Source organism: Anaerococcus hydrogenalis (assembly GCF_002871895.1).
Classification (GTDB): Bacteria; Bacillota; Clostridia; order Tissierellales; family Peptoniphilaceae; genus Anaerococcus; species Anaerococcus hydrogenalis.
The window spans coordinates 58823-116493 of sequence record NZ_PNHP01000005.1; the positions used below are offsets into that span (position 1 = coordinate 58823).

Genomic DNA, 57671 nt, shown 5'->3' on the forward strand with positions numbered 1-57671 from the left:
GTAAAGCACCAAGCCTAGAAGATTACAAGGCAAAATTCTCAAATATACCAAAAGATGGATCAGTAGAAGTAAGCTTTAAAAAACAACCAGATTACGAAAAAGTAAGCGAAAGACCACAAAGAGTCTACCTACAATTCAAAGCGAAAAATACAAAAGAAGTAGGAGAAGCATACGTTATGGTAGTGGTGAAAAAAGCCGCTAAAAATGAAAAACCACAAACAAAAGAAGAAATAGAAGTAGACCAAAAAGTAATCGATACAAGCCTTATGGAATCAAACGGACAAAAATGGGTAGAGGGTCAGTCAATAAGACCAGCCACAGTAACAAGTCTTTTAGATGGTGCAAATATACTTCCAGAAATAGAAGGTTTGCCAAAAGGTTTGAAATTCGACGGAAAAACCATAACAGGAACTCCAGAAAGAAGTGATGAGGGATGGCCAGCAGATGGAAGTGGTTTTAAAACAATCAAACTAAAATTCAAGGCAGAAAAAGGAGATAAGATTTTAGTAAGAACAGTTGAATATTGGTTGTACAGAGATAAAGACAGAGATGGCATATCTGATGATGAAGATATAGATCAAGGTGAAAAATTCACACCGATAAGCTCAAATAGACAGCCAATAATAGTAGAAGGCAAAGCCCCAAGCCTAGAAGATTACAAAGCAAAATTCTCAAATATACCAAAAGATGGCTCAGTAGAAGTAAGCTTTAAAAAAGAGCCAGACTATAGCAAGGTAAGCGACAGGCCACAAAGAGTCTACCTACAATTTAAATCAAAATATTCAAAAGAAGTAGGAGAAGCCTATGTGATGGTTATAGTAAAAAAGGCTGTTAAAAAAGAAAACAAAGAAGTTAGATCTTTGAATCAAAAAACTAAAAAGAAAAAGGAAGAAATTAAGGAAAATTCTATTAAAAAAACAAAAGAAAAAAATTCTAATAGTCAACCTGTAGATAATAAAAAAGACACTAAGGAGAATGAATCAAACGATAAGTCTAATAATAAAGAGTTAGAAGAATCTGAAAAGGAATCTAATCTTGGAAATACTCAAAATCCAGAAAATTCTCACTTGCCTCCTTTGGAAATTAAAAAAGAGTCTCCTGTAATGGAAGATGAAAATGACTCTGATAAAAAAGTTCAATAGTTTTAATATATAGAAAGGAGAAAGGTATGAATTTAATTACTGGAATACTATTTACTATAATTTTTTACGGATTAACTGCCAAATTTATCAAAAAACGACCTGTAATATTTTATGTAGGTGTGTATGTTTGGACATGTTTTGTAGTTTATTATTATAATATGGGTTTTGATAGAAATTTCCCAGCTTGGTTTAATGAATATTTCATGAAGATATTTTCAAGGGGGATATTTGCTACAGCGACTTTTATGATAGTAATGTTTTTAGGAACTGTTACAAAGCACAATGATTTTTCAAAAAAATTGATGGCCATTCGTGGGGAAATATCTATAATAGCAAGTATATTGGTTTTCAGCCACAATATAATATTTGGCTTACACTATTTCCCAATCCTATTTACAAATCCTAGTTCTATGCCTACAAGACAATTAATTGCATCAATAATAACAATATTTTTATTGTTGATGCTAATTCCTCTTTTTGTAACTTCTTTTAAGACAGTACGTCGTAAAATGAAGGCTAAAAGTTGGAAAAATTTACAAAAAATGGCCTACCCATTTTTTATAGGCATATATATTCACGTTATGGTACTATATTCTGCTAATGTGAAGGATAATATATTAGGGATAGTTTTATATACTATCATATATGCATCTTATATATTATTAAGATTGAGAAAAAGAAATATGAAAATTCAAAGGGCATCAGCCAAATAAAATAAAAAATTCCTCTTAATGAATTATTTTCATTTTGAGGAATTTTTTTATTTGAAATTAAATTTTACTTGGCGCTTAATGAAAATTCTGTAATTTTTTCAAAGTTTCCATCACTTTCTTTGCCGGAATTTTCATTTATTTTTGAACGGCTTAGGGTAAAATTAATTTTTCTTCCGTCTTTTATTTCATCTAGGCTTAGGTCTGAGTAATCTTTGTTGTAGATAAAAGTTGTTGAATTTTCATCTGCAACTCTTTCATCTAAAGAAATTTTATTTCCTTTTTCGTCAACTCCTTTTAGTTCATAAACATAGGCTTTATCGAGATTTTTTATTGTTGCTGTAAGGGTCATTGGATTTATTTTCATTAATGAAATCGTAGCGTTTGTTCCTTTTATTTTTAAATTTTCAGCGAAAATTTTGTTGTCTTTATTTATTGTATTCATTGGAGATTCTATTGAAATTATTTGGCTTTTATTTTTGTCTGCGAAATATAAATCTACCTTCGCCTTATCTTTTTTTGGAAAAGATTTATCAAAATTTATCATAAGATTTTCTGAGGATGTTTTTTTATCTTCTAATAAGCCTTCGCCTCCTGATGAGCCCATAGCTTTATAAGTTTTTCCATCAACTACCACCTTATACAAATATGAATTGTTTTTTGAAGTTTCCTCTAAATTTTCTCCATTTCTTAAGGTATTTATAAAAATTTTATTATCTTCAAAGGCTATATTTCCGATTACAAATGAATCTTCTCCAACTGTTACTGGTTTATTAATTTCTGCCATATATTTGTAGGAATCAGGACTTGCACCAAAGGCCTCCATCATAGTTACTTTTATGTCTGTTGTAAATTTTGAAACTTCGGCTTTTACAACTGGAATATTAAGTCCAGCTACTAGGATTAATGCAGCTGCTATTGGCAAAAATTTTTTTGATTTTTTATTTTTTTTGTAGGATTTTGCAGTTTTTATTAATTTTTCTTTTTCAAAATCGTTTAAATCGATTTTTTCAATTTCAAAATCCATATCATTTATTTTGTCATAGATATTTTTCATAATTTGCTCCTTAAAGTTTTTTTGGCACGGCTAACTTTGTTGTAGAGTCTGTCTTTTGGGATTTTTGTAATTTTTTCTAAATCATCGTAGGAATATCCTTCTATAAATAATTTTTTGAAAATCTCCCTGTCTTTTTTTGACAACATTTTAAGAATTTTTTCACTTTCATCATAATTTTCCAAATTTTTATCATAAATAAAACCTGAAATATCATCAAGGTCAAGACAGTCGTGTTTTGCTTCTTTTCTAATTGCGTCAATTGCCTTGTATTTGGCAACTCCTGCACACCAATTTTTAAAAGATGACCTAGTAGGATCATAAGAATTTATATTATCCCAAATTCCAAGGAGAGCATCATTTAAAATTTCATCTAAAATATTTCTCCTATTTCCTATGGTTTTTACAATAACTCCCTTTAATATAGGTCCATAAAGGTTAATGAATTCAATTAAATATTTTTCATCTTTGTTTTTAATTCCGTTTATTAAAATTTTATCATCCATTATTTCCTCCTTTGCCTATATATTCGTATAAGCTTGAGCAAATCTATCCTTACTTTAAATTATATCTTTAAATTATTACAAAAAACCACCTCGATTTTATCGAGATGGTTTGTATGTCTTAAAATTTTATTCAAACAAAAGATTAATATCAAAATCTTTTTCTATCATTTTATTATCTAACATAAATTTCTTAGTTCTTTCGAATCCCTCTTTATCTTTGTCTGTGATTTTTGTTGAAAAATCATACATTGGGAACATATAATCATAGGCCTTATCGTCAAGGTCTAGTTCTTTTTTTACTATTTCTTTTGTTTGGTCTTTGTCATCTTCCATAAATTTAGAAATTTCAGCTTGGGCATCATTTAGGGCCTTTATAACATCTGGGTGGTCTTTGGCAAATTTTTCTGAGCTTGCTACACAAATTATGGCATCGATTAAGTTTTCGCCGTTTGTAACTTCATGTAGTCCACTTTCTTTTGCCTTATAAGCTGCAGGTCCTCCCAAAAGTGCCACGTCCAAATTTCCTGAATCTATGGCAGCTGCGGCATCTGGAATTGACATGTTTGAAAATTCTACGTCCTTTTCGCTCATTTTATCTTTTTCTAAGTATGCCAAAAGTTCTTGGTGGAGGTTGGTTCCTGCAGGGCCTCCAATTTTTTTGCCCTTTAAATCTTTAGGACTTTTTATAGAATCATCTTTAGAAAAAAGTGAAAAGGCCTTTGGAGCTCTTGAATACATATTTAAAACTTTTATATCTTGGCCGTTTGCCTTGGCAAGAATTGCAGAAGATCCTCCCAAAGCATATAAAACATCAACATCCCCACTTGCAAGGGCTGCTGTTTGGTCAGCTCCACTTGTGATTTCCTTGTAATTGATTTTTACGCCTGGTAGGTGTTTTTTGAAAATTTCCTTATTTTTTTCAATTATTGATGGAACATTTAAGGGTGCTGTTACGTATGTTATGTTTAATTCGTCGATTGATAATTTTTCATTACTTTGTGATGTTTGATTTGAAATATTTTCATTTGAATTATTTTCTTTATTATCCTTGTTTGAGCAAGCAGTAATTGCAAAAACTAGGGCAAAAAGTGATAAAATTTTTAATAATTTATTTTTCATTTTCTTCTCCTATTATTTTTTTAAATTTATTTCTCAAAATTTCCTTGGAGAATTTCTTATCTTCAAGGTCAAAATCAGAAACAATTTTTCCTTTTTTCATAATTATAAGTCTTTGGCCCACATTGAGGGCTTCTTCTAGGTCATGACTTACAAATAAAAAACCGGATTTTTTGATTTTCATATAATTAATTAACTCTACTTCTAATTTTTCCTTTGTAATTTCATCCAAAGATGCAAAGGGTTCGTCTAAAAGCATAAAATCATTTGGAAAAATTAGGGCTCGGGCAAGGGAAACTCTTGCCTTCATTCCTCCAGAAAGTTGGGAAGGATAGGCTTTTTCAAATCCCTCAAGGCCCATTATTTTTATCCATTTTTGGCAAAGTTTTGGGTCATCGTTTGAAAATTTTATATTTTCTTCTATATTTTTCCAAGCTAAAAGTCTTGGATTTTGGAAAACAAAGGAAGTTTTAACCTTATTTTTTAAAATTTCCCCTTGGTCAATTTCCAAAAGCCCCCCAATTATCCTAAGTAGTGTAGACTTTCCACAGCCTGAAGGGCCAATCAAGACATTTCTTTTCTTAATATCAAGATTTAGGCTTAAATTATCCAGGGCCTTGATTTTTTTATCGTCAATTTCATAGATTTTTGAAAGATTAGATAGATTTATACCAGTCATTTTTCAAATCTCCTTTCAAAAATAAGCTTGCAAATTTAACAAAAATCTTATCAGATACCATGCCTATAAAGCCAATTACCAAAATTCCCACTATAACCTTGTCAGTCCTTGACATAAGCCTTGAAAAATTAATCAAATATCCTAAGCCCTTGGATGCAGCAAGCATTTCTGCAGCAATAATGGACCTGTAGGCATAGCCAAGACCAATCCTTGCTCCCACAAAAATATCCTTTAAGCTTGAAGGAAGTACGATTTTTGTAAAAATTTCCCTATCATTATAAGAAAAGGCCCTGCCCATTTCTACCATATCCTTATCAGCCTCCATAAAACCTTTTTGAATATTCAAAAAAATCGGGAAAAAAGATGCCATAAAAACTATGGAAATCTTGCTAAATTCACCAATCCCAACCCACAAAATCAAAAGAGGAACCAGACCTAGGGGAGGAATATTTTTTAAAAAATCTAAAATATTTGAAAAATATGGGAAAATATCAGCTTTTAAATAAAATATCAAAGCTAAAATAAAAGAAAGGATAAAAGCCAAAAAATATCCCACCAAAACCCTATAAAGTGAAGCTAAGATATTTTCAAAAATCGACCCATCATAAACCATAGCAAGGAAAGTTTGAAAAACTTTGTAAGGCCCAGGCAGGTAAATTGGTGAAAAAATCCCCATTTTATAAATGATTTGCCAAATAATAAGAATTGCGAAAAAAACTAGAAAATTTTTCCACAATTTGTAAGTAAAGCTAAATTTTTTCATAAAAACCCCCTAACATTCTATCAGAAAATGAGAAGGTTTATCAATTATTTGCAAAATAAAATTCTTATTTCCAAATTCTTTAAGCTAGAGTTTATATCAAGGAAGAAATTTCTTATAATAGCAAAGTAAATAAAGAGATCTCTCGACTGAGCTCGAGATGGGTTAATGATAAATTTTTTTAATGGCTAAAGGAAAAAATAATTTTTAAATATAAAAACATAAACTTTAGTAATTAAAGTTAATTTAGCAATCACCCATCTCGACCTTGTGGAGAGATCTCTTTTATTAAATTTATATAGGATTAAGGTCATTTCTAGAAGTATTTTTGCCTCAAATATCAGCATTAAATCTTCATTTGTAAACACTAAAAAAGACAGGGATTAACCTGTCTTTTGCTTCGATTATTCAAACTTTAAAGAATTTATAATATTATCATTTAAAAGTCTGGTCTTATTTGTATTTTTTAAAGGCCCTGTAAGGATTATATTTACATAATAATTTTCAGTTTCAAAGGCTATCTTCTCGCCTTCTTTTGTAAATTGCTCTGTATAAATTCTAACTTTTGATTTCATAAACAACTTATCATGGACCATCTCTTCTTTGACCTCTCCCATTGGACTTATAAAGGCTGGTGGGATTTTACTTCCTTGGCTTAGAGCAAAGGACTTAGCTAAATCAAGGTCCTTGTCTTTTTTTATTTTTGAAATTAAAACTTGGTTTACGGTTTTTCCAGAAACTTGGCTTTCATAAAGTGTAAGGGATTCGCTATCTTGTACATTTTTCATATTAGCAGGTAGGTTAAGAGAAAATTCTCCCATATCAACTTTTTCTGTGGCATAAAGGTCTATATTTTTCTCAAAATTTTTAAAAGATTTTGCCACCATATCCACATCCTCACTTTCAGGATAGGTTGTTGATAATAAATCTGTCATTATGTAAGGAGATGATGATGATTTTTCCTTATCTTCAACAATTTGAAATTCTAAAATATTTGTAGGTGTTGCCATAAAAATATTTGTGTAGGAAAATTTACTATCCTCAATTATAGAATAGGAGATTTTCTTATAGTCACTTTCAAGAAGAATAGGTTTTTGAACCACATTTGCATTTTTAATTGAAGAATTGTAAGTTTCTTTGTCAGCTATAGTATAAAGCTCATCCTTAATTTCAGCTTCAGATTTTTCCCCATCTTCAAATAATTTTTTAACATTGATTTCAATATCATATTGGTCATTTTTTGGAAAATCTATTACATATCCCTCGTCTTTTGAAAAAACCATACATCTCTTTGGTATCCTTATATTAAAGGCAGAAAGAGAAATATTTTTATCATAATCAAGATTTTCTAATTCATCTTTTGTATAAGGATCTTTGGGATCACTTGAAACATCATTAGGATAATCACCAAGCATCCTATCAATAACAATAGAATCATCCCTTACAAAACCTTCCATATTATCGTGCTTGTAAACTAATCTTTTTTCCTTTTTATTTTCATTAGAAGAACTTGAAATTTTATTATCTTTTATACTGGTATTATTGCTATTTATTTTTCCTTCATTCTTAGTACAAGATGAAAAAATTAAAATAAATAAAAAAATCAAAAACTTTTTCATATTAACTCCAAAAATTATTTTACCTATTGATTATATCATAAATCTTTAAAAATTAAATAAAAAAAGTCTTTAAAAAAAATCAACTTCTTGGTATTATAAATCATAGGAAATGGTTTTACTATTTTATTAAAAGGAGAAAAAATGAATAGAGATTTAGGTATCAACTTATGTAGGGTAACGGAAGCTGCAGCCCTTGCAAGTGGGAAATATTTGGGAAAAGGAAAGAAAAACGATTCTGACAATATTGCAGTAGACCAAATGAGGGCCATGTTCAATTATTTGGGCATAAATGGAAGGGTTGTAATTGGAGAAGGTGAAATTGACGAGGCTCCTATGTTATACATTGGAGAAGAAATTGGTCGTATGGACCAAGATGACTTGGTAGATATAGCTGTTGATCCCATAGATGGAACAGCATCCCTTGCAAATGGAACAATAAATTCGATTTCAGTAATTGCCGTTGCACCAGAAGGATGTTTATTAAATGCACCAGATGTTTATATGAACAAAATTGCCACAGGTAGCAGGGCAAAAGGCGTAATAGATATAAATAAATCAACCAAAGAAAATATAGAAAATGTAGCCAAGGCCCTAAATAAAAAAGTATCAGATATAACAGTTTCAGTTTTGAACAGGCCAAGACATGAAAAATTAATAGAAGAAATAAGAGATGCTGGGGCAAGAATTTCTATGGTTGAAGATGGAGATGTCTTAACAGCCATAGCCACAGAATTATCCGATGGAAAAATTGATTTAATAATGGGAATAGGTGGGGCCCCAGAAGGAGTAATAGCTGCCGCAGCCTTAAAATGTTTAGGAGGAGACTTCCAAGGGGTATTTGCCCCATCAGATTCAAAGCAAGTAAAAAGATGCCTAAAAATGGGAGTGGATTTTGACAAAGTTTACACCATAGATGATTTGGTAAAAGGAGATGACGTATTATTTGCAGCAACAGGAATCACAGACAGTAGCTTTTTAAAAGGAGTATCCTATATGAAAAATAATATGGCCAAAACCCAATCCCTTTTATTAAGACTTCCTTCAGGAACAATAAGATTTATAGATTCTGTCCACAAACTTGACCAAAAATTAGACCAAAAATAAGGACAAAAAAGCTATAAAAATAAAAATAATAAGGATAGCTTTTAAAATAAATTGAGATTTTTTTGGGATTAACTTAGCCTTACTTAAAAAAAATAAGCTAATAATCCCTAAAAAAATACATGAAATATTTGATAAGAAAAAATTTCTAATCAAAAGATGGATAAGGCTTACCATTAAATATGTAAGTAAAAATAGGTAAAAAAATTTTTTACTATTTTTTAAATTATTTGAATTGTTGAAAGCTTGCATAAAAATTCCTTTCTGATAATGATAATAATTATCACTCATATTATACAAAATTAGAGAATTTTTTGTCAATGCTTACATAAAAATAATAAGATTTCAAAATATAATAAAAGAGAAAATTTAAATATTTTTATTAAAAATGATTGTGATAAAGATAAGTAAGTTTTTTAAATTTTCTATAAATATTGAAGAAATTGGGTAGAATATATTTATATGGTCAATATGTTATAATTATACTGTATATAGTAGGAGGTGAAGGATGGCAAGTGATGTAATTAACCAAGTTAAGGATGCAGAAATTGCTGCTGACAAACTTGTAGACGATGCCAAAAAAAGTGCCAAAGAAATGATTGAATCAGCTAAAGCTGAAGCTTCAAAGGCCTACAAAGAAAAAATAGAAAAGGCAAAAAAAGATGGTCAAAATTTAATTGACAAGGCAAAAAAAGAAGCAGAAGATGAAAAAATGCCCCTTATCCAAAAGGCAAAAGATGAAAGCCAAGATATTTTAAAGCAAGATGAGGGAAAAATTGATTCACTTTTAACTTCTTTAACAGAAAGGATTGTAAATAATGGCGATAGTTAAAATGGATAAGTTTAATCTTTTCTCTTTTGAAAATAATAGAACAAGCCTTCTAGATATTTTACAAAAGTTTAACTATGTTCATTTTAACGATTTAAAGGTCGATGATGGGGAAGATTACCTAAGAAAGGTAAAAAACCAAGACAGGCTTACAAGAATTGATGAAAAAAGATCAAAACTAGAATATGCCATTAATTCTATAGAAAAATTTCTAGATGATGATGAGAAAAATTCTATAGAAAAAAAGGATATGAGCCTTGATCTTTTATACCAAGAAGGTAATAATTTTAGGTTTGACGAAATATATCCTCTCCTAAAAGAACAATTGGATTTGAGAGAAAAAAGTCAGGAAAGAATCAAATCTTTAAAGGCTTCAAATGAAGAGTTGGAAGTGTTTAAAGACCTTGATGTGGATATTAAATCTATAGAAGACTCTCACAGATTTTTCGTAGAAGTAGGATCAATAGCCGACCAATTTTATAAGGATTTTGATACAGATTTTGTAAAAAAAGACTTCAAAACAGCTATGGTTATAGATCTTAATAAAAAGGAAAGCCTAAATTATGTAATTGCCATATCAAGTCTTGAAGAAAAGGATGAATTTAGAGAATTTCTAAGAGACCATGGTTTTTCAAAAGCCAATATCAAGACCCATAAGAAAGTTAGTGAAAAAATAGCTTTAAATTTAGAAGAGATTGAAAAACAAGAAAAAAATCTAAAAGAAAGCGAGGCAAAAATCAAAGAGAACAAAAAATTCTTACCAGATTTTTACCTTTACCAAGCTTATTTAGATAATTTAAGAAGAAAAGAAGCAAGTAGCGAATATTTCCTAAAAACAAAAAGATTAGACCTTGTTGAAGGCTACATTCCTCACAAATTAAAGGATAAATTTAATAGTGATTTGAAGGAAGTTTTGGGAGATGATTTTGTACTTGATTTAAAAGAAGCAGACAAAGATGACCCAGATGTTCCAATAATCCTTGATAATAACAAGCTTATTGAACCTTATGAATCAGTAGTAGAAACTTATTCTCTACCAAAATATAACGAAGTTGACCCAACCTTATTGGTTTCAATTTTTTATACAATATTTACAGGTTTTATGCTTGGAGATTTGGGTTATGGATTAATACTTTTTATTGGAACAATTTTACTTAGAAAATATAAAGATTTACCAGAGTCAACTGACAAAATGGCAAGACTTTTTACAAGGGTAGGACTTTCAGGCTGTGTATTTGGATTAATATTTGGTTCATTTTTTGGAGGAATTATTCCTCTTCCAGGACTAATTGATACACAAAAAGATTTCAACACCCTAATGGTAATTTCATTAATTATTGGTGGAATTTCACTTTTTACAGCCCTTGGCGTAAAAGGATACATGGAAATTCGAGATGGAAATCCACTAGGAGCCTTGTTTGATGTTATGCTATGGTATATGGCAGTAGGAGGAGCAATAGCCCTTTACTTACTTGATGGTTCAGGTAAAAATATTGCCAAGATAATAATGATAATAGGTATGGTAGGCATAGTCCTTACTGGAGGACGTGAAAATAAATCAATTGGAGGAAAGGCTGCTGGAGGATTATATTCTCTATATGGTATGAGTTCTTGGATTGGAGATTTCGTATCATTTTTAAGACTTATGGCCCTTGTTCTTTCAGGAGGATTTGTAGCTTATTCAGTAAACTTGATTGTAGGAATGCTATGGCCTGCAGGGATTTTAGGAAAGATAGGAGCTGTTATAGTTTTTGTAATTTTCCAATTATTTAACCTATTCCTATCAACCCTATCAGCATATGTTCACTCTTTAAGACTTGTTTATGTAGAAATGTTTAACAAGTTTTATGAAGGTGGCGGCAAGAAATTTAGACAGATGATAGAAAACAGTAAATTTATAAATATAATCACAGGAGGATACAATGGTTGATTTTTTAGTTCAAAACGGTGGAAACATAATGGGAGCAGTAGCTGTTGCTATAGCAGTATTCTTATCAGGTATGGGATCTGCAAAAGGAACAGGAATGACAGGAGAAGCAGCTGCAGGTTTAACTGTAGAAGAACCTCAAAAATTTGGTAAAGCACTTGTACTACAACTTTTACCAGGTACACAAGGACTTTACGGATTTGTAATTGGATTTATGATTTTAGGAAAATTGGGTGGAGACCTTAACTTCCAACAAGGACTTTATTATATATTTGCAGCACTTCCAATTGGAGTAGTAGGATATTTCTCAGCAGTAGCCCAAGCAAAAGTTGCAGTATCAGGTATGAATATTCTAGCTAAAAACGAAGATAATTTCGTACAAGGTATAGTTTACGCAGTAATGGTTGAGTTATATGCAATCCTAGGATTTGTAATTTCCCTACTTCTAGTAAACAATATATAAGGCTTTATTATGAACAATCTTGATTTATTATTAGATGGAATAAAAGATGATGGCCAAAAAGAAGCCGATCACATCCTATCTAATGGTCAAAAAAGAAAAGAAGAAATAATAAAAGAATCAGAAGAAAAAGCCCAAAAAGAAGTTTCAAAAATTATAGAAAATGCCCAAAAAGAAGCAAAGAGAATAAAAGAAAACTCAAAAGTAACTGCAGACAGACAGGCAAGAGATATAAAAATTGGAGCAAAAAACCAAGTTGTAGAAGATGTTTTGGAAAAATTAGTAAAAAAATTAGAAAAATTAGGTCCAAACTCATACAAAGCCTTTGTTTTGAATAGACTAAAAGATTCAAAAATTGAAAAAGGAGAAATTCTTCTACAAAAAGATATGAAATACCACTTCAAAGGAGAAGACTTTAAGGGCCTTAAAATATCAGATGAATTTGTAGAAGGTGGCTTTGTAGTAAGGGATGGAAAAATTTCTTATGATAACACCTACAAGTCCTTGGTAAATTTCGAAAAAGATTCTTTAGAAAAAATTATAGTAGATGAAATATTTAAGTGAGGTGATTTAGGTGGATAGAGAAAAATTTATTCGAGCATCCATTACAACAAGAGTATATGAAAAAAATCTCCTTACTTCAGAAAATTTAAAAAGGATAATAGATACAGACAATCTAGAAGAGGCCTTATCATCATTAAATGATACAAAGTATGGTGAGCTTATACAAAAGCTAGAAAGAGCAGAAGATTATGAAAAAATCCTATCCCAAATGCTTTTAGATTCATACAAGGCTATGATAAAAGTAAGCCCTGATGAAAATTTGGTTCATTATTTGGAAGAAAAATATAATTTTCATAATTTAAAAACTCTAGTAAAAGAGCTAATTCAAGATGATGACTATAGCTCAATATATATAGATATAGGAAAAATTGACCTTGTAAAAATCAAAAGAAATCTAAAAGAAGATTTAACTGATAATGACAAGTACCTATCCTATGCCAAAAAAGCTCTAGACCTATATAAAGAAAATAAGGATCCTCAGGATATAGACTTATCCTTAGACAAAGATTTTTATGAAAAACTTCTAGAAGATAGTGAAAATCTAGACTATGAAAGTTTGATAAATTTCACCAAAGAAAGAATTGACCTAACAAACTTAAAAACACTTTTGAGAATAAAAGGTCAAGGTCAAAGTGTGGACTTATTAGAAAAAGCCCTAATAGATGGAGGAAATATCGACAAAAATCTCTTTAGAGATTCACTTAATGCCGACAAAAACTCCTATTCAAACCTATTTTTCAAAGAAAAAATTTACCCACAGGTAAAAAAATCTATGGAAGAAAATGATTTGAATAAAGCTATGCAAAAACTTGAAAAAGTAATAGACAATCACTTGATGGACTTTGCCAAAGAAAGTAAAAAAGTAAGCTATGGTCCAGAAGTTATTATGGGATATCTTATAAGTCGTGAAATGGAAATTAAAAATCTTAGAATTATCCTAACAGCCAAACTAAATTCACTTTCTCGTGAATTTATGGAAGAAAGGTTGCGTGATCTATATGTATAGGGTAGCCGTAATAGGAGATAAAGATTCAGTCCTAATGTTTAAAGCCTTGGGAGTTGATGTATATACAGCAGTTAATGGAGATATGGCTAAAAAACTTGTAAATAAACTTGCCAAAGAAGATGTTGGCATAATATTTATTACAGAAGATTTTGCAGCTAAAATCCAAGATACTATAGACAAATACAGAGAAGAAATGACTCCAGCAATTATACTTATACCATCCAACAAGGAAGATCTTGGACTTGGAATGGCAGATATAAACAAGAGTGTAGAAAAAGCTGTTGGAGCTAACATTTTGAACTAAAAGGAGACCAAATTTGAATAAAGGTAAAATCACAAAAGTATCAGGTCCACTTGTAGAAGCAAAGGGATTATCTGATGCTAATATCTATGATGTGGTCGAAGTTTCAAAAGATAAGCTCATCGGAGAAATTATCGAGATGAGAGGGGATGTTGCAAATATTCAAGTTTACGAAGAAACAACTGGAATAGGACCTGGGGATGAAGTAGTTTCCACAGGAAGCCCACTTTCAGTTGAACTTGGACCAGGACTACTTGAAAGAATGTATGATGGGATCCAAAGACCACTAGAAAAACTTGAATTATTGGCAGGAGAATTCCTAAAAAGAGGAGTTACAGCCCCACCACTAAATAGAGAAAAAAAATGGAAATTTAAAGCAGAAAAAGAAGTAGGAGACCAAGTAATTCCTGGAGATATCCTAGGAAGTGTTGATGAAACTTCAGTAATTAACCATAAAATCATGGTTCCAAATGGAGTAAAGGGAAAAGTTAAAGAAATAAAGGATGGAGAATTTACAGTTGATCAAACAGTTGCTGTAATTGAAACAGAAAATGGCGATAAAGAAGTAAATATGATTCAAAAATGGCCAGTAAGAACTCCAAGACCATTTAATAGAAAACTTGACCCAGACACACCACTTATAACAGGACAAAGGGTAATTGATACTTTCTTCCCAGTTGCAAAAGGAGGAGCTGCATCAATACCAGGACCATTTGGTTCAGGAAAAACAGTTATCCAACACCAAATTGCAAAATATGCTGATGCTGATGTTGTAATTTATGTAGGTTGTGGAGAACGTGGAAACGAAATGACAGATGTACTTGATGAATTTCCAGAGCTAATAGATCCAAAAACTGGCGAATCTATCATGAAAAGAACTGTACTTATAGCGAACACATCAAACATGCCAGTAGCAGCCAGAGAAGCCAGTGTTTATACAGGAATCACCTTGGCAGAATATTACAGAGATATGGGATATTCAGTTGCCCTAATGGCAGATTCTACATCAAGATGGGCAGAAGCTCTTCGTGAGATGAGTGGACGTTTGGAAGAGATGCCAGGAGACGAAGGATTCCCAGCATATCTTGCAAGTCGTATAGCAGATTTTTACGAAAGAAGTGGAAAAGTTATAGTAAATGGACAAGTGGAAAAAGAAGGATCACTTTCAGTTATAGGAGCAGTTTCTCCTCCAGGTGGAGACTTATCAGAACCTGTTACCCAATCAACCCTACGTATAGTAAAAGTATTCTGGGGACTTGATTATGACCTATCTTACCAAAGACACTTCCCAGCTATAAACTGGTTAAATTCTTACTCACTTTACCAAGATAAGATGGATTCATATATAGATAAGACCGTTGATGAAAAATTCTCAAAAAATAGGATGAGAGCAATGAGTCTTCTTCAACAAGAATCATCCCTACAAGAAATTGTAAGACTAATCGGTCGTGATGGCTTAAGTGATGATGATAAGTTAAAACTTGATGTAACAAAGTCACTAAGAGAAGATTTCTTGCAACAAAATGCCTTCCATGAAACAGATGCCTTCTGTCCAATGGAAAAACAAGATTTAATGCTTGATACAATTCTTTATTTCTACGATAAAAGTCTAGAAGCCTTATCTGATGGGGCAAATCTTGATGAACTTGAAGAACTTGAAGTAAAAGAAAAAATTACAAGATTAAAATTAATAAAAGATGAAAACTTGGAAGAATTTGACCAAGTTAAAAAACAAATCGACAAAGAATGCAAAGAAGCTGTAGCAAAGGGGGAGGATGAATAATGCTAAAAGAATATAAAAGCGTATCAGAAGTAGTTGGACCCCTAATGCTTGTAGAAGATGTTAGTGGAGTTAACTTTGAAGAGCTTGTAGATATAGAACTTCAAACAGGAGAAAGAAGAAGGGGAAGAGTTATAGAAGTTGATGAAAACAACGCTGTAGTTCAACTTTTCGAAGGATCTTCTGGAATTAACTTAAAATCAACATCTGTAAGATTTTTAGGAAGACCACTTGAGCTTGGTGTAAGCGAAGATATGATAGGAAGAACTTTTGACGGACTTGGAAGACCAATCGATGATGGCCCATCAATAATTCCTGATGAAAAAAGAGATGTAAACGGAATTGCAATAAATCCTGTAAGCCGTGATTACCCGTCAGAATTTATCCAAACAGGTGTATCAACAATTGATGGCTTAAATACCCTTGTTCGTGGACAAAAACTTCCAATATTTTCAGGATCAGGACTTCCACACAACAAATTTGCAGCCCAAATTGCAAGACAAGCAAAAGTTTTAAATGATAGCGAAGACTTTGCTGTAGTTTTTGCCGCTATAGGAATTACTTTTGAAGAAGCTCAATTTTTCAGACAAGACTTTGAAAAAACAGGAGCTTTGGATAGGTCAGTAATGTTTATAAACCTTGCAGATGACCCTGCAATTGAACGTTTATCAACACCCAAAATGGCCCTTACAGCAGCAGAATATTTGGCATTTGAAAAAGGCATGCAAGTTTTGGTAATAATGACAGATATGACAAACTACGCAGAGGCCCTTCGTGAGGTTTCAGCAGCTAGAAAAGAAGTTCCAGGTCGTCGTGGATATCCAGGATATCTTTATACAGACCTTGCTACTTTATATGAAAGGGCTGGAAAATTAAAAGGAAAACCAGGTACTATTACCCAAATTCCTATTTTAACCATGCCAGAAAATGATATAACCCACCCAATCCCAGACTTGACAGGATATATTACAGAAGGACAAATTATTCTTTCAAATGAATTGTATAACCAAGGTGTCCAACCACCAGTTTCAATTCTTCCATCCCTATCAAGACTTAAAGATAAGGGAATTGGTGAGGGAAAAACTAGAGAAGACCATGCTGATACCATGAACCAAATTTATGCAGCATACGCATCAGGAGTTGATGCAAGAGAGCTTCAAAAAATCCTTGGAGATTCTGCCCTATCAAAAGCAGACCTTGCCTTTGCAGAATTTGCAAAAAGATTTGAAGAAGAATATATAAATCAAGGTTTCTACACAAATAGAACTATAGAAGATACCCTAAATCTTGGTTGGGAATTATTAAAAATTATACCAAAATCTGAACTTAAGAGAATCGATGACGAATTAATCGATAAATATTTGGATAAAGACGAAAACATAAAGGAGTCTTAGGCTATGGCAAGGCTTAATGTAACTCCAACCAGGATGAATTTAAATACCCTAAAGAAAAGACTTGCTACATCAAAAAGAGGATATAAACTTTTAAAAGATAAGCAAGATGAGCTAATGAGACAATTTCTTGAAAAAATCAGAGAGAATAAAAGACTTCGTGAAGAAGTTGAGGCTGATTTAAAAGAATCATCAAAAGGATTTTTGATGGCGTCATCTTTTATGAGCCCAGAATTTTTACAAGAAGCAGTTAGTTTTCCAACACAAAAAATTGGGGTAGATATAAAGGTAAAAAATGTCATGAGTGTAAGAATTCCTCAAATGGAATTTAAAATTGACAAGGGTGGAAATGAAAATGCCTCTATGTATCCTTATGGTCTTGCCCAAACATCAGCTGATTTGGACCTTGCTATAAAAGGATTAAACAAGGTTATGGATAAACTTCTATCCTTGGCAGAGCTTGAAAAATCAACCCAACTTATGGCAGATGAAATTGAAGGAACAAGAAGAAGGGTAAACGCCCTAGAATATAGGACAATTCCAGATTTGGAAGAGACAATAAAATATATTAGAGCTAAGCTAGAAGAAAACGAAAGGGCAACTATCTCAAGACTAATGAAGGTAAAAGATATTATATCTGAAGCCTAGGTCTTGAAAAGAAAAAAATTCATAGTTTAGTAATAAGGATAAAAAGGACGTTTTTAAAGCGTCCTTTTAATACATAAATTAAAAAGGAGAAATGAATGGATACTGAAGGACCCTACTGGAAATTAAGAATTTTTTTGATAGTTTTGGCACTTATTTTTTTAAATGCCCTTATAAATATGATTTTTTCATCTTTAACTTCCATAAATCACCAAAAATTAAGGGATATGGTTGAAAATGGAGATGAGAAGGCCAAGGATGTTTTAAAAATATCCCAAGACCAACAAAGACTTATGCAAAGTCAAAATTTTCAAGATGCAGTCTTGTCTATAATTACCATTACCTATCTTTTGTTAAATATAAAGGATTCTTTGGCAATATTTTTGAATAGGGAATCTGATTTTATGCAACTTGTGATTATGGTTTTTATGGTGGTATTATTTGTAGTTTTTAAAAGAATTTTTGCAAATATGATCCCCCAAAGAATAGGCATTAGAAATCCTTATACAATTTCTAAAAAAACTGCTGGATTTGCAAAATTTATCTTGTTTTTGACCAAGCCTTTTGTAAATATTATTAATAAGGTAACCAACCTAATTATGAATATTTTTGGCATAGAGTCTAAGGCTATTGAAAAAGAAGTTACAGCAGAGCAAATTAAATCAATTGTCCAAGTTGGAGAAGACCAGGGGGTTTTAAGGCCTTTGGAGTCAAAAATGATAAATTCGATTATGGAATTTGATGATGTATGGGCTGAGGAGATAATGACAGCAAGGCCTGAAGTATTTATGATTGACATAAAGGATAGGGATAGGAAATATTTGGATGAATTTATAAAATTAAAACATTCAAGAATCCCGGTCTATGATGAAGAAGTTGATAATATTTTAGGAATAATTTATACCAAAGACTATCTTCTAGAGGCAATAGATGTTGGAATTGCTAGTGTTGATATTAGAAAATTAATAAAACCTGCATTTTTCGTGCCAGAGAAGATTGAAACTGACAAATTATTTTCCCAAATGCAAAAAGACCACACCCATATGGCAATTTTGATTGATGAATACGGTGGATTTTCTGGACTTGTAACCATGGAAGACTTGGTTGAAGAAATTGTTGGTGATATGGATGATACTTTTGACAAGGACCTTCCAGATATTAGGACTTCAACAAAGGGATCTTATATAGTAAAGGGTTCAACTTCCATTAAGGACTTAAATGATATTTTAGGTCTTGATATAGATGAAGAAAACGACCAATACGATACAGTTGGTGGTTTTATAATCGATAAATTAGGCTTTATCCCAGATGATGATTGCGACCAAACTGTAATCTATAAGGATTACGAATTTAAAATCCTCTATATAGAAGAAACTAGGATAAAAATTGTAAGAATAAAAAAGGTTAATCAGTCCGATCAAAATTTGGATGAAAATAGTAAAAATAAAGAAAAAAACACTACTAATTAATACATAGTGTGTCAGACTGTTGACAAACTAAAAATTTGACCATTTCGACCGAATGTAGTGAGTGGAGAAATCTCATGAGATCTCTCCATGCGTTCGTTTCACTCGCTTAGTCGAGATGGTACGTATCTTGATTTTTATTTTAAAATAAAATATTATCTACATTCGTACTTTGTCCATGCTCTGACACTACTAATTAATACATAGTAGTGTTTTTTCTTTATTCTAAAATATTAACTCCCATAGTTTTTTGGTATTTTTCTAGATAATTCATTGAGCCTTCTAGGTAGTAAATATTTTCTAAGCCTTCTTTTTGTAAATTATTTACTACAGTTTTTGCCCTCCTGCCGCTTTGGCAATAGATTAGGTATTTGTTTTTGTTTTTGAAATAATCAGGATTAATTTTTGCCACTGGTATATTTATGGCATTTTCTATGTGAGATTTTTCAAATTCTTCTTTTTCTCTTACATCAACTATGATAAATTCATCTTTTTTCTCTTGAAGTTTTGGAATTTCAATATTTTTGATTTTTCCTTCAAAAATATCTATAGCCTGGCTTGCAAGGGTGTTTAGGGCATCTTCTGGGGTTGAATAAATTGGTTGGTAGGATATTTCTGTATCATACAGGTCATAAATATCTGCTCCCATGCCAATTAATCCTGCCACTATATCAACTCTTTTTACTATATCACCCTCTCCTACTGCTTGAAAACCGTAAATTTTTCCTGTGTAGGGATCAAAGGAAATTTTCATATTCATAGGTTTTGAATATGGGAGAATATTTACTGAATCATTGTGGGTGATTAGGGTTGATTTGTAGGGGATTTTTGCCATATCTAATTGCTTTTTGCTAAGACCTGTTGAAGCCACGTTCATATCAAATGATCTTAGGGCAAAAGAACCTATAAATGATGGGGATTTTTGTCCCAGTCCCTTTATGTGTTTTGCCACAAATTTCGCCTGCCTGTGAGCTGGCCAGGCTAGGTTTAATTTTGCCTTGGTTTTTGTAAGTGGGTTATATACTTCAATTACATCTCCAATGGCATAAATATCTGGGTCATTTGTTTTTAAGTTTCTGTCGGTTTCTATTGCGCCAGATTTTGTAAGTTTAAGGCCTGATTCTTTTGCAATTTTTGAATTTGGCCTTACCCCAATTGCATTTATCAAGACATCGTATGATTTTTCTTTTCCACTTTTAAATATTAATTTTTGGTCGTCTACTTTTACTATTTCATCATTTTTTATTAAATTTATATGTTTTGAAATATTTTCTTCAACAAATCCTGCAAGTTCTTCGTCAATATTTCCCAAAACTCTTGTTCTTACTACAAGAGAGATATCAAGGTCAAGTTCCTTCAAATTTTCTGCACTTTCAATTCCAATAAAACCTGCCCCATTAACTATAATTTTTTTTGCATTATGATCTTTGATATATTTTCTGATATTTTCAACATCAACTACATTTTCAACCTTAAAGACATTTTCCCTTTCCTTATCCAAACCCTTAATAGAATCAGGTATAAAAGGAGATGCCCCTGTGGCTATAATCAATTTGTCGTAGGATTCTTTGTAGGTTTTATTTTCCCTTAAATCCTTAACTTCTACAAATTTTTCTTCCCTGTTTATTTTTACAACTTCTGAAAAATTTCTAGCGTCTATATTATTTTTTTTCTTAAATTCATCAGGCTTTCTTGCTATTAAATCTTCCCTATCTTCTACCATATAGGAAAGGTAGTAGGGAATTTCGCAATTTTTAAAAGATGTGTCCCTGCCTTTTTCTAATAAAATTATTTGATCTTCATCTGAAATTTTTCTTATATTAGTTGCGCAAGTTGCTCCTGCAGCAACTCCTCCGATTATTATTATTTTCATATTTCACCTCCCTATACTAATACCCATTCTTGATTAGTATTTGTAATTTATATATAATGAAAGTAGTAGACTTAAGATAAAGACTTATAATTTAGGAGAAAATATGAAAAATATAATGATAACAGGTGGGGCAGGATATATTGGCTCCCATATTGCTGTTGAACTTTTAGAAAAAGATTTTGATGTTATAATTTATGATAATTTATCAAATTCATCCCTTGAATCAATGAAAAGGGTTGAAAAAATTACAAATAAAAAATTGAAATTTTATAAGGCAGATGTGCTAGATGGGGATAAGTTAAGGGAAGTTTTAAAAGATGAAAAAATTGACCTAGTAATCCACTGTGCAGCCTTAAAAGCTGTTGGAGAAAGTGTAAAAAAACCTTTGGAATACTACCATAACAACCTTACAGGAACTTTGAGCCTTCTTTCAGCAATGAATGATACAGGGGTAAAAAATATTGTATTTTCATCATCTGCAACCGTTTATGGAGACCCAAAATCTTGTCCAATAACTGAAGATTTTCCAAAAGGAGCTTGCACAAACCCATATGGTTGGAGTAAGTCCATGATGGAGCAAATCATGACAGACTTATATATTTCAGATCATGAATGGAAAATAATACTTCTTAGGTATTTTAATCCAATAGGTGCCCACAAATCTGGCCTTATTGGGGAAGATCCAAAAGGTATTCCAAACAATTTGATCCCTTATATAACAGGGGTTGCTGTTGGAAAATATGATTATGTTCACGTATTTGGAGATGATTACGACACAGAAGATGGAACAGGAGTTAGGGATTATATTCACGTAGTAGACCTTGCCAAGGGCCATGTAAAGGCTATTGAGGCAATAGACAAACTTGATGGGGTTGAAATTTTTAATCTAGCAACAGGATCTGGATATTCTGTTCTTGAAATGATTAAGGCCTTTGAAAAGGCAAGTGGCAAAAAAATTGCCTACCAAATAGAAGAAAGGCGTGAAGGAGATATAGCAAAATGTTTTGCCTCTGCAAAAAAGGCAGAAGAAGTTCTTGGCTGGGTTTGTGAGAATGGACTTGATGAAATGTGCGAGGATTCTTGGAGATGGCAAAAAAATAATCCAAATGGATACGAGGGGGAATAATGACAACAAGTTTAGTAATTCTTGCAGCAGGAATCGGCTCAAGATATGGGGCAGGTGTTAAACAACTTGCCAAAATGGATGAGTATGGTCACACGATTATGGATTATTCAATCTATGATGCAAAAAAAGCTGGCTTTGACAAGGTGGTTTTTATAATAAGAGAAGAAATTGAAAAAGATTTTAAGGAAATTCTTGGAAAAAGAATTGAAAATATAATAGATGTGGAATATGCCTTCCAAAAAAATGAACTTCCTAAGGGATACCAAGTCCCAAAAGAAAGAAAAAAACCATGGGGGACAGTTCCAGCCATCCTTTCAGCCAAAGAATTTATAAATGAACCATTTTTGATAATAAATGCTGATGACTATTATGGACGAGAAGTCTTTGAATTAATGTATAAATATTTAAATGATCCCCACAACCTAGACCAAGATAAAATTCAAATTGCCATGGCAGGCTACAAATTAAAAAATACCCTATCAGATAACGGATCTGTAAACAGGGGAGTTTGCCTTGAAAATGAAAATCATGAGCTAATTAGCATAAAAGAAACCCATGCTATCGAAAATAAGGGTGGAAAAATTAAATCAGAAGAAAATCGTCCAGCAGATTTTTTAAACCTAGAATCTCTAGTTTCAATGAATGTATGGGCATCTTTCCCAAATTTTATTCAAATAAGTGAAAGATATTTTGAAAAATATTTGGAAAAAAATAAGGATAATTTGATGAAGGCCGAATATATATTAGCTGATATGGTAGAAGAATTATTGGAAGATAAAAAAGCAAGAGTTAAGGTAATTCCAACTGATGATCAGTGGATTGGAATCACCTACAAAGAAGATTTGAAACCAGCCCAAGAAGAATTTAAAAAAATGTTTGAAAAGGAAATATATTCACCAAATTTATGGGAAGAAAAATAAATTTAAAAATTTAGTCCTATAAAGAGAAATATTAGTAAAAAAAATTGACTAGATAATAAAAACTTGTTATAATTCATGTATAAATATACGACAGAAAAGCCCGGAAATTTTTCTGGGCTTTTATTTATAAGGGAGGTTTTATGTTAAATTTTGCACACAGGGGATTTAAGTCCAAATACCCCGAAAACACCATGCTTGCCTTTAAAAAAGCTTACGAGGCAAAAGCTGACGGAATAGAGCTAGATGCTCACTTGTCAAAAGATGGAGAGCTTGTAATTATCCACGATGAAAATTTATTAAGAACTTGTGGAGTGGACGGACTTGTGAAAGATTTTTCCCTAAAAGATCTTAAAAAGCTAAATGCAGCTGTGGGATATGAGGGTTTAAATGAGGAAATTCCAACTTTAAGGGAGTATTTTGATTTTGTAAAAGATACAAATTTAATTACAAATATTGAAATTAAAAATGGAGTAATTCAATACGAGGGAATTGAGGAGAAATTATACCAAATGATAAAAGAATATGATTTATTTGATAAGGTAATTATTTCTTCATTTAACCACGAATCTGTTCTTAGGATGAAGGAAATCGATAAGAATTTGAAATATGCCTTTTTGGAGGAGTCTGTTTTAGTAAATCCTATCAAATATTTAAAGGAAAATGCAATTTCTTGTTTCCACCCTCTAATAAATACTATTGATGAAAATTTGTTAGAAGAATTTTCCAAAGAAGGAATAGAGGTAAATGCTTGGCTTTCATCAAAACTTTCTTATAATTTGAAAGATTGTCTAGGTATGGATTTAGATGGAATCATAAGCGATTTTCCTGATGAAGTTGGTGAATTATTAAAAAATAAATAGGAGATATTATGGAAAATTTGGAATTATTTTTAGATAAGGTTAATAAAATATTGTGGGGAAATTGGCTGGTATTTGTGCTTTTAACTTTGGGAATTATATATTCAATTGCTACAAATTTTGTACAAGTTAGGCATTTTAAATATATAATGCACAATACCTTGGTAAAAAGTTTTAAGGAAAGAAATGTTGAAAAAAGAGAAGGATCCTTATCAACCTTCCAAGCCATGATGGTTACTCTGGCTGGAAATATTGGTGGAGGAAATGTAGTAGGAGTTGCTACAGCAATAGTTGCCGGTGGATATGGGGCGATTTTTTGGATGTGGCTTGCTGCCTTTTTTGGTATGGCCTTAAAATATGGGGAAATTATCCTATCACAATTGTACAGGGGTGAAGATGAAGATGGAAATATTTTATCAGGACCTATGTATTACATAAGAGATGGGCTAAAGGCACCAGCTCTAGGTGTAGTTATAGCAGTATTGATGACTATAAAAATGATGGGGGCAAACCTTGTTCAATCAAATACTATAGCGACAATTCTTTCAGATAATTTTAACTTTAATAGCCTTTTGACAGGAATTATTTTAACAATTTTACTATTTATGATAGCAGTAGGTGGCTTAAAAAGATTGGCAAGAGTTGCTACAAGCCTAGTACCTATTATGTCTATACTTTATCTTGTATTATGTCTTTTAGTAATTATTGTAAATATAAAAAATGTTCCCCTAGTATTTAAGGCAATTTTTGAAGGAGCATTTTCATTTAAGGCAGCAGCTGGTGGAGCTGGTGGCTTAGTTATAGCAAGGTCTATGCAATATGGTATAGCAAGAGGAATGTATTCAAATGAAGCCGGTGAAGGAACAGCACCTTTTGCTCACGGAACTGCAATTGTAGATCATCCAGTAGAAGAAGGAATCACAGGAGTTACAGAAGTATTTTTAGATACAATAATAATTTGTTCACTAACAGCTATAACAATTGGAGTTTCACAAATACCCCTTGATGGAGAAAGTATTCAAGCATCAAGCATGGCAATTCACGCTATAGGAACAGTTTATAAACCACTTTCATACCTTGCTATGTTTGCCCTTTTAATATTTTGCTTTACAACCTTGATGGGACAATGGTTTAATGCTGCCAAATCTTTTACTTATGCTTATGGAGAAAAATTTACAGAAAAAGTTAAATATGTTTATCCTTTCCTTTGCATAGTAGGATGTCTTGGGAAAATAAGCTTAGTTTGGACAATACAAGATATAGCAATGGGACTTGTAATAATTCCAAATATACTAGCCCTTTTAGTCTTGGTTAAAAAAGTTAGAGAACAAACAAAAGATTTTTTTGAAAATAAGTAGGAATATATGGAAAACTTAAGATTTATAGAAATACTTGTTGCAAGATTATTTTTATCTTGTTTTATTGGTGTTATGATAGGTCTTGAGAGAGAATTTAAAGGGAAATTTGCAGGAATAAGGACCCATACCATAGTGGCACTGGGTTCTGCTCTTGCAATGATAGTTTCTAAATATGGTTTTTTCGATTCAAGTCGTTACGATGCCCAAAGAATAGCAGCCCAAGTTGTATCTGGTATAGGATTTTTGGGCGGTGGATTAATATTTATAAAAAAAGATTACATATCAGGCCTTACAACAGCAGCAGGAATATGGACAACTGCCATAATAGGCATGAGCATAGGAGCTGGTATGTATGCAGTAGGAATAACATCAAGTCTAGTTATACTTTTACTCCAACTATTTTTTAATGAAGATAATGGCTTATTTAAATTTATGAAAAAACCCTATACCCTAGATATAGTTCTTGATGGACCTGAAAGTATAGAAAAAATAAATAAATATTTAAAATCTCAAAATATAAAATTTGTAGAAAAATCTATTAATTATAAAGAAGACAAATTAACCCTTGAACTTCAGTATCACAACAAAAATGAAGAAGAGCTGATAGGAATAATTGATTTTTTAAGGGAAAATAAGAGGGTTTTTAAATTTAGCCTAGACTAAAAAGCTCTAGAAAATTTTAATGCTAAGTAGAAAAAATAAAATCGACCTTAGCTTAAAAAACTTCTTAAAATTATTATAAAAATTAAAGAAAAGCGTAGAATTAATACAATAATCACCCATATCGAGCCGATAAATATGCCTTGATTTGGCATATTTATCCCTAAAACTAGTGCAGATTTATAACCGTTGATTTCGGTTATAAATCCTGAAAACTAGTGCGTGAGCACGGAAGAATTTACCTAGTAAATGAGTTTTCATGAGCACGGAAAAATTTGCGAAGCAAATGGGTTTTTTTGTTTTGGTTTTTTAAAATTTTTTTAATTTTAAATTTTTTTCAAAATCCCTTATAATGTTAATAATAATATGAAAAGAAAGAAATGGGTATGTTATGGTTATTAATAGGTATATAATTTTTTATTTTTTATTTGCCCTTTTGGGTTGGGTTTGGGAGAGCATTTATTGCACATCTCAAAGTCAAAAATGGCAAAATAGGGGATTTTTGTATGGGCCCTTATGCCCGATTTATGGTTTTGGTTCAATCTTTGCCCTTTTTGCTTATGATTTAGTAAATAAAGGGAGTTTGGAAAAGCTTTCAATTCCACAAATTTTTATTGTGGGCTTTATTGTATCAATGGTTTTGGAATATCCAACTTCATATATTTTGGAGAAATTATTTCACGCTAGGTGGTGGGATTATTCGGATGTTCCTTTGAACTTAAATGGAAGAACTTCAGTTCCAACATCTATTGGTTTTGGACTTGCTGCTATTTTGGTAATGGATTATTTGATACCAAAGGCTGAAAGTTTTTATTATCTTTTGCCAGAGATTTTAATAATTATTTTGCCCTTTATTCTTATAGGAATCCATTCATCAGATATAACCCTCACAGTTGTCAACTTGACTAATTTCCAAAAGAAATTAGATGAAATTGAGGAAAATTTCCAAGAAAAAATGACCCAAAGAGTGGATAATTTTTATAAAAGAAAGAAATCTTTCAATCCAAAGGCGATAAGAAGGGTAGTTTCCTTTAGGATGAGCAAAAAGAGAAATCAAATTGCTGAAAAAATTATAAGGGGAATTGAAAGAATTGAAGATCAAAGAAAATAATATTAAAAAAAATCCTGCTAAGGCAGGATTCAGACTGTTGACAAACTAAAAATTTTCCCATTTCGACCGAGTGCAACAAGCGGAGAAATCTCAAGAGATCTCTCCATGCGTTCGTTTCACTCACTTAGTCGAGATGGGTTTTAGCATAATTTTATGTTTAAATCATCGATTAATTATTAAACTGACTTTGTCTACGCTCTGAATCCTTATTAGTCAGGATTTTTAAAATTTTAAGAATTTTCAAAAAAAATTAAAGTTTGTAAATTTCACAAATTAACCTAGCCTAGATCTTTACTTATCTATATTATTTTCTGAAGCTTCTTTATCTTCTTTTTCTTCTTGATTTGGCTTTGTTTGATCTTTTTTATTTTCTGTATTATTTGTATCTTCTACTTTAGTATTTTCTACTTTATTTGTTTGCTTATTTTCCATTTTGTTTGTTTCCTTATTTTCTGTCTTTTTAGTATTTTCTATTTTTTTATCTTCTGATTCTTCTTTTATTTCATCTTCTTTGATATTTTCTTCATTTTCTTCATTTTCTTCTTTTTTATCTTCTACTACTGGCAATTGTTTCTTGTAGGATAGTTTTCCATCTTTCATTTCAAAATCCCTTAGGTAGAAATTTAGGGTTTCATCTTTTATAAATACTTGGACGAGTGAGTCACCAATGTTTAGTATATCGTAAGATTCTACTTGGTAGTGGTTTTTCAAGAATTCTTTTACATCTTCAATTTTTACCTCAGGTTTGTATTCAAGTTGTGTTTTTGGATTTTCTATCTTGTATTTTATTGTTTTCACTACATCTTTGGCTGTGTATTTTCCAAATTTATTATCTTTTTCCATTTGAATTATTTGTTTTATTGTCTTGGCATGGTAGTGGTTTTGATGGAACCAATAGAATATATTTTCCCTTACTCCATTTGACCCATAAACTGCATCTTCTTTAGAAAGATTTCCATAATTTGTAAATTTGGAAAGGTCCCCTTCAAGATAAGGGATTACTCCTTTTATTAGCTCAGCTCTTACATCTTGGTAGTTGAAAATTTCGTCGTCAGCTACGGCTATATTATCGCTTTCTGATTTTTCCACTATATACTCAGCATTAGGATAGATGTCTTTTGGATTTTCTTTCACCACGCCTACTTCCTCATCACCCCTGTAAAGGTGCCAGTGGTCTTTGTGGTCTATTATTTTTGTAATTCCACTTGGCCATTTTTCATCATCTTTTTTATCTTGGTCAGGTTTTACATCTGCTATATGATTTTTATCAGGTTTAATTTCAGGCTTAACTTGAGGTTTTTTATTATTATCAGGTTTAATTTCAGGCTTAACTTGAGGTTTTTTATTATTATCAGGTTTAATTTCAGGTTTAACTTGAGCTTTTTTATTATTATCAGGTTTAATTTCAGGTTTAGCATGAGGCTTTTTATTTTCATCAGGTTTAACATGAGAACTATTATTTTCAGCTACTTCTTTATGACTCTTATTTCCATATTCACCAAAATATGCATTAGGGAATAAATTTTTTGGATTTGTATAAGTTATAGCTTCCCTATTGTTTGAATCGTAAATATGATAGTGGTCTTGGTGGACGAGAATTTTTACTATATCAAACCTATTTATCTTTCCTTGTCCCAAAATTGGTATTAATTTTAAGTTTTTAATAGCATTTATTCTTTGGTTTTCGGAATTTTCTTTTTTATAAAGTGGTTTTGTTGTTTGACTACTTCCTATTTTTTTATTGTATTCAAAAACTTGATGATTTTTCTTATTTGTTTTTACAATATTATAAGAATTCTTATTGTTGGCTATATTTTGTGAATTTGAACCATGGCTTCCTCTATATGTTCCAATCCTTATATTTGGATAGGCAGAGCTTGGATTTGTGTATGAAATAAATTCATTTCCATTAGCCGTATAGATGTGCCAGTGATCTCCATGTCTTAGAATTTTTACAACCCTATCTCCTGAAAGTTTTTGGGAAGAATTTTTATTTAGAGCTGATGAGGAATTTATAGTATTTGAACCATGACTTCCTGTGTATATTCCAACTTTTATATTAGGAAAAAGCCCTGATGGATTATCATAAGTTAAATATTCACCCCCATCTTTTGTATAAACATGCCAGTGGTCCCCGTGTTTTTTGATAGCAACTACATTTTTATCTTTTAATTTGTTCTTATCAACTACATCAACAAGGTCAACGCCTCCATCCTTTCCAAAAGAATTAGGATCTTTGTAGGAGATATGCTCCTTGCCATCTTTTGTAAAAATATGCCAGTGATCTCCATGTTTAAAAAATTTTACTATATCTTCTTTTTTAATTTCTGAATCAACTAAAACTTCTGTAGTTTTATCTTCTTTAATTTTTTGTTCAGTTTTTACACTTAGATTTTTTTCTTTTTTATCTATAATATTTTCCTTATTTTGGCTAAAACATGATGTTAAAACAAAAGAAGTAGCCAAAACTAGGGCGAGTAATTTTTTATTTTTCATATAAGCTCCTATTTTTTTATTAAAAGTACTAAAATCAAACTCAAAACTGCAATCAAAACTATAACTGAACCAGGTCTTAGGTTGAAAATATAAGATAAGAACAAGCCCAAAAATACAAATATTAATGAAAATATAATTGAAAGTATGAGTGATTTTTTATAAGATTTGCAAATTTCTATAGCCATAATTGAAGGTATGACTAAAAGTGACGAAACGATCAAAGAACCTATAGTTTTTGCAGAAATTGCAACAGCAATTGCCGTCAAAAAACTAATGGTAAAATTTAAAAACTTGACCCTAAGTCCCAAAATTTGAGCTGATGTTGGGTCAAAAAGTAAAATGTAAAAGTCATTGTAATAAGTAAAATAAATTATTAAAAAACAAAGACTCAAAGCAATTAATAAATAAAATTCTTGGTCGGATATGGTGACAATGGAACCAAAAAGATATGAACAAATTGCGTTTGCACTTGCCGATAAGTCAGCCATAATTCCTGCAATTCCAATAGAGGCTGCAAGAATAATTACTGTAGAAACTTCCTGGTAATTTTTTAATTTATTTCTAATAACTTCAATGGAAAAGGCAGCAAAAACACAAAAAAGCATGGCAGAAAGAATTGGACTAATTCCAAAACAAAGCCCAATACTAAGTCCTGCCAATGACGAATGGGAAAGAGTATCTCCGATCATAGAAAGCCTTTTAATCAAAACCAATTGACCAATACAAGGAAGAATTACAGCAATCAAAGCCCCAGCAATAAAGGCTCTTTGCATAAAATCATATTCAAAAATATTAAACATAAAAATCTCCCAAACCCTCTCTTAGCCTTGCCCTATCAATTTTTCTAATCTTTTTATCAGATAAATGAAAAATCTCATCAGAAAAAATAGAAGCAAGCTTGTAATCATGACTTATCATCAAAATAGTTTTTCCTTTTTTACTTAAATTTTTCAAATGCTCATAAAAATCCTTAGAAAATTTCATATCAATTGCGGCAGTAGGCTCATCCAAAATCAAAATTTTAGGATCCTTTATAATTGCCAAAATTAAAGAAAGTCTTTGAATTTGCCCCCCCGATAAGTCTGATAGGGCATGGTTTTTTTGCTTAATTAGATCAAAATCTTCCAACAACTTATCAATATCATAAGATTTTTTCAAAAATTTTAGGTGATTTTCTATAACTTCTTTCACATTTGTAGGAAAAAGTTTAAAAGAAGCTACAGAAGCTTGGGAAATATAAGCCAAATCTTGGTAGTGATTAGATTTTTCTATAGGATCAGAAAAAATCTTTATACTTCCCGAATCTTTTTTTAATTGATTTAAAATCAAGCGAATAAGAGTTGTCTTTCCAGCTCCATTCTCACCAATAATTAAGGCAAATTTCCCTTCTTCAATCTTCATAGATAAATCTTCTAAAATATTTTCATCTTCATAAGAAAAATATAAATTTTCAATCTCTAAGGCGTAATTACTCATCAAAAGACTCTTTCAAAGACTTTAAGTTTTCTTCCATAAGTTTCAAATAACCCATCTCAGCTTCTTCTTTGGTCAAATTTTCCATAGTGTACAAAGTAGAAGTTTTTGTATTTGTAGATTTAGCCAAAGTTTCAGCTACCTTTGGAGTAGCCTTTCCTTCAAAAAATATGGTAGAAATATCATGTTTTTTTACAAAATCAGCAATTGTTTTTAATTGCTTAGCAGAAGGCTCATCTTCAGGAGAAATTCCTGTAACTGCAACTTGTTTTAAATTATAATCATCAGCTAGATAATTAAAAGCTGCATGGGAGACTACAAAATATCTCTTGTTTTGGTCAACATCCTTAAGCTCATTTGCAAACTTTTCATCCATTTTTTTAAACATATCAAGATTTTTATCAAGATTTTTCTTATAAAAATCCTTATTGTCAGGATCAATTTCTGAAACTTTCTCATAAATTTCCTCTAGCTCAACCATGGCATTTTTAATAGAAAGCCAAGTGTGGGGATTGACCTTATCCTTAGAAACTTTCCCATCCTTAGCAGAAGAAAGAAGGGTTAAATTTTTTGAAAGATCGACAAATTTCTCCTTATCATCAGTAGAATTTTTTAAATCATCAATAAAAGTTTCCATACCTGCTCCATTATAAATAACCAAGTCAGCCTTGATTATATTCTTAATATCTTCAGTTTTTAACTCAAAAGAATGAGGCTCTTGGCTTTTATCTATAATTGATTTGACTTCAAACTTATCACCGACAATTCTTTTAGTAAGCTCTTCTACAGGAAAAAAGCTTGTGTAAATTAATTTTTTTTCAGAAGAATTTTCCTTTTTTGAAATATTTTTAGAATTATTAGAACAAGATGCTAAAAATAATCCCAAAATTAGAAAAATTCCTAGAAATATTTTTCTTTTTTCTTTCATAAAATCTCCTTTTGCGAATGATTTGCAATATTATCTCAATAATTTTACTATAAAAATTTTTTACTTGCAAGTGATTTGCAAGAATTTTTAAAAATAATTTTAATTTGTGGGATCCGTTGTTTCAATGGTATTAGAATCATATATTTTGCTAATGGATTATCTGATAGGAAAGGGTGGATAATTTTTATAAAAGAAATCTTTCAATCCTAGCCTATAAGAAGGGTAGTGCCCTTTAAGATGAGCAAAAAGAGAAATCAAATTGCAGAAAAAATAATAAGGGGAATTGAAAAAAATTGAAGATAAAAGAAAATAATATTAAAAAAAATCCTGCTTAAGCAGGATTTTAATTTTTACTATATATTTTTAGAAAATCATTTAAAACGCTAAAGCCTGTTTCTCTTTTTCCGGCTCCTCTTCCTTTTAAAATTAAATCTTTGGAGTTTGAGGATTTTATTTGGAATATATTTTCATTGTCTTCTATACTTCCAAAGATAGAATTTTTCTCCAATAATTCGGGCCTTACTTGATAGATACCATCCTTATTTGCATAGGCTATTAGCTTATACCTTAGGCCTCTTTCACTTGCTTTTTTTACATGGTCTTTTTTTATTTTTGTAATTCCTTCAAGGTCTATATCTTCTTCTTTTATTTCTTTTCTAAATAAAATCGATGCAGCTATCCTAAGTTTTCTCATAGAGTCATAGCCTTCTATGTCATCTTTTGGATCAGCTTCTGCAAAGCCTAATTCTTGAGCTTTTTCTAGGGCATCTTTAAAACTATAGCCTTCTTCCATTTTTGATAAAATAAAATTACAAGACCCATTAAAAATCCCACTTATTTCCTCAACTTCATCCAAGATACTTATGGTATAAAGATTTTCAATTACAGGAATTGCCCCTCCAACAGAGGCATCAAATCTTAATTTTGTTTTATTTTCTTTTTTTATCCTATTAAATTCTTCAAAATTTTTAGAAATTAGGGCCTTGTTGGTAGAAATCAAATTTTTCTTTGAAAGAATTTTTTTGATATCATCCTCAATTGCCTCAACCTCTCCTGTTGCTTCTATTACAAGGTCTATGGAATCATCATCTATAATTTCTGAAATATTATCAACCAATAAATTTTTAATATCTGAGTGTTTTTTTGGATTTTTCACAAGAATTTTTTCAATTGAAAACTCATCTTTAATTGCCTCTTCTATGTATTTTCTTCTTTCTTCAAATATTTCATACACTCCAGAATTTACTACTCCAAAACCTAATAGTCCTATTTTAATCATTTTTTCCTCCTAATCCTTTATTGTTGTACCAGAATCATCTGGCCTATTTGTATTTAAAATTTTTATAGTAATATTTTTATCCCTAACAGGTCCTATGGCATCTTTTTGATAGACGCCAGCTCCCTTATTAATTATTTTTTCCAAGTCCTGGTAGGCTAATTTTTCATATTTTTTGGCATTTTTATCCTTTTTTGGGTCATGGTTCATTATCCCTGAAACATCAGTCCAATTTTCATATACAGAACAATCAAGGGCTGATGCTAGGATAGAACCTGTAAAATCAGACCCTCCCCTTTCAAAAACTTTTATTTCTCCATCATAACTTCCATAAAATCCAGGAACTACAACCTTGTCGCCTTCTTTTATTTTTTCCATAATTTTCTGGTAGGTTTTTTCAAGGTCTAGTCCATCTTCATTGAAAATAATAAGGTCCTTTGCATCAATAAAGTCATAATTTAGAAAACTTGCAAGAATTTTTGCATTTAGGTACTCGCCCCTTGATAGGTTGTAGTCTCTTTTTAAGGAGTCCTTTAAAATATCTAAGGACTTATCAATTTCTTTTTTAAGACTTATTCTAAGGTCCAAATCATCAATTATTTCATAAAATCTCTCCCTAAGCCTGGATAGAATTTCATCTCTAATATCTTCATTTGCCAAAAGTTCTTTTTTTAGCTGGTCAATTTTTTGATTTGAATCGGTAAGAGAGATTAATAAGTCAGTAACTTTAATATCTTGATCATTTCTTTTTCCTGGAGCAGAAACCACAATTAGGTCCCTGTCAGATTTTTTATTTATAATATCCTTAACCCTTTTAAATTGACCAGCATCAGAAAGGGAAGAGCCCCCAAATTTTGATACAGACTTACTTTCTATATTTTCAATTTTAAAGGGTGTATTTTGATAAACTGCATAATTTATCCAATTTGAATAAAAAAGACTTGATGCAGATTTCCAGGACATATTTACCTTGGAGCTGTTTTCAAAATAATAATTTACAGGCCTTTTGGTATTTTTATCTTTCTTAAGGTCTCTTTTATATTCCTTATCAAGATTATATTTTCCGTATTCAAAATGTCCCAGAGAGAATATAAACCTAAGGTCTTTACTAGCAGCAAGGCTTAGACCAATATGGTCTGATTTTGCCAAGACCTCAAGGTCATCAAAGGGATCTAAAAGGCTAGGGTCTACCCCTTTATACCTTGATTGGGGCATATTAAAAACATCATCAAAACCATCAAAAAGTCTAGACTCACTTTCTTTTAAAAATGGATAGACACCAGAAATTTTCTCATCATAAGAAAAAGCATCAATCCCATAGTAATAATTTAAGGCAGCAAGGGATGCCCAACAAATAAAAATAGTAGAATAAACATTTTTTCTTGCATAATCAAAAATTTTCTTAAGCTCTTGCCAATATTCTATATCATCATAATCTATATTTTCTATGGGAGCTCCAGTAATAATCATCCCATCATATTTCTCATCCTTAATATCATCATAGGACTTGTATAAACTTTCTAATCTTTCGGGATCTGAGTGTTTATTTTTGTAGGTTACAGTTCTAATAAAATCAACTTCAATTTGTAAAGAATTGGCAGAAATTAATTTTAAAAGATCAATTTCAGTTTCTTCCTTGTTGGGCATCAAATTAACTATGGCAAGTTTTAAGGGCCTAATATCCTGACTTTGTGCCCTTTTTTTATTAATAGTAAAAATATTTTCTTTTTTCAAAACTTCTTCTTTAATAAGCTTATCCGATAAAATAACTGGCATAATAATTCCTTTCTAATATGTAAATAAAAAAAGAGCCTTCATCCAAAGGACGAAGACTCGCGTTACCACCTTATTTTTCCATTATCTCACAATAATAGACTTAGTAGGTATCAAACAATACCATCTGCTGTAAGGGGCATACCCCTAACCTGCTACATATCACAAGTTAAGCTAAAAAGACCATCTTCACCTAAAACAAATCTACTTTTTTCACCACAACAAAGCTCTCTTTAATCATTATTTTAAGCTACTCTTCTTTTTGTAAGCTTTTAATTTCTTTTGAATAATATTACCATAATAAAAATTATTAGTCAATTTTTAATTTTTATAAAAAAAGGGTATCCTAAAAATAGGAATAAGGAGATTTTATGATTTATAAAGCAGATTATGTGATACTTGAAGAAAAAATAGAAAAAGACTTGTTTGTAGAAGTTGAAAATGGGAAGATAAAGTCCCTTTCAAAAAATGAGCCAGAAAAATTTATAAACTTAGAAGGAATTTTGGCTCCAGGACTAGTAGATACCCATATTCATGGATATAAAAATGAAGATATAATGAATGCCAAAAAAGGAGCTTTGAATATAATTTCAAAAGGCCTTCTTGAGTGTGGAGTAACTTCATTTTTACCAACAACCCTTACCGATTCAACTGAAAAATTAAACCAGGCAGTAAAAATTGTTGGAGAAGAATATGAAAATCTTGAAGGGGCAAAGGTAAGAGGAATATTTTTGGAAGGGCCATTTTTTACAGAAAAATATAAGGGGGCCCAAAACGAAAATTATATGTCAGACCCTGATATAGAAAAATTAAAAAAATGGAAAGAATTATCAAGGGGCTTGGTAAATAAAATTGCCATAGCACCAGAAAGAGCTGGTTCAGAAGATTTTATCAAAAAAGCAAATGCCATGGGAGTTTATGTGGCTCTTGGCCATTCTGATGCATCCTATGACCAGGCCATGAAAGCAGTAGATGATGGGGCAAATATTTTTGTACACACCTTTAATGCAATGAGTGGACTTCACCACAGAAATCCTGGTATGGTAGGAGCTGCCATGAATTCTGATTCAATTTCAGAATTAATTTGTGATGGCCACCATGTAAACCCTGCTGCTTGTGAAATTTTGATAAATAAAAAAGGCTACCAAAAAATTGCCCTAATTACAGATTGCATGATGGCAGGAGGAATGCCTGATGGGTCCTATAAGCTTGGAGATTTTCCAGTAAAAGTAAAAGATGGGACAGCAAGGCTTGAGTCTGGAAATCTTGCAGGATCAATTTTAAAATTAAAAGAAGCTGTAAAAAATGTGGTTGATTGGGATATTGCAGATATTTATGAGGCAGTCCAAATGGCATCTTTAATTCCTGCAAAATCTGTAGGAATAGACAATATTTGTGGAAAAATAAAAGTAGGCTATGATGCTGACTTTATCTTATTAGATTATGACCTAAACTTACTAAAAACATTTTTAAATGGACAGGAGAAATACAGTGTTTAAAATAAATAATTTTTATGACAATCCTAATATAGAAATAAAAGAAGAAAAAGGACCCTTTAAGGTTTTAGAATATCAAAAAAATCTTTCAGTCGACAAAAATTTTGCTATGAGTGAATATTTTTCATCAAAAATGCAAATTAGAAAAAGACAATTATCTTGTGACCTATCAATTTCACCTGTGACAAGCCAAACGGGTGCCATGCAATGGATGGTTGGAGATGTAGAATTAACAAGTGGTATAAAAGGAATTGGAGATTTCTTTTCAAAATCCATCAAAGGATCTGTGACAAAAGAAAGTGCTGTAAAACCAGAATACAGGGGAAGTGGAAGGGTAATTTTAGAACCTACCTACAAGCATATAATCTTAATAGACTTAGCTGAGTGGAACAATTCCATTGTCCTAGAAGATGGATATTTTTTAGCATGTACATCAAATTTAAAACAAAAAATAAAAACAAGAACTAACCTCTCATCATCCTTAATGGGAAACGAGGGAATATTTAATTTGAAGTTAGAAGGAGAGGGAATTCTTGCTTTAGAAAGTCCCATTGCAAAAGATGACTTGATAGAAATAGAACTAGAAAATGACCAAATAAAAATTGACGGTTCTTACGCCATAGCCTGGTCAGATAGCCTAGATTTTTCAGTAAAAAAAGCCTCCAAATCCTTAGTATCATCAGCCATGACAGAAGAAGGCTTTGTAAATGTATACACGGGAAGTGGAAAAATTTTACTTGCACCCTTAGATTATAAGGAAAAATAAATAGAATATTTATTAATTTAAAAGAAATAAATAAAATTAATACAGAAATAAGGATTATTTAAAAATTATCAATACTTGTTTTAATTTTTAAAAGAAGTATATTAACAATATAAAGATTTAGAAAAATCGGAGGAAATTATGAAATTGAAAAAAAATTTAAAATATGGTGCATCAGCACTTGCCCTTGCTCTTTTACTATCAGCATGTTCAGGAGAAAATGCTAAACAAGCAAAAGAAGATGCAAAAAACGCAGCAAGCAATACAAAGGCAGCTGTATCTGAAAAAGTTGCTTCAACAAAAGAAAAGGCCGAAGAGAAAAAAGATGAGGCTAAAGAAAAAGTTGACCAAGCAACAACAGGAATAGAAGAAAAAGAATTTGCTATTTCTATTGGCGATGCTGTAGAAAAATTCAAAAAAGCCTTCAATGACGATGAAATAGAAGTTTCATCTGTAGAATTTGACGAAGATAACGGAAAATATTCATATGATATCAGTGGATTTAAGGCAAATGAAGAATTTGAAGCAAAAATAGACGCTGAAAGCGGAGAAGTAATTTCAAAAGAACAAGATAAAGAAGACGATACTGATCAAAAAGCAATTGATTTTACAAAAATAAAAGATCCAAAAGAAGCTATAGCAAAAGCCTTAAAAAACAACAAAGGTTTTGCAAAATCTTATGAATTAGATGTAAATGACCAAGGCAAAACAGTTTACGAAATCGACGTAGTTGGCGGAGATGATGTAGAGCTTGACGCTGAGACACTAGATATAATTCAAAAATAATTTTATAAATATTTATAAAGTTATTGATTTTTTTAAAAAACTAGTATATAATATTTATATGATATGCTATTACATTGGCAAAAGGCAGGATTAAGTCCTGCTTTTTGTTTGTTTATTTTTAAATATTGATTTTAAATTATTAGCTTGTATAATGAAAGTGTATAGAAGTTAACAAGTTATATGCATTTAAAAAGACAGGAGCTGCAACTCCTGTCTTTTTTCTTAATGTTTTGCTCTACTCTTAACTTCAATTAGAATTTTAATGCAATCATAAATTGCATTTGCCATTATATTAAGAGCAATAGTAGTTAACAAGTCTTCTATATGCATTTTTATCACCTCCCTACACAAGGTATAGAGATGTTTGCAAAACATCAAGTGTATTTTATCATAAAGAAATTTTCAAAAAAATTAGAAAAAATAAAATACCGAGTATTAATTCAACCATACCCACTTTTTTTGCATATTTTTCATCCTTTAATCCATTTTTATAATCTTTTTCAAAATTATTTATTAGCTTATATTTTTTCCTAAAATAGATATTGTAGCCGAAAAATATAAAGGCAAGGGATAAAATTAAACTTATTATTTTTAATAATTTCATAAAATTCTCCTAGTAAGGAGCATTTTCTGGTTGGGCTCCTAATTTTTTAATTTCAATTCTTAAAATTTTTGCAAGTTTAGGCAAGATTATTATCAAAACTATGGTATGAAATACAAAATTTATTGCCATTGTTGGAACTCTTAGCATAAATTGTGCCATAAAAGGATTGCCGGTAAGCTGGCTTGTCCATAGGGTATTTAAAAATAAACTTGTAACAAGCGAATTTAAAATGGTACAAAATACAATATTTTTTCTTGTAATTTCCTTTCTATAAAAAAAGTAAGTATAAATCAAAGCTGATGCAATTTTTGTTGTTATAAAGGGAAAATAAAATCCCCCAGCTGTTGGAAATATAAGATTTGATACCACATCAATAATTATTGATGCAAGGACTGCAAGAGATGGGTTAAAAATTGAACACATAGCTGCAGTTACTATAAATCCTAGACCGATTTTTCTGCTTACTGTAGTTATAGAAAAAAATCTTGAAACTACAATGGATAACGCTATAAAAAATGATAGCAAAATCAAGGTTCTGATGTTCTTTAAGTTTTTCATTTTTTCCTCCTATTTGGTAGTCTGCCATCATAGGAAATGATGTAGCGGATGCGGACTAAAATCTTTCGTCTGAAAACAACATCCCATTTTCCAGCACTTAACGCCTTAGCCCTACTCTACCTATTAAATTTTACCTTATAATTATATCATCAGTTGGAAGAAAATAGAAATTTATAAAAAGAATTGAAGAAAATAAAAAAAGAGCTAGTTAGCTCTTTCAGACAGTTGACAAACTAAAAATTTGTCCATTTCGACCGAACGTAGTGAGTGGAGAAATCCCACGAGATCTCTCCGTGCGTTCGTTTCACTCACACTAAAACACATTTTCTTTGCAAATTTTTCCGTTCTTTCGAACTAGCTTTAGGGATAAATGTGCAAAATCAATGCACATTTATCTAGTCGAGATGGTACGTAGTTTAAATTTTATTTTAAAATAAAATATTATCTACATTCATACTTTGTCTATGCTCTGAAAGAGCTAATTAAGCTCTTTTGTTTTTTTCTATCCCCATTTTTTTTGTATAAATTCCTGTAAGTATTGGTGTTATTATACTGGTAAGGACAACTCCTAGGGCTATTTGGGCTATTGCTGTTTGGGACATTGCTGCAACAGAAGGGTCCGAATTTGCTATTATTGCTGGTACTGAAACTGAAAGTCCAGCTATGGATGAAATTCCAAAAGTCGTAATCCCGTTTTCTTTTAATATTTTTCTTTCGAAGAAAAATATTATTGGAAACATTAATAGATAAAAAATAAGGGTCAAAATTATTCCTTGAAAACCAGCTTTTACAGCATTGATTATATTGATTCCTGCCCCAAAGGCCCAACCCATAAATGGAGTTAGGATAGTTACAGCAGGTCCAAAAAATCCTGCCATATCCTTATCTAAATTTCCAATAATTATTCCAAGAATTATTGGAATCAAGACAGAAATTACAGGTGTCCAATCAATTTTTGATGCCTTTGCAATTGAATAAACTAAAATTGGAAAGGCAGGCACACACAAAATTCCTGTAAGTCCAAAGGCTGCCTCATCATCTTCTGATCCATAATCGTGGGATAGGGCAAGATAAAGTGATGGATTTAAAGAACAAATGGCTGTGATAAAAGTTAGGGCAGATATACCAAAAACTCCACCAAGGCCAAATATTTTTATAAATAAAATTCCAAATCCAAAACAAAGAATAACCTTTAACAAAAGAATAGATCCTTGTTTTCTAATAACTTTTTTTAACTTCTTAAGATCTAGGGCTGTAGATGATAAAAAACAAATGAGTCCTACTATATAATTGATCCCTTTTGTTGTAAAAAGCGCCTCCGTAATTCCAGCTACCTTAAATAAATTTGGTGCGAATGTTGCAAAAAGTGCAGAAATTAACATGGGAATTAATAAAAGCCCTCCAGGGATTTTTTTCATAAATTTTAACATATAACCATCTCCTTTTTATAATTATACCCATAAAAAAACACCCCTTGGGGTGAGAAAAAATTAAAGGTCCAATTTCAATTGAATATTGTATTCATTCTTGATTTTTTCAATAAGCCTTTGGGCTATCTCTTCCATATTCTCATCAGGAAAAATTTCCTCTTTTTCAATTTCCTTATATGGTAAAAGCACATAAGAAATCTTGTTATTTTTTAAAATAACAGCCGATCCTTTTTTATCAGCCATCCTTGCAATTTTTGAAAAATTTTTGTTAGCCTCGGATATAGAAACTAAATTATCACCATCAATTTTCATCATAGCCTCCTATCCTATTTATAGCCATTTTCAAAAAAATTAAAACAAAAGACCCCGGAGGGTCTTTTAAAATTAAATCATCAAAGGAGCCCCTGGTCCTAGTGGAAGTCCTAATAGATACCAAACAATCATAAGTCCTGACCAAGAGATCAAAAAGGCAAGAGAATATGGAAGCATCATTGAAGTTAAGGTTCCAAGACCTGCATCCTTGTCATATTTTTGCATAAATACAACAATCATTGCAAAATAAGACATAAGTGGGGTTATTATATTTGTTGAGGAATCACCAATCCTATAAGCAACTTGAGTAAGGGCAGGAGAAAGTCCAAGCTCTGCCATCATTGGCACAAAAATTGGAGCCATAATTGCCCATTTTGCTGAGGCTGATCCCATAAATAAATTTAAAAATGCTGTTAATAAAATAAACATTAATAAAAGTGGAAGGCCCTTCAAATGGATTGATTGTAAAAATTCTGCCCCATTTTTTGCCAAAATTAAGGCAAGATTTGATTTTGAAAAATATTCAACAAATTGAGCCGCAAAAAATGCTAAAACCAAAAATCCACCCATACCGGCCATTGACTTTGTCATAGCATCAATTAGGTCGTGACTAGATTTAATTGTTCCTACAGTTCTTCCATAAACATATCCTGGCACTAAAAATAAAAGCATCATGGCAGGAATAAGTCCATAAGACAAAAATTCATCCAAATTTATAAGGCCTGTCTTTTCATCAAAACTTTTTAATGGAGCATTCTTAGGAAACATCAATAAAGCCATGATTATTACAAAGATAATCAAAGAAATTAAGGCATTTTTAAGTCCTTTTTTCTCAAGATCTGTCAAAGGCTTGTGGTCAGCTTTGTAATTTCCTGTATATTCACCCAAGTTTTTTTCAACAATTTTTGTAGTAACCAAAGTTCCAACTAAAGTTATTAAAAATGTTGAAATAAATAGAAAATAAAGGTTACAAGTTGCAGAAATTTGAATATCCATTCCTACAGCTTTTAAGGCTTCATTTGTAATATTTGTCAAAAGTGGGTCAGTTGTTCCCAAAAGTAAATTTGCAGAAAATCCTCCAGAAACTCCGGCAAATGCCGCCGCAATTCCAGCTAATGGATTTCTTCCAGCAGCCGCAAAAATCATAGCACCCAAAGGAATTACAACAACATAACCTGCATCAGATGCAATATTTGACATAATTCCTGCAAAAATTACAGCAACTGTTAAGAGTGTTGGAGAAACATCAGAAAGTAAATTTTTCAAAGTTGCATTAAAAAGTCCGCTGTTTTCAGCAACACCTACTCCAAGCATAGCAACCAAAACAGTTCCGATTGGAGCAAATCCCATAAAATTATCAGTTGCAGAATTAAAAATATATCTTAAACCTTCAAGATTTAGAAGAGAAATAGCTTTTTTTGTAACTTCTTCTCCGGCCTTTGCATCAAAATAAGTAACGCTAAGACCAGCTTTAGCTGCAAAATGAGAAATAACAACAACTATCATACTTAAAAATAAAAATATAATAGCTGGATGAGGCATCTTGTTACCAATTTTTTCGACAGATTTTAAAAAACCACCTACGTCATTGGCATCCCTAGTTTTTTTATTTTTTTTCGACATAAAACCTCCTTAGTTTTTAGTTTTTTGAAAAAATACTTTACCATTTTATCATAAAATAAAGAATCATTGCAAATAAGTTGCTATAAAACATAGGTTTTTATAAAAAATTACAAGAAAAAATCAAGGATATTTAAAATAATTTAAGATATTTTACTAGCTTAAGTTGACAAAATAAAAAATGGGTTTATAATTAACTTCAATAGAAAAAGAATAAAGGAGAAAAAGTATGGAAAATAATAAAGAATACCAAAAAGCCTTAGCTATTGTTACAAAAAGATATGATTCTTATAAGGACATAAAAAAATTAGGCGTTTGGAAAGACTACAATGTTTATGAACCAGTTGTTGAAAACAAAGCTGCCCTAATAGGTCCAAATGAATACTTATTAGTAAATGGCAAAGAAAATAGGTGGACAAATTTAAAAGAAGAAAAAGAAATAATGACATATTTCGCAAAGAAAGCCTAAATTTTTTAAAAAATAATTTGCAAAAAAATATTTTGCAAGTAATATAAAGCTATAAGAAAAATAGTTTTAGATGACGGGAAGAGTAAGGATTTTACTTTTTTTACAGAGAAAAAGTGTTAGCTGAGAGCTTTTATTAAAGATTATCCCCAAGACCACCCCTGATAATTTCGTTAATACGAAAGGCATGACCTGCCTTAAAACATCAATGAGTATAAATTAAGGTGGAACCACGACACATCGTCCTTTGGGATGGTGTGTCTTTTTTATTTAAAAAAAATGTTACGAATAGAAAAAATTATAAGGAGTAAATGATGATTAAAATTAAATTACCTGATGAAAGTGTAAAAGAATACGAAAAAGGCGTAAGCGTTGGAGATGTTACAAAAGATATTTCTGAAGGCTTATTTAGGTCAGCAGTTGGGGCTGTTGTTAATGGAAAAGTTATGGGTTATGCTGAACCTATAAACGAAGATTCTGATTTTAAAGTTGTAAAATTTGAAGATAAAGAAGGAAAAGAAATTTTCTGGCATACATCAAGTCATGTTATGGCTGCAGCTATTAAGGAAATGTGGCCTGAGGCAAAATTTGCAATTGGACCTGCAATTGATAACGGATTTTATTATGATATAGACCTTGAACACAGATTTGTTCCAGAAGATCTTCCAAAAATCGAAGCAAAAATGAAAGAAATTGCTAAAAAAGATTTGAAAATGATAAGAAAAGAAATTTCAAGAGCTGAAGCTTTGGAATATTTCAAAAAAGAAAATCAAGAATACAAGGTTGAATTGATTGAAGATTTACCAGAAGATGAAATAATTACCCTTTATGAAATGGGAGATGATGTATTTGTAGACCTTTGTAAGGGACCTCACCTTCTTTCAACAAAGGCTATCAAGGCTGTAAAATTAAATTCTATAGCAGGAGCTTATTGGAGAGGTGATTCTGATAGGAAGATGCTTCAAAGAATTTATGGTATAAGCTTTGAAAAGAAAAAACAATTAGATGAATATATAAAACTTCAAGAAGAAGCTAAAAGACGTGACCACAGAAGAATTGGAAAAGAAATGAACCTATTCTCCTTCCACGAAGAAGCTCCAGGCTTCCCATTTTTTAAAGAAAACGGAATGATTTTAAGACATGAGCTTTTAAATTGGTGGACAGATGTTTTGGCTGAAAATGGCTATGGTGAAATCCAAACTCCACTTATCATGAATGAAGAATTATGGCACAGATCAGGTCACTGGGATCATTACAAGGAAAATATGTATTTTACAAAAATTGATGGGGAAAATTATGCAGTAAAACCAATGAACTGCCCTGGATCAGTTTTAGTTTATGGAGAAGAGCCACATTCATACAGAGACCTTCCAATTAGACTTGCAGAATACGGTCAAGTTCATAGACATGAATTATCAGGAGCCCTTCACGGACTTTTCAGAGTAAGAACATTTACTCAAGATGATGCCCACGTTTATTGTCTTCCAAGCCAAGTAAAAGATGAAGTATTTAAAATGATCGACCTTGCAGATCTTTTATATTCAACATTTGGTTTTAAATATAAGATAGAATTATCAACAAGACCAGATGACTTTATGGGAAAAATTGAAGAATGGGATTTTGCAGAAAAAGCCCTAGAAGATGCCCTAAAAGAAAGAGGAATTGATTATCAAATAAATCCAAAAGACGGAGCATTCTACGGACCAAAAATAGACTTCCACCTAGAAGATGCAGCAAAAAGAACATGGCAATGTGGAACAATCCAACTAGATTTCCAATTACCTCAAAACTTTGATTTAACATATATAGATGAAAACGGTGAAAAGAAAAGACCAGTTATGCTTCACAGAGCCCTTCTTGGATCAGTTGAAAGATTTATTGGTTCAGTTACAGAACAATTTGCAGGAAGATTCCCACTTTGGATAAATCCAAAACAAGTTGCAATCATTCCAGTATCAGATAAATTTGCAGATTTTGCTGATGACTTAGCTAAAAAAATCAAAAAAGCAGGCTACAGGGTAGATGTTGATCACAGAAGTGAGGGAGTAGGATATAAGATCAGACAAGCTCAACTTATGAGAACAAACTACATGCTAGTAGTAGGTGAAAACGAAGAAAAATCTGGCAAATTAACAGTAAGAAATAGAGACGGAGAAGAAACAAAAGACGTATCTTTCGAAGAATTTATTGAAAAATTAAATCAAGAAAGAGATTCTAAGGCTCTTGAGTCTATATTTTAAGCATAATTAAAAAGAAGGGCTAGTAAAAAATTACTCGCCCTTTTAACTTGTCAAAATACTTTTAAATCTTATATAATATTTAAAGTAATCAAGAAATAATATATTGTAGTATTCTTAAAAACTTAACTTATTGTATATTTTGAATTTAGATTATACTATATATAATAAATTTATATGGAGTTAGTAAATTAATAACTAACACATTTTTACAATGCCAAGAATCTTGAAACATAATTTAAAAGTTTTATATTGTTAGATTATGATAATATTTAATAAAAATTTAAAATATGAATAATCAAGTAAATTTATTTTGTTGATAGTTTTTATCGATACTCGACAATTGATTGACACATAGGGAAAATTAATATAATTTATTTTTGAACTAAAATTAAATTATTTCTGAAAAAAATCTTAGTTAAGAATATAGTTTCTTTAATTAGTTTTTAAGTTATTGTTGCCAAATGGTTTTTCTATAGATAATTGGATTTTTTAGGTGTTTAGATATTTTTATACTATAAAAATTAAGAATTTTATAATAGATTAAAAAATCCCAAGATTATTTTTAAGTAGAACTGAATAATTATTTTATTGAATACTAGTTAATTTTTGAATACTATTAAAAATTTGGAAAGAGGATAATATGAAAGATTATAACGTAATTATTTTAGGAACTGATATATCATGCTATTCATTAGCTAGAAGTTACAATGAAGCTTTTGGAAAAAAAGCTATAGTTTGCGCTCAAGCAGTTTTGACACCTTTTGTTGATACAAAAATTGCAGATATATATCTAAAAGAAGATTTTGCGACAACCGCAAAAACTGACGACGCTTTTGTTGAGCATTTAAATTACATTGCAAAAAAAAATCCGGCTAAAAAGAATATAATTTTTATGCCTTATGAAGAATATTTAAATAAAATTTTAAGAAATATGAATAAACTAGATTTTAATATAGAATTACCATATCCTGATGAAGAAATGGCTTATAAATTATTTCATAAGTCCGAATTTTATAAATATTTAGATCAAATAGGAGTTAGATATCCAAAGACACAAGTTATCTCTAAAGATAATATAAACTCTTTAAAATTAGATGGTGACTTATTTATGAAGCCAGACAATTTCGAAGAATTTGAAAACTTAGAAGATCTTGAAAATATGAAGAAAGGTTATAAATTAACTTCCAAAGAGGAATGTATAAGTGTTTTGAATGATATATATAAAAGCAGTTATAGTTCAAAAATGATTGTACAAGAATATATAAATGGTGGAAATGGATGTGAATATTCTATAAATGGTTATAGAGCAAAAGATGGAAAAATTTCAATGGCTTTAGCTAGAAATATACTATCAGATCATAGAGATATGTGGGTTGGAAATCATCTTGTTCAAGTCGACTATAATGATAATAGGCTTTATGATCTTGCTAAAAAAATGGTTGATAGTATGGATTATAATGGTTTATTTAACTTTGATTTCAAAATAGATTCAAAGACAGGTGAGGTTTATGTGTTTGAAATGAATATTAGACAAGGAAGAACTTTCTACTATTCAACACTTGCTGGTGTAAATCTTATAGAGGCGACGGTAAATGATTTAGTTTTTGGCAAATCACAAGAAAAAAGAACAAATAATAAATTTTTACTTAGGACTCTTAGTAATAAGTGTTCAAAGGAACATATAGATAAAACATTTATGAATATATACGAAGAAAGAGAAACTAATGGATTAAATGCTATGGAAAATAGTAAAGATAATTCGCTTAAGAGACAATTTTACGTAAAAAGAAGCATTAGAAATCTTGAAAAAGAAATATATGGATAATTATAAAAACTAGGTGTTTGTATATAATATATTTCTATTATAATCTTATATAATATTCATATATTACTTATTTATTTTAATTTTATATTAGAGAAATATCGTAAAAATATAGAAAAGATACTAAATAAAATATTCTCAAAGTTATATAGTGTTGAGAAAAAGTTATAAACTAATATGTCTACACCCTAATATAAAAACTTATATACAAATATAAAATAGATTTTAAAATTTGATTATATTAAGAATGAATTTTAAATAAACAAAAAATAGTTGAAAAAATTTATTATTATGGTTTATTTAATTTAGATTCAAAAAAATAAGAAAAAACAAATTAAGAATAAATAGCGGCTAATGCCGTTATTTTTTCTGTTTTAAATTAAGAAAGGAGTTTTGATGGCAGAAGTAAAATCAGAAAAACTTGGGTCTATGCCTGAGGGAAAATTGTTATTTGAGATGAGTCTTCCTATTATTATTTCTATGCTTGTTCAAGCTATTTATAATATTATAGATTCTATTTTTGTAGCTAGGTTATCAGAAAAAGCCCTCACAGCTGTAGCTATTTCTTTTCCAATTCAAAATGTAATTATAGCCTTTAGTGTTGGAATTTCAGTTGGTGTATCGGCTCTTTTATCCAGATATTTGGGAATGAAAAATCAAAAAAAGGCCAATAGTGTAGCAGTTCATGGCCTTATTTTGGCAGGTATTTTATCATTGATTTTTGTTATTATTGCTATATTTTTTGTAGAATCCTTTATAAAAATGCAAAGTCATGACCCAAAGATTATCTCTTACGGAAATGATTATCTTCATGTGGTTTGCTTGTTTTCTTTTGGGGTATTTTTCCAAATACTTTTTGAAAAACTTCTCCAATCAACAGGTCTTACCTTCTATACCATGATTACCCAAGGTGTTGGGGCTATTATTAATATAATCCTAGATCCGATTTTTATCTTTGGACTTTTTGGCTTTCCAAGACTAGAAGTAAAGGGAGCAGCCATTGCGACAGTTGTTGGACAAATTACAGGGGCCTTGGTAGGACTTAGTCTTAATTTAATAAAAAATAAGGAAATAAAATTTTCCTTTAAAAATTTTTCCATGTCCCATTTGATATTTAAAGAAATATTTTCAATAGGACTTCCAGCAGCCCTAATGAATGCTATTACATCCTTTGCAGTATTTTTTATAAATACAATCCTTAGAGGTTTTGGTCAATCAGCCATCGCAGCTTATGGGGTAATGTTTAAGCTTCAAAGTTTTGAATTTATGCCAATTTTAGGTATATCAAATGCCATGGTTCCAATAATTTCTTACAATTATGGGGCAAAAAATAAAGAAAGAATAAAAAAATCTATCAAATTATCCATAACTTGGTCAACCTTAATGATAATTTTTGGTATGGTAATTTTTATAGCCTTTCCTGAAGAAATTTTAAATATGTTTTCAGCTACACCAAAGATGAAAGAAATTGGTATTCCTATGATTAGGATAATTTCAATTTCATATTTACCAGTAGGATTTTCTATAGTTTGTGCATCAATCTTTCAATCCCTATCAAGTGCAGGAATCGCCCTTTTTGAACCATTTTTAAGACAATTTATAATTTTATTACCATTGATGTATATTATAGGTCAAAGAACTGGAGATATAGATAAAATTTGGTACTCCTTTATAATAGCAGAATTTATTGCAGGACTTTATTGTGTGTATTTCTTGAGAAAAGATTACAAAGAAAAAATTGAAAAGGTAATGTATACTGACTAAGAATTTTTAGTCAGTTTTTTTATTTGAACGAAAAAATTATGAAAATATTTTCTTTTAAAAAAAGGGTATAATGATATAGAAATAAAATATATTAGGAGGATATTATGTCAGAGAAAAAAAGCGTAAAGTCTAGAGTTCAAAACTTTGGATCTTTTCTATCAAGCATGGTAATGCCAAATATAGCGGCACTTATTGCTTGGGGTTTTATGGCAGCTTTATTTATTCCAACTGGTTGGTTGCCAAATGAAAACTTTAATAAAATCGTTGGCCCACTTTTAAAATATGCAATTCCAATGCTTATTGCCTATACAGGAGGTAATTTAGTAAATCCCAAAATGGGTGGAGTTGTCGGAGTTGTAGCTTTGTTGGGAGCGATTGCTGCAGCAGAAAATGAAGTAATGTTAGTAGCAGCTATGCTATTAGGACCTTTGGCTGGTTGGTTATTAAAAAAATTACAAGATGCCTATGATGGACATGTTCCACAAGGTTTTGAAATGCTTGTAAATAACTTTTCAGCAGGATTTTTAGCCCTAGGACTTTCATTAATTTCATATGTATTGGTAGCACCACTTATTTCAGGTTTAACTGGAATTTTAGCAGCAGGAATCAATTTCTTATTGGAAAAATCATTATTACCTTTGGTTCATATTTTTATAGAACCTGCAAAAATATTATTCTTAAATAATGCAATTAATCATGGAATTTTTACACCAATAGGACTTGACCAAGCAGCTACAAGTGGAAAATCAATTCTATTTATGATTGAATCAAACCCAGGACCAGGTCTTGGAGTGCTTTTAGCTTATACATTTTTTGGAAAAAAAGAAGAAAGATCATCAGCAGCAGGAGCTGCAATCATCCAAGTATTTGGGGGAATCCACGAAATATTCTTCCCATATGTATTGATGAATCCAAAATTAATCCTTGCTACAATCCTTGGAGGAGCTTCAGGAACATTTACACTTGAAATTTTAAAAGGTGGACTTGTTGCATCACCAAGCCCTGGATCAATCCTTGCATGGCTTGCAATGACACCAAAAGGATCCTACCTTGCAACAATTTTAGGATTTGTAGTAGCAACTTTAGTATCACTTCTTGTAGCATCATTTATCTTGAAAACTTCAAAATCATCAAAAACTTTTGACCAAGCAAGTAAAGATTTATCAGATAGCAAAAACTCATCAAAATCATCACTAGAAAATGAGACAAAATCTTTTTCAAACATCTCAAAAATAAGATTTGCCTGTGATGCTGGAATGGGATCATCAGCAATGGGTGCAAGTATTTTAAAGAAAAAATTAAAACAAGCAGGCCTTCTTGAAGGAATTGACATAACAAACGTAGCAATTGCAAACCTACCAAAAGACGTTGACCTTGTTGTAACCCATAAAGATCTAACAGAACGTGCAAAACAAATTGTACCAAACGCAATTCACGTATCAGTAGATAACTTTATGCAAGCACCGGAATATGATGGAGTTGTAGAAAGATTAAAAGAAAGTGAAAATCCTCAACTTTCAAATGAAAATAGCAAAAAAGAAGAAGTAGAAGAAATAAAAGAAGAAAAAGCAGATATTTTGACAAAAGAAAATATAGTTCTTGACCAAAATTTCCAAAACAAGGAAGAAGCCATAGCAAAAGTTCAAGAAATGATGGAAAAATCTGGTTTTGTAGGTAAGGGCTACCAAGATGGCATGCTTCAAAGAGAAAAAGAAGCCCCAACCCACTTTGGCATAGGCCTTGCAATTCCTCACGGAACTAATGAAACTAAAAAAGAAATCAAAAAATCAGGACTTGTAGTAATAACATCTAAAAAAGGTGTAAATTGGGATGGAGAATTGGTAAAATTAATAATAGGAATTGCCGGAAAAGGTGATGACCATTTACAAATTCTTGCCAATGTTGCCAATAATGTAAACACAGAAGAAATTGTAAACGAACTTGTAGAAAATGGAAATAAAGACCAAATATATGAAATTTTAACAAGAGAGGAAGAATAAGAATGAAGTTAGCAATTCAATTTGGAGCAGGAGCAATAGGACGTGGACTTTTAGGAAAAATAATCCACGATTCAGGATACGAGCTAGTATTCGTTGATGTATTTGATAAAATAGTTGATCAAATAAATGAAGATGGATATGTAGGCTTAGAATTGATGGACCATGACAATGAAGCTATAAAACTAGATAAGGTATCTGCCCTTTGCTCAACAAAGACAGAAGATTTAGAAAAAATCTACGAAAAAATTGCCCAAGCTGACATAATAACCACATCAGTAAGAGTGGAAAATTTAGACTCAACATCAAAAATCCTAGTTAAGGGCTTAGAAAAAAAAGAAGCAAATAGTCCGAAAGTTGACATAATGGCATTTGAAAATGCCTTTAGGGCAAGTGATATCCTAAAAAATCACATACTAGAAAACTCAAACTTCAAAGAAGAGGACCTAGACAAACTAGCCACTTTCCCAAACACAGTAACAGATAGGATTGTACAAAATAAGATGGTTGATGGAAGATCTGTAGTAGAAATATCTGACGATTTCGAAGCTGTAATCGAACAAACAAAATTAAAAGATCCAAACTCAAAACCAATCAAAGATGCTGAATACACACAAAATATCGACGAAGAATTAGAAAGAAAACTATTCTTAGTAAATGGAGTTCACGCAGCAACATCATACTTTGGCCACCACAAGGGCTATACAATGATGGATGAGGCATTTGGAGATGAGGAAATTTTATCAGATGTAAAAAAATTGATGGAAGAATCATCAGAAGTATTAATCAAAAAATACGGCTTTGACAAAGACCAACTAGATAAATTCAAAGAAGCAAAATTAAACAGGTTCCTTAAAACAGCAAGCCATGACGAAGTGGCAAGAGTTGCAAGAGACCCACAAAGAAAATTAGGAAAAACAGATAGGCTAGTATCACCAGCAATTAGCGCTTACGATAACAATTCATCCTATGACTACCTTTCAAAAGCCATAGCTTACGCCTTCAAATACGATAACAAAGAAGACGAAAAAGCAATGGAAATTCAAGAATATATAAAAGAAAATGGCATAGAAAAAGCAATAGAAAAATACACAGAAATAACAAAAAAACAAAGACCAGGCCTATTTGAAAAAATCCTAGATCAATACAAAAAAATAGACTAAAAAAAGGGGCTGTTGCAAAAGTCCCAATATAGAAAAAAGACGAGGAAGCTAAACATCCTCGTCTTTTTCTGATACAATGTATTTATGAAACAAAATAGTAATACATCATCATTAACTAATTTTACACTAGTTAATGATACAATTCAATTAAAATTAAACATAAATACATAAGTATATATTCAAGATGATGTTAAACTAAGGCTTGTAAAAAATATAAAGCCTAAAACTATAGCTGTAAGCCATTTGATAAAAGCAAGACCAAACCCCTGTGAAGGGCAAGCCTGAGCCTCTTTATGGTAAGCTAACTTCCAACTACTACAAGGGTAATGTCAATAATAGCATTTAAGATTTCTTTGCTCGTAATAGCCTCAGTTATTTGCCCAATTCTCAATAGATTAGGCATAAGGGTATTTAATATAGAAGCCAAAATCATTGGCACAACTATTGTAGCCGCTGGGACTTTTTTAAAAAATTTAGAAAGCATAATCCTCCGTAATAAGGTCATTATACTTATTAAAAAACTACGATTATTTTATTACTTTCTCCAACTTTCCGTATATATCCAAAATATTTTCCAATAAAGATAAAAAGCGCCAAGGGAAATTTCCCCTAGCGTTTTTAATGTTGATTTTTTGCTTATAGCCTATTATCTATCCAAGCAATGATATCGCCAATTACTTCGTCTTTGGCATATTCATTCATGATTTCATGGCAAAGACCCTTATAGATTTTAATTTGGCAATCTTTAGATGAATTGTTTTCAAAAAAGTCAAAAGAATCTTTAAAGTTAACTAGAGCGTCGTCCCTGCCGTGGAGGATTAAAACTGGGTAAGAAAAGTCTTTTTCATTTTCCTTAAACCAAGCTATTCCATCTTTTAATGCATATAAAAGACCCAGTTGGTATTTTTTAAGGTTTAATGGGTCAGCAACATAGGCTTCTACAACTTCTTTTACAGAGCAAACTCCGTCGCCAAGCTCGTTTGGAAGTTCTGTGTGTGGGTCAAGGCCAGGACCTACCATTTCAGTCAACTTATTATTATCGTGGGTAAGACCACCAGAAGTTATGACTCCAACAAGGTTTTTATCCCTATACTTTGCCCCGTAAAGGCTTACTGCAAAACCACCCATAGAATGGCCTAGCAAGAATACTGGCTTATCAGGATTTTCCTCTATAGCCTTATCTACAACTACATTTACATCTTCTAGCATGTCTTCGTAGTCCTTGTAATATCCCCTCTCACCTTCAGACTTGCCGTGGCCCCTGTGGTCAAACCTATAGGTCGAAAAACCTGCATTGTGAAATTTCTCGGCCACATAATCGTACCTACCAGAATATTCTGCCAATCCATGGACAATAACAACTGCAGCCTTGGCATTTTTTGCTTCTTCCTTGTTGTAAAATAAAGCTGTGCCATCAAAAGATTCAATAAAATTTGTCATGATTATTCCTCCAATTTTTCCATATCGAATATTTGCTTTCCTAAACAAAATCTTCTTATATATTAATACCCCTAAAAGCGCTTTCCTTTTCAATTAATTTTGCTTCTAAAACAATATTTGTTTCTGCCTTTTCATCATTTAAAATCTTTAGAAGATTATCTATAGAAAAATCAACCTGGTCGGAAATTCTCTGATCTATGGAAGTTATGGCTTGGTTGGTAAAGTCTCTTGCATGGATATTGTCAAAACCTATAATGCCAAGGTCTTCAGGGATTTTTATTCCTTCATTTGCCATAAGTTTATAGGCATTTACAGCAAGACTTTATAGATCTAATAGCTTGATATAGATACACAATAAAAAAGATGATGAGCATAATAGATTTACCTATTCTGCAACATCACCTTTATTTTTTTTCCTTATGAATACCCAAAAATAAATAATCAAAAAATCCTAGTTTTATTTGGTAAAAAATTAAAGTCAAGAAGAAAACTATAAGGCCTGTGGCCACTTCCTTTATTGGAGAGTTAAAGTTTAGGATATTTTCTAAGATTATATTTATGAAGGGATATAAGTATATGAGCCCGTTTAGAAAATATTTTTCAAAATTTATTTCATAGACATTTGACTTTAAGATTAAATATATTATTAAAATTAGGGATATGTGAAAGCCTATAAAGATTTTGTACTTGTCTATTACTAAGACTTCTAGGAAAAATAAGAGGATTATTATTATATATAAATACTTATTTATTTTTTTGGCAGGATATATCCTTGCAAAGGAGAAGTATATAAAGATATAGAAGAAATAATCCTTGTATTTTCTAAGGTTTTCTAGGTATTTTGTGTTAAATATTATTAGAAATATTCCTAAAGAAATAAGGGCAAGTCCTATGCTAAAATATGAGCCAAATATTTTTGTGGATAGTCTTTCTAAAAAATAAAGGGCAAATATGTATAGGATAAGGCTGTAATTTGTCTTAAAAATTCCTATTACTTGGGTTTTTATTATTTTTAAGTTGTAAATATCTACTTTATTTAATAAAATAAGTATGAGGCTAAGTGTAAAAAGGGGTATAAAAAAAGTCAAGACTTTTTTATCCTTTTGGTTTGAAAATATTACTGCAAAGTATGCAAATATATAGACAAAATACATAGGCAAAAACGTTATTTTATTTGTAAATAAGGGTAAATATATTGTAATTAGGGTAAAAATAATTGCTATAAGGTCTGCTATTATTAGTTTTTGTTTTTTCATAGTATCACCACTTTGATTATATAATAATATCAGCCTAAAAGAAAATTATTTAGGGGAAATTATGCCAAAAAAGAAAAGAAGTGAGGCTTTTGCCGAAAAAAGCCAAAGAAATAGATCACAAAGATCCGACAGGATATCTAGAAATAAAAAAAGAGAATTAAGAAGAAAAAAATACAGGCGTAGAAGAATTATAAGCCTTGTTGTCTTTGTTCTTATTCTCTTATCTCCTTTATTTATCTATCAAAAATTTATTAATACTCCTCAAAGATCAATCAATAAGGCAGTTGAGGCCATCAAAGATTTGGATTATGATAAGCAAAATAAGTATTTTGATAAGATTGTTAAGGTGGAGGATGTATTAAAACAGTCATATTCTACAAACAAAAAGGAGCAGGAAGAATTTTTAAAGGCTAATTTTAAAAATTTGCATGTCCTTGTTAAGGATAAAAAGAAAACCAAGGATGGGCTAGAGGTTGACGTTGAAGTTAGCAATGTTTGTTACATAGATGTCTTTGATAATTTGAAAAAAGATAGGCTCCACGAGACTTTTATCAAAGAATTATCCGATGAAAAACAAGAGGAAAAAACTGTTAGGGCAAAACTTCTTCTTGATAAGAAATTTTCCTATTATAAAATTTATGAATCCCGAGATTTTGTGGATGGAATTTTGGGAGGAGCATTAAAATATTCTGAAGATGAAAAATGAGGCTGTAAAATCAGCCTCATTTTTTGTAAAACACATTTTTTATTATTTTTTAATATCCTGGTTTACCAAGTAATTTAAACATTTGAGTCTTGTATTCTTCAACTCCTGGTTGGTTAAATGGATTGATACCTAACATATATCCACTAACACCAACAACTATTTCAAAGAAATAGAATAATTCACCCAAACTTTCGCTAGATACATCATCAATTGTCAATAAAATATTTGGAACTTGACCCTTAACATGGGCAATAATTGTTCCCTCCATTGCTTTTTCATTAACAAAACTCATGTCACGTCCAGCTAGGTAATTTAAACCATCAAGATTATCAGCATCTTCTTTGATAGTCAAATCTTTGTCAGCTTTTTGAACCTTAATTACAGTTTCAAATAAATTTCTTTCACCATCTTGGATCATTTGTCCAACAGAGTGAAGGTCAGTTGTATTATTTACAGAAACTGGGAAAAGTCCTTTTCCATCTTTTCCTTCACTTTCAGCAAATAATTGTTTCCACCATTCAGACACATATTTTAATTTTGGTTCATAATTTACCAAAACTTCAAGAGCCTTGCCGTCTTCGTATAACATATTTCTGATAGCTGCATATTGGATAGCCTTGTTCTCTTCAAAAGAATCTACAGTATAATTTTCAATTCCTTTTCTAAATCCAGCTACAAACTTATCGATATCAATTCCAGCTGCACATAAAGGTAAAAGACCAACTGCAGAAATTACAGAAAATCTTCCCCCAATATCATCAGGAACAACAAAAGTTTCATAGCCTTCCTTATCAGCCAAATCTTTTAAAGCACCCTTTTGTCTATCAGTTGTAACAAATATTCTTTCCTTAGCTTCTTCTTTTCCATATTTTTCTTCTAAAAGTTCCTTAACAAACCTAAAGGCAATAGCAGGTTCAGTTGTAGTACCTGACTTAGAAATAACATTAATAGAAAATTCTTTTTCCTTTAGATAATCAAGAAGCTCATACAAATATTCCCCAGAAATTTGATGACCTGCATAAATTAATTCAGTCTTATCAGATTTTGAAAAATATCCCTTCATAGCATAGTCAACTGCCTTTGTACCAAGGTAAGAACCACCGATTCCTATTGTTACTAAACAATCGGAATTTGCTTGGATTTTCTTGCTAGCTTTTTTAATTCTTTCATATTCTTCCATATCTAGGTTATTAGCCCTATCAATCCATCCTAAAAAGTCATTACCTTCTCCTTCTTTGTTCATCAAAGTAGAAAAAGCCTTTAAACTTTTTTCTTTATAGGAATCTAGATTTGATAAGTCAACATTATTAAAATCAATTTTCATTACAAATCCTCCTTTTGTTAAATTATACCCATTATTAGAAAATATGAAAAATTTATTTTGATAAATTAATAGAATAAAAAAATTTTACGATAAAAAAATATCCTTATATAAAATAAGGCACAGACTGTTGACAAAGTATACAAATCCTCATGCTAAGAATATCATACGAAAAAAATTGATTTGATTTCAAATTTGAAAATTTAGAAATCAACAATTTTTGGAGTTAGACATTCGTGCTTGAGGATTTGTATACGTTCTGATTCTTATATTAAAATAAGGAAAACCTTGGTAAAAAAATTTCAAATAATAAAATAAATAATAATATAAATAAAATATTCTATAAGAATTTTTAAAATTAAATGATTAAAAAACAAAAAAGACTAAGATTTTGTTTAAATATCAATGTTTATAAAAATATTTCCTCAAATAAACTGATAATGATAATAAAAATCACTATTTAGAATGATTAAAACTTTAGAATCATTCTTGACAAATAAAAAATATAGGTTATAGTAATAATTGTAAAGACGAAACGGTTACACATAATTATTAATAGAAAGGACATACATATGCCAGAATTAAAAGGTACAAAGACAGCTAGCAACTTAATCACTGCATTCGCAGGAGAATCTCAAGCAACAATGAGATATACAATAGCTGCAAAAATTGCTAAAAAAGAAGGATACGTTCAAATTCAACAAATTTTTGAAGAAACAGCAAGAAACGAACAAGTTCACGCTAAACAATTCTACAAATATTTAAAAGAAGAATTTAAACTTGATACAATCGAATTAAATCCTGATTACACAGCATTCCCAGTTGTTTTCCACGATACATTAACAAACCTTGAAGGTGCAATCGGTGGAGAAAATGAAGAAGCTGAAGATATGTATCCATCATTTGCAAAAGTTGCAAAAGAAGAAGGATTTGATGAAATAGCTAGAAGCTTTGAAAATATTGCAAAAGTAGAAGCAGGCCATAGAGATAGATATCAAAAACTTCACGATAATATCGAAA

General features: G+C 30.9%; 52 protein-coding genes, 1 pseudogene, 1 riboswitch and 1 other annotated feature (1 of these 55 cut by a window edge). Of the genes and pseudogenes, 30 read left to right on the forward strand and 23 right to left on the reverse strand.

Features of this window, described 5'->3' with window-relative positions:
* Both CJ192_RS07420 and CJ192_RS07425 read left to right on the forward strand, forming a co-directional pair.
* Nucleotides 1-1142 (forward strand): annotated as a pseudogene (locus CJ192_RS07420) (FMN-binding protein); the annotation flags it as partial.
* A gap of 26 nt (nucleotides 1143-1168) precedes the next feature.
* Nucleotides 1169-1855: a ferric reductase-like transmembrane domain-containing protein gene (locus CJ192_RS07425; protein ID WP_102198336.1), complete on the forward strand. Its 687-nt coding sequence runs from the start codon at nucleotides 1169-1171 to the stop codon at nucleotides 1853-1855.
* Nucleotides 1856-1919: 64 nt separating this feature from the next.
* Here the strand turns inward: CJ192_RS07425 and CJ192_RS07430 are convergent, their stop codons facing one another.
* The 6 genes from CJ192_RS07430 to CJ192_RS07455 form a co-directional block, all read right to left on the reverse strand.
* Nucleotides 1920-2909 carry a hypothetical protein gene (locus tag CJ192_RS07430; RefSeq protein WP_102198337.1) on the reverse strand — a complete coding sequence of 330 codons (990 nt, stop codon included), beginning with the start codon at nucleotides 2907-2909 and terminating at the stop codon, nucleotides 1920-1922.
* The gene (locus CJ192_RS07435) at nucleotides 2906-3412 is read right to left on the reverse strand and encodes a sigma-70 family RNA polymerase sigma factor (protein WP_102198338.1); all 507 of its coding nucleotides are present in this window, start codon (nucleotides 3410-3412) and stop codon (nucleotides 2906-2908) included. Before CJ192_RS07435 ends, CJ192_RS07430 begins: the two co-directional genes overlap by 4 nt.
* Before the next feature lie 126 nt (nucleotides 3413-3538).
* Nucleotides 3539-4531: an ABC transporter substrate-binding protein gene (locus CJ192_RS07440; RefSeq protein ID WP_102198339.1), complete on the reverse strand. Its 993-nt coding sequence runs from the start codon at nucleotides 4529-4531 to the stop codon at nucleotides 3539-3541.
* Complete coding sequence (locus tag CJ192_RS07445; protein ID WP_102198340.1) at nucleotides 4521-5207, reverse strand: ABC transporter ATP-binding protein; 687 nt, start codon at nucleotides 5205-5207, stop codon at nucleotides 4521-4523. The genes CJ192_RS07440 and CJ192_RS07445 overlap by 11 nt, the downstream gene beginning before the upstream one ends.
* Nucleotides 5185-5970, reverse strand: coding sequence for an ABC transporter permease (locus CJ192_RS07450; protein ID WP_004817593.1), 786 nt, complete (start codon nucleotides 5968-5970; stop codon nucleotides 5185-5187). The genes CJ192_RS07445 and CJ192_RS07450 overlap by 23 nt, the downstream gene beginning before the upstream one ends.
* A gap of 401 nt (nucleotides 5971-6371) precedes the next feature.
* Nucleotides 6372-7586 (reverse strand): hypothetical protein, encoded by a 1215-nt coding sequence (locus tag CJ192_RS07455; RefSeq protein ID WP_004817638.1) that lies wholly within the window; start codon nucleotides 7584-7586, stop codon nucleotides 6372-6374.
* 141 nt (nucleotides 7587-7727) lie between these two features.
* Here CJ192_RS07455 and glpX point away from each other — a divergent pair, with 141 nt between their 5' ends.
* The 11 genes from glpX to CJ192_RS07515 all read left to right on the forward strand — a co-directional run bounded on the left by glpX (nucleotide 7728) and on the right by CJ192_RS07515 (nucleotide 19059).
* Nucleotides 7728-8690, forward strand: a complete 963-nt coding sequence (gene glpX / locus CJ192_RS07460) for a class II fructose-bisphosphatase (protein ID WP_004817507.1) — start codon at nucleotides 7728-7730, stop codon at nucleotides 8688-8690.
* A gap of 505 nt (nucleotides 8691-9195) precedes the next feature.
* Complete coding sequence (locus tag CJ192_RS07470; RefSeq protein ID WP_004817634.1) at nucleotides 9196-9519, forward strand: V-type ATP synthase subunit H; 324 nt, start codon at nucleotides 9196-9198, stop codon at nucleotides 9517-9519.
* A complete protein-coding gene (locus CJ192_RS07475; protein WP_004817524.1) occupies nucleotides 9506-11446 on the forward strand; it encodes a V-type ATP synthase subunit I in 1941 nt (646 codons plus the stop codon). The genes CJ192_RS07470 and CJ192_RS07475 overlap by 14 nt, the downstream gene beginning before the upstream one ends.
* Nucleotides 11439-11906 (forward strand): V-type ATP synthase subunit K, encoded by a 468-nt coding sequence (locus CJ192_RS07480; RefSeq protein ID WP_004817574.1) that lies wholly within the window; start codon nucleotides 11439-11441, stop codon nucleotides 11904-11906. Before CJ192_RS07475 ends, CJ192_RS07480 begins: the two co-directional genes overlap by 8 nt.
* A gap of 9 nt (nucleotides 11907-11915) precedes the next feature.
* Entirely contained in the window at nucleotides 11916-12467 is a 552-nt protein-coding gene (locus CJ192_RS07485) for a V-type ATP synthase subunit E (RefSeq protein WP_004817512.1), read from the forward strand.
* 10 nt (nucleotides 12468-12477) lie between these two features.
* Nucleotides 12478-13473, forward strand: coding sequence for a V-type ATP synthase subunit C (locus tag CJ192_RS07490; protein ID WP_004817569.1), 996 nt, complete (start codon nucleotides 12478-12480; stop codon nucleotides 13471-13473).
* A complete protein-coding gene (locus tag CJ192_RS07495) occupies nucleotides 13466-13777 on the forward strand; it encodes a V-type ATP synthase subunit F (protein WP_004815843.1) in 312 nt (103 codons plus the stop codon). Before CJ192_RS07490 ends, CJ192_RS07495 begins: the two co-directional genes overlap by 8 nt.
* Before the next feature lie 13 nt (nucleotides 13778-13790).
* Complete coding sequence (locus CJ192_RS07500) at nucleotides 13791-15557, forward strand: V-type ATP synthase subunit A (protein ID WP_004817616.1); 1767 nt, start codon at nucleotides 13791-13793, stop codon at nucleotides 15555-15557.
* Nucleotides 15557-16948: a V-type ATP synthase subunit B gene (locus CJ192_RS07505; RefSeq protein WP_004817544.1), complete on the forward strand. Its 1392-nt coding sequence runs from the start codon at nucleotides 15557-15559 to the stop codon at nucleotides 16946-16948. Before CJ192_RS07500 ends, CJ192_RS07505 begins: the two co-directional genes overlap by 1 nt.
* 3 nt (nucleotides 16949-16951) lie before the next feature.
* Nucleotides 16952-17593 (forward strand): V-type ATP synthase subunit D, encoded by a 642-nt coding sequence (locus tag CJ192_RS07510; RefSeq protein ID WP_102198341.1) that lies wholly within the window; start codon nucleotides 16952-16954, stop codon nucleotides 17591-17593.
* Nucleotides 17594-17688: 95 nt separating this feature from the next.
* Nucleotides 17689-19059, forward strand: coding sequence for a hemolysin family protein (locus CJ192_RS07515; RefSeq protein ID WP_102198342.1), 1371 nt, complete (start codon nucleotides 17689-17691; stop codon nucleotides 19057-19059).
* Nucleotides 19060-19276: 217 nt separating this feature from the next.
* Here CJ192_RS07515 and CJ192_RS07520 read toward each other — a convergent pair whose 3' ends face one another.
* Nucleotides 19277-20929: an FAD-dependent oxidoreductase gene (locus tag CJ192_RS07520; protein ID WP_102198343.1), complete on the reverse strand. Its 1653-nt coding sequence runs from the start codon at nucleotides 20927-20929 to the stop codon at nucleotides 19277-19279.
* A gap of 103 nt (nucleotides 20930-21032) precedes the next feature.
* On the opposite strand from CJ192_RS07520, the gene galE reads away from it, so the two are divergent.
* From galE to CJ192_RS07550, 6 genes are all read left to right on the forward strand, one after another.
* Nucleotides 21033-22055: a UDP-glucose 4-epimerase GalE gene (gene galE / locus CJ192_RS07525; RefSeq protein ID WP_102198344.1), complete on the forward strand. Its 1023-nt coding sequence runs from the start codon at nucleotides 21033-21035 to the stop codon at nucleotides 22053-22055.
* Nucleotides 22055-22975 (forward strand): sugar phosphate nucleotidyltransferase, encoded by a 921-nt coding sequence (locus tag CJ192_RS07530; protein ID WP_102198345.1) that lies wholly within the window; start codon nucleotides 22055-22057, stop codon nucleotides 22973-22975. The genes galE and CJ192_RS07530 overlap by 1 nt, the downstream gene beginning before the upstream one ends.
* A gap of 140 nt (nucleotides 22976-23115) precedes the next feature.
* Nucleotides 23116-23835 carry a glycerophosphodiester phosphodiesterase gene (locus CJ192_RS07535; protein ID WP_102198346.1) on the forward strand — a complete coding sequence of 240 codons (720 nt, stop codon included), beginning with the start codon at nucleotides 23116-23118 and terminating at the stop codon, nucleotides 23833-23835.
* 8 nt (nucleotides 23836-23843) lie between these two features.
* A complete protein-coding gene (locus CJ192_RS07540; protein ID WP_102198347.1) occupies nucleotides 23844-25190 on the forward strand; it encodes an alanine/glycine:cation symporter family protein in 1347 nt (448 codons plus the stop codon).
* Nucleotides 25191-25196: 6 nt separating this feature from the next.
* Nucleotides 25197-25853, forward strand: a complete 657-nt coding sequence (locus CJ192_RS07545) for an MgtC/SapB family protein (RefSeq protein WP_102198348.1) — start codon at nucleotides 25197-25199, stop codon at nucleotides 25851-25853.
* 388 nt (nucleotides 25854-26241) lie between these two features.
* Nucleotides 26242-26961 carry a putative ABC transporter permease gene (locus CJ192_RS07550; RefSeq protein ID WP_102198349.1) on the forward strand — a complete coding sequence of 240 codons (720 nt, stop codon included), beginning with the start codon at nucleotides 26242-26244 and terminating at the stop codon, nucleotides 26959-26961.
* Nucleotides 26962-27252: 291 nt separating this feature from the next.
* On the opposite strand, the gene CJ192_RS09500 is transcribed toward CJ192_RS07550, so the two are convergent.
* From CJ192_RS09500 to CJ192_RS07580, 6 genes are all read right to left on the reverse strand, one after another.
* Nucleotides 27253-29457 carry a hypothetical protein gene (locus CJ192_RS09500; protein ID WP_244897300.1) on the reverse strand — a complete coding sequence of 735 codons (2205 nt, stop codon included), beginning with the start codon at nucleotides 29455-29457 and terminating at the stop codon, nucleotides 27253-27255.
* Between the two features lie 8 nt (nucleotides 29458-29465).
* Nucleotides 29466-30257 carry a metal ABC transporter permease gene (locus CJ192_RS07560; protein WP_102198350.1) on the reverse strand — a complete coding sequence of 264 codons (792 nt, stop codon included), beginning with the start codon at nucleotides 30255-30257 and terminating at the stop codon, nucleotides 29466-29468.
* Nucleotides 30250-30933 (reverse strand): metal ABC transporter ATP-binding protein, encoded by a 684-nt coding sequence (locus tag CJ192_RS07565; RefSeq protein ID WP_102198351.1) that lies wholly within the window; start codon nucleotides 30931-30933, stop codon nucleotides 30250-30252. Before CJ192_RS07565 ends, CJ192_RS07560 begins: the two co-directional genes overlap by 8 nt.
* Complete coding sequence (locus tag CJ192_RS07570) at nucleotides 30926-31858, reverse strand: metal ABC transporter substrate-binding protein (RefSeq protein WP_102198352.1); 933 nt, start codon at nucleotides 31856-31858, stop codon at nucleotides 30926-30928. The genes CJ192_RS07565 and CJ192_RS07570 overlap by 8 nt, the downstream gene beginning before the upstream one ends.
* A gap of 343 nt (nucleotides 31859-32201) precedes the next feature.
* Nucleotides 32202-33137, reverse strand: a complete 936-nt coding sequence (locus CJ192_RS07575) for a homoserine dehydrogenase (RefSeq protein ID WP_102198353.1) — start codon at nucleotides 33135-33137, stop codon at nucleotides 32202-32204.
* Between the two features lie 9 nt (nucleotides 33138-33146).
* Nucleotides 33147-34910: a homoserine O-acetyltransferase/O-succinyltransferase family protein gene (locus tag CJ192_RS07580; protein WP_102198354.1), complete on the reverse strand. Its 1764-nt coding sequence runs from the start codon at nucleotides 34908-34910 to the stop codon at nucleotides 33147-33149.
* Between the two features lie 42 nt (nucleotides 34911-34952).
* Nucleotides 34953-35183: a binding site (T-box leader), on the reverse strand.
* Nucleotides 35184-35278: 95 nt separating this feature from the next.
* Between CJ192_RS07580 and nagA the strand changes: the two genes are divergently transcribed.
* The 3 genes from nagA (at nucleotide 35279) to CJ192_RS07595 (ending at nucleotide 37952) form a co-directional block, all read left to right on the forward strand.
* The gene (nagA, locus tag CJ192_RS07585; RefSeq protein WP_102198355.1) at nucleotides 35279-36406 is read left to right on the forward strand and encodes an N-acetylglucosamine-6-phosphate deacetylase; all 1128 of its coding nucleotides are present in this window, start codon (nucleotides 35279-35281) and stop codon (nucleotides 36404-36406) included.
* Nucleotides 36399-37169 carry an AIM24 family protein gene (locus CJ192_RS07590; RefSeq protein WP_102198356.1) on the forward strand — a complete coding sequence of 257 codons (771 nt, stop codon included), beginning with the start codon at nucleotides 36399-36401 and terminating at the stop codon, nucleotides 37167-37169. The genes nagA and CJ192_RS07590 overlap by 8 nt, the downstream gene beginning before the upstream one ends.
* Nucleotides 37170-37307: 138 nt before the next feature.
* Nucleotides 37308-37952, forward strand: coding sequence for a PepSY domain-containing protein (locus tag CJ192_RS07595; protein WP_102198357.1), 645 nt, complete (start codon nucleotides 37308-37310; stop codon nucleotides 37950-37952).
* A 388-nt stretch (nucleotides 37953-38340) separates the two neighbouring features.
* On the opposite strand, the gene CJ192_RS07600 is transcribed toward CJ192_RS07595, so the two are convergent.
* From CJ192_RS07600 to CJ192_RS07620, 5 genes are all read right to left on the reverse strand, one after another.
* Nucleotides 38341-38556: a hypothetical protein gene (locus CJ192_RS07600; RefSeq protein WP_004817528.1), complete on the reverse strand. Its 216-nt coding sequence runs from the start codon at nucleotides 38554-38556 to the stop codon at nucleotides 38341-38343.
* Between the two features lie 9 nt (nucleotides 38557-38565).
* Nucleotides 38566-39114, reverse strand: a complete 549-nt coding sequence (locus CJ192_RS07605; RefSeq protein ID WP_102198358.1) for a folate family ECF transporter S component — start codon at nucleotides 39112-39114, stop codon at nucleotides 38566-38568.
* A gap of 40 nt (nucleotides 39115-39154) precedes the next feature.
* Nucleotides 39155-39235: riboswitch (THF riboswitch) on the reverse strand.
* Nucleotides 39236-39596: 361 nt separating this feature from the next.
* Nucleotides 39597-40544: a 2-keto-3-deoxygluconate permease gene (locus tag CJ192_RS07610; protein ID WP_004817540.1), complete on the reverse strand. Its 948-nt coding sequence runs from the start codon at nucleotides 40542-40544 to the stop codon at nucleotides 39597-39599.
* A gap of 60 nt (nucleotides 40545-40604) precedes the next feature.
* A complete protein-coding gene (locus CJ192_RS07615; protein WP_004814078.1) occupies nucleotides 40605-40856 on the reverse strand; it encodes a type II toxin-antitoxin system Phd/YefM family antitoxin in 252 nt (83 codons plus the stop codon).
* A gap of 72 nt (nucleotides 40857-40928) precedes the next feature.
* Nucleotides 40929-42479, reverse strand: coding sequence for an AbgT family transporter (locus tag CJ192_RS07620; RefSeq protein ID WP_102198359.1), 1551 nt, complete (start codon nucleotides 42477-42479; stop codon nucleotides 40929-40931).
* A 226-nt stretch (nucleotides 42480-42705) separates the two neighbouring features.
* Here CJ192_RS07620 and CJ192_RS07625 point away from each other — a divergent pair, with 226 nt between their 5' ends.
* The 6 genes from CJ192_RS07625 to CJ192_RS07650 all read left to right on the forward strand — a co-directional run bounded on the left by CJ192_RS07625 (nucleotide 42706) and on the right by CJ192_RS07650 (nucleotide 51928).
* On the forward strand, nucleotides 42706-42945 hold the full coding sequence (locus CJ192_RS07625) for a hypothetical protein (protein WP_004817579.1): 240 nt from the start codon (nucleotides 42706-42708) through the stop codon (nucleotides 42943-42945).
* Nucleotides 42946-43256: 311 nt separating this feature from the next.
* Nucleotides 43257-45182 (forward strand): threonine--tRNA ligase, encoded by a 1926-nt coding sequence (gene thrS / locus CJ192_RS07630; RefSeq protein WP_004817619.1) that lies wholly within the window; start codon nucleotides 43257-43259, stop codon nucleotides 45180-45182.
* Between the two features lie 640 nt (nucleotides 45183-45822).
* A complete protein-coding gene (locus tag CJ192_RS07635; protein ID WP_004814068.1) occupies nucleotides 45823-47007 on the forward strand; it encodes a carboxylate--amine ligase in 1185 nt (394 codons plus the stop codon).
* A 393-nt stretch (nucleotides 47008-47400) separates the two neighbouring features.
* Nucleotides 47401-48768, forward strand: a complete 1368-nt coding sequence (locus tag CJ192_RS07640) for an MATE family efflux transporter (RefSeq protein ID WP_102198360.1) — start codon at nucleotides 47401-47403, stop codon at nucleotides 48766-48768.
* 104 nt (nucleotides 48769-48872) lie between these two features.
* Entirely contained in the window at nucleotides 48873-50768 is a 1896-nt protein-coding gene (locus CJ192_RS07645; RefSeq protein ID WP_102198361.1) for a PTS mannitol transporter subunit IICBA, read from the forward strand.
* A gap of 2 nt (nucleotides 50769-50770) precedes the next feature.
* A complete protein-coding gene (locus CJ192_RS07650; protein WP_004817564.1) occupies nucleotides 50771-51928 on the forward strand; it encodes a mannitol dehydrogenase family protein in 1158 nt (385 codons plus the stop codon).
* A gap of 301 nt (nucleotides 51929-52229) precedes the next feature.
* Here CJ192_RS07650 and CJ192_RS07655 read toward each other — a convergent pair whose 3' ends face one another.
* From CJ192_RS07655 to CJ192_RS07670, 4 genes are all read right to left on the reverse strand, one after another.
* On the reverse strand, nucleotides 52230-52412 hold the full coding sequence (locus tag CJ192_RS07655) for a 2-keto-3-deoxygluconate permease (protein ID WP_004817549.1): 183 nt from the start codon (nucleotides 52410-52412) through the stop codon (nucleotides 52230-52232).
* 152 nt (nucleotides 52413-52564) lie between these two features.
* The gene (locus CJ192_RS07660; protein ID WP_004817550.1) at nucleotides 52565-53368 is read right to left on the reverse strand and encodes an alpha/beta hydrolase; all 804 of its coding nucleotides are present in this window, start codon (nucleotides 53366-53368) and stop codon (nucleotides 52565-52567) included.
* Between the two features lie 55 nt (nucleotides 53369-53423).
* Nucleotides 53424-53663, reverse strand: coding sequence for a substrate-binding domain-containing protein (locus CJ192_RS07665; RefSeq protein WP_004817585.1), 240 nt, complete (start codon nucleotides 53661-53663; stop codon nucleotides 53424-53426).
* Nucleotides 53664-53772: 109 nt separating this feature from the next.
* Nucleotides 53773-54624, reverse strand: coding sequence for a hypothetical protein (locus tag CJ192_RS07670; RefSeq protein ID WP_102198362.1), 852 nt, complete (start codon nucleotides 54622-54624; stop codon nucleotides 53773-53775).
* 61 nt (nucleotides 54625-54685) lie between these two features.
* Between CJ192_RS07670 and CJ192_RS07675 the strand changes: the two genes are divergently transcribed.
* Entirely contained in the window at nucleotides 54686-55330 is a 645-nt protein-coding gene (locus CJ192_RS07675) for a hypothetical protein (protein ID WP_102198363.1), read from the forward strand.
* Between the two features lie 49 nt (nucleotides 55331-55379).
* Here CJ192_RS07675 and CJ192_RS07680 read toward each other — a convergent pair whose 3' ends face one another.
* Nucleotides 55380-56654 carry a glucose-6-phosphate isomerase gene (locus CJ192_RS07680; protein WP_102198364.1) on the reverse strand — a complete coding sequence of 425 codons (1275 nt, stop codon included), beginning with the start codon at nucleotides 56652-56654 and terminating at the stop codon, nucleotides 55380-55382.
* A 569-nt stretch (nucleotides 56655-57223) separates the two neighbouring features.
* Here CJ192_RS07680 and rbr point away from each other — a divergent pair.
* On the forward strand, nucleotides 57224-57671 hold the 5' portion of the coding sequence (gene rbr, locus CJ192_RS07685; protein WP_004813891.1) for a rubrerythrin. Its footprint extends 146 nt past the window's final position; only the first 448 of its 594 coding nucleotides appear in the window; its start codon is at nucleotides 57224-57226; the stop codon falls past the right edge of the window.

Coding starts and splice junctions, on each gene's coding strand:
- CJ192_RS07425 (WP_102198336.1), top strand. CDS start 1,169: ATGAATTTAATTACTGGAATACTATTTACTATAATTTTTTACGGATTA.
- CJ192_RS07430 (WP_102198337.1), bottom strand. CDS start 2,909: ATGAAAAATATCTATGACAAAATAAATGATATGGATTTTGAAATTGAA.
- CJ192_RS07435 (WP_102198338.1), bottom strand. CDS start 3,412: ATGGATGATAAAATTTTAATAAACGGAATTAAAAACAAAGATGAAAAA.
- CJ192_RS07440 (WP_102198339.1), bottom strand. CDS start 4,531: ATGAAAAATAAATTATTAAAAATTTTATCACTTTTTGCCCTAGTTTTT.
- CJ192_RS07445 (WP_102198340.1), bottom strand. CDS start 5,207: ATGACTGGTATAAATCTATCTAATCTTTCAAAAATCTATGAAATTGAC.
- CJ192_RS07450 (WP_004817593.1), bottom strand. CDS start 5,970: ATGAAAAAATTTAGCTTTACTTACAAATTGTGGAAAAATTTTCTAGTT.
- CJ192_RS07455 (WP_004817638.1), bottom strand. CDS start 7,586: ATGAAAAAGTTTTTGATTTTTTTATTTATTTTAATTTTTTCATCTTGT.
- glpX (WP_004817507.1), top strand. CDS start 7,728: ATGAATAGAGATTTAGGTATCAACTTATGTAGGGTAACGGAAGCTGCA.
- CJ192_RS07470 (WP_004817634.1), top strand. CDS start 9,196: ATGGCAAGTGATGTAATTAACCAAGTTAAGGATGCAGAAATTGCTGCT.
- CJ192_RS07475 (WP_004817524.1), top strand. CDS start 9,506: ATGGCGATAGTTAAAATGGATAAGTTTAATCTTTTCTCTTTTGAAAAT.
- CJ192_RS07480 (WP_004817574.1), top strand. CDS start 11,439: ATGGTTGATTTTTTAGTTCAAAACGGTGGAAACATAATGGGAGCAGTA.
- CJ192_RS07485 (WP_004817512.1), top strand. CDS start 11,916: ATGAACAATCTTGATTTATTATTAGATGGAATAAAAGATGATGGCCAA.
- CJ192_RS07495 (WP_004815843.1), top strand. CDS start 13,466: ATGTATAGGGTAGCCGTAATAGGAGATAAAGATTCAGTCCTAATGTTT.
- CJ192_RS07505 (WP_004817544.1), top strand. CDS start 15,557: ATGCTAAAAGAATATAAAAGCGTATCAGAAGTAGTTGGACCCCTAATG.
- CJ192_RS07510 (WP_102198341.1), top strand. CDS start 16,952: ATGGCAAGGCTTAATGTAACTCCAACCAGGATGAATTTAAATACCCTA.
- CJ192_RS07515 (WP_102198342.1), top strand. CDS start 17,689: ATGGATACTGAAGGACCCTACTGGAAATTAAGAATTTTTTTGATAGTT.
- CJ192_RS07520 (WP_102198343.1), bottom strand. CDS start 20,929: ATGAAAATAATAATAATCGGAGGAGTTGCTGCAGGAGCAACTTGCGCA.
- galE (WP_102198344.1), top strand. CDS start 21,033: ATGAAAAATATAATGATAACAGGTGGGGCAGGATATATTGGCTCCCAT.
- CJ192_RS07530 (WP_102198345.1), top strand. CDS start 22,055: ATGACAACAAGTTTAGTAATTCTTGCAGCAGGAATCGGCTCAAGATAT.
- CJ192_RS07535 (WP_102198346.1), top strand. CDS start 23,116: ATGTTAAATTTTGCACACAGGGGATTTAAGTCCAAATACCCCGAAAAC.
- CJ192_RS07540 (WP_102198347.1), top strand. CDS start 23,844: ATGGAAAATTTGGAATTATTTTTAGATAAGGTTAATAAAATATTGTGG.
- CJ192_RS07545 (WP_102198348.1), top strand. CDS start 25,197: ATGGAAAACTTAAGATTTATAGAAATACTTGTTGCAAGATTATTTTTA.
- CJ192_RS07550 (WP_102198349.1), top strand. CDS start 26,242: ATGGTTATTAATAGGTATATAATTTTTTATTTTTTATTTGCCCTTTTG.
- CJ192_RS09500 (WP_244897300.1), bottom strand. CDS start 29,457: ATGAAAAATAAAAAATTACTCGCCCTAGTTTTGGCTACTTCTTTTGTT.
- CJ192_RS07560 (WP_102198350.1), bottom strand. CDS start 30,257: ATGTTTAATATTTTTGAATATGATTTTATGCAAAGAGCCTTTATTGCT.
- CJ192_RS07565 (WP_102198351.1), bottom strand. CDS start 30,933: ATGAGTAATTACGCCTTAGAGATTGAAAATTTATATTTTTCTTATGAA.
- CJ192_RS07570 (WP_102198352.1), bottom strand. CDS start 31,858: ATGAAAGAAAAAAGAAAAATATTTCTAGGAATTTTTCTAATTTTGGGA.
- CJ192_RS07575 (WP_102198353.1), bottom strand. CDS start 33,137: ATGATTAAAATAGGACTATTAGGTTTTGGAGTAGTAAATTCTGGAGTG.
- CJ192_RS07580 (WP_102198354.1), bottom strand. CDS start 34,910: ATGCCAGTTATTTTATCGGATAAGCTTATTAAAGAAGAAGTTTTGAAA.
- nagA (WP_102198355.1), top strand. CDS start 35,279: ATGATTTATAAAGCAGATTATGTGATACTTGAAGAAAAAATAGAAAAA.
- CJ192_RS07595 (WP_102198357.1), top strand. CDS start 37,308: ATGAAATTGAAAAAAAATTTAAAATATGGTGCATCAGCACTTGCCCTT.
- CJ192_RS07600 (WP_004817528.1), bottom strand. CDS start 38,556: ATGAAATTATTAAAAATAATAAGTTTAATTTTATCCCTTGCCTTTATA.
- CJ192_RS07605 (WP_102198358.1), bottom strand. CDS start 39,114: ATGAAAAACTTAAAGAACATCAGAACCTTGATTTTGCTATCATTTTTT.
- CJ192_RS07610 (WP_004817540.1), bottom strand. CDS start 40,544: ATGTTAAAATTTATGAAAAAAATCCCTGGAGGGCTTTTATTAATTCCC.
- CJ192_RS07615 (WP_004814078.1), bottom strand. CDS start 40,856: ATGAAAATTGATGGTGATAATTTAGTTTCTATATCCGAGGCTAACAAA.
- CJ192_RS07620 (WP_102198359.1), bottom strand. CDS start 42,479: ATGTCGAAAAAAAATAAAAAAACTAGGGATGCCAATGACGTAGGTGGT.
- CJ192_RS07625 (WP_004817579.1), top strand. CDS start 42,706: ATGGAAAATAATAAAGAATACCAAAAAGCCTTAGCTATTGTTACAAAA.
- thrS (WP_004817619.1), top strand. CDS start 43,257: ATGATTAAAATTAAATTACCTGATGAAAGTGTAAAAGAATACGAAAAA.
- CJ192_RS07635 (WP_004814068.1), top strand. CDS start 45,823: ATGAAAGATTATAACGTAATTATTTTAGGAACTGATATATCATGCTAT.
- CJ192_RS07640 (WP_102198360.1), top strand. CDS start 47,401: ATGGCAGAAGTAAAATCAGAAAAACTTGGGTCTATGCCTGAGGGAAAA.
- CJ192_RS07645 (WP_102198361.1), top strand. CDS start 48,873: ATGTCAGAGAAAAAAAGCGTAAAGTCTAGAGTTCAAAACTTTGGATCT.
- CJ192_RS07650 (WP_004817564.1), top strand. CDS start 50,771: ATGAAGTTAGCAATTCAATTTGGAGCAGGAGCAATAGGACGTGGACTT.
- CJ192_RS07655 (WP_004817549.1), bottom strand. CDS start 52,412: ATGCTTTCTAAATTTTTTAAAAAAGTCCCAGCGGCTACAATAGTTGTG.
- CJ192_RS07660 (WP_004817550.1), bottom strand. CDS start 53,368: ATGACAAATTTTATTGAATCTTTTGATGGCACAGCTTTATTTTACAAC.
- CJ192_RS07665 (WP_004817585.1), bottom strand. CDS start 53,663: ATGGCAAATGAAGGAATAAAAATCCCTGAAGACCTTGGCATTATAGGT.
- CJ192_RS07670 (WP_102198362.1), bottom strand. CDS start 54,624: ATGAAAAAACAAAAACTAATAATAGCAGACCTTATAGCAATTATTTTT.
- CJ192_RS07675 (WP_102198363.1), top strand. CDS start 54,686: ATGCCAAAAAAGAAAAGAAGTGAGGCTTTTGCCGAAAAAAGCCAAAGA.
- CJ192_RS07680 (WP_102198364.1), bottom strand. CDS start 56,654: ATGAAAATTGATTTTAATAATGTTGACTTATCAAATCTAGATTCCTAT.